This window comes from Catellatospora methionotrophica (assembly GCF_011297335.1).
GTDB lineage: Bacteria > Actinomycetota > Actinomycetes > Mycobacteriales > Micromonosporaceae > Catellatospora > Catellatospora methionotrophica.
In genome coordinates this window covers 1-57,027 of record NZ_JAAOTJ010000028.1, presented here as the reverse complement: position 1 = coordinate 57,027, position 57,027 = coordinate 1, and the positions used below count along the sequence as shown (strand labels likewise).

Genomic DNA, 57,027 nt, shown 5'->3' with positions numbered 1-57,027 from the left:
GCCCATGTCGACACTCTGTCCGGAATAGAACACAGATCGTATCGGGACAGTCCGAACGCGACTTCTTCTCTACGATCGGTTCACGTTCCGTTCCGATAGTAAGGGGAAGCTATGGGAAGAATGCGCAAGTTGGCGGTGGCGCTCTGCCTGGCGGGCGCGGCGGTGCTGATGCCGGCCGCACCGGCCGCGGCCGTGGTCCCGGGCACACCGGGCGACGTGGCCTTCATCCGCGGCGGCAACCTGTTCGTCGCCGAGCCGGGCGGGACCGTCTGGCAGGCGACCACCGGCGGCGGCTACGAGTGGCCACGCTGGCGCTCGCACTCCGCGGACCTGGCCGTCCTCAAGGACGGCAACCTGTGGGTGGGCTCCTACTCCACCTCCGACCACGCCTTCCACGCCACGCAGCAGATCACGTCGGGCGCCGTAGTCGGCGCGGCCGCGTGGTCGCCTGACGGCAACCGCCTGGCGTACGCGCAGGGGAGTTTCGCGCCGAGCGTCTACATCGTCGACTTCGGTCCGGTCGCGCCATCGGCCAGGGGACTGACCGCGGCGCAGCCGGTGCGGGTGGACACCCGACTGAGCCCGCAGGCGCAGCGGATCGCCGACCGGCTGCCGAAGAAGACCCAGCGCGCCGCCGCGGCGGCCGCACCGACCACCTGGCACGCGGCCCGCAACTCACTGGCGGTCGCGTGGTCGCCCGACGGCCGGTACATCGCCTACCCGAACGGTGAGTGCTTCGCGGTCTTCGACGACTGCCTCGGCATGATCGACCTCACCACCGGGAACGAGGTGTGGGTGGCCGCGTTCGGCGGCGGCGGCGCGACCGAGGACGGTTTCGCCACCATCCCGGCGTTCACCGCCGACTCCACCCGCATCATGTGGACCCAGCAGACCCGGCCGCGCTACGAGGCGGATCCGCAGATCAGCTACATCAAGACCATGTCGGCCCTGGTCGCCGACCCGTTCGGCAGCCAGTCCCAGGTCGGCGCGGCCGGTGAGTACAGCGCCGTCCCGTCGCCGGCCGGGGGCACCACGGTCCTGGTCACCAGCGGCCGCAGCGGCGTCGCCTGGGTGGCCCGCCGCGCCGGCTCCACCCGCACCTGGCTCTACCAGGGCTACCAGCACGACTGGCAGTCCCTGCCGTAACCGGGTGACACCACCGGCCGTCGCCTCACCCGCGGCGGCCGGTGGTGTGCGTGGCCTACCCTGCACCGCATACGTCCGAGGAGGCCACCATGACCGACAAGCAGCCGTCCGGGAGCCCGCTCCCGCCGCCCTACCCGTACGGCCCCTACCCGCCGCAGCCGCCGTACAACGTCTACGCGATCCTGTCGCTGGCGCTGGGTCTGTTCGTCCTGCCGCCGCTGGGCATCTACTTCGGCACGAAGGCCAAGCAGCAGATCGCGGCCTCCGGCGAGCGCGGCATCGAGCTGGCCAACGCCGGGGTCATCGTCGGCTGGGTGCTGACCGGCCTGTTCGTCGCCTTCTTCGTGATCTGGTGCGCCATGGGCGCCCTGATGTTCGGCTGGTTCGGCCTGTTCAGCGCCACCACGATCAGCACCACTGGCTGACCGCGCTCAGGCCGGGGGCACCCGGTCCAGGATCGCGGCCAGGTCCAGGCCGGGCGGCAGGGTGCCGAAGGCCAGACCCCGGTCACCGGCCAGCCGCGAGGCGCAGAACGCGTCGGCGACCGCGGCCGGGGCGTGCCGGACCAGCAGCGAGCCCTGCAGCACCAGCGCCATCCGCTCGACGATGCGCCGGGCCCGCAGCTGCGCGTCGGCGGTGTCGGCCAGCTCCTCGCGCAACTCCTGCCAGGCCTGGTCGAGCCGGGCGTCGCCGCCCAGGCCCGCCACCACCTCCCGCTCGTACGCGGCGAGGCTGCGCGGTTCGCGGGTCAGCGCGCGCAGCACGTCGAGGGCGTTGACGTTGCCGGAGCCCTCCCAGATTCCGTTGAGCGGCGCTTCGCGATACAGGCGCGGCATGCCGGAGTCCTCGGTGTAGCCGTTGCCGCCCAGGCACTCCAGTGCCTCGGCGACCATCGCGGGCTGCCGCTTGCACACCCAGTACTTGGCCAGCGCCGTGGCCAGCCGGGCGAAGTCCTGCTCGCCGTCGTCGCCGCGGGCGGCCCGGTCGACCGCGCCCGCGACCCGCATGACCAGCGTCGTCGCGGCCTCCGACTCGACGGCCAGGTCGGCCAGCACGTTGCGCATCAGCGGCTTGTCCAGCAGCGGCCCGCCGAACGCGTGCCGGTGCCGGGCGTGGTGCACGGCCTGCGTGAGCGCGGCGCGCATCCCGGCGGCCGAGCCGAGGCCGGAGTCCAGCCTGGTCAGCGACACCATCTCGATGATGACGGCCACGCCCCGGCCCTGCTCGCCGACCAGCCACGCCACGGTGTCGTCGAACTCCGGTTCGCTGCTGGCGTTGCTGCGGTTGCCGAGCTTGTCCTTGAGCCGCTGGATGCGGAACGTGTTGCGGGTCCCGTCGGGCAGCACCCGGGGCACCAGGAAGCAGGACAGCCCGCCGGGGGCCTGGGCCAGCACGAGGAACAGGTCGTTCATCGGCGCGCTGGTGAACCACTTGTGCCCGCGCAGCAGCCAGTTGCCGTCGGCGGCGGGCGTGGCCGTGGTGGTGTTGGCCCGTACGTCCGAGCCGCCCTGTTTCTCGGTCATGCCCATGCCCGCGAGCAGTCCGTCCTTGGTTTCGGGGACGCGCAGGCCCGGGTCGTACACCCGGCTGGTCAGCAGTGGCTCGAACCGTGCCGCCAGCTCGGGCTGGGCGCGCAGCGCGGGCACCGCGGCGTACGTCATCGAGATCGGGCAGGTGTGGCCCTGCTCGACGGTGCTCCACACGAGCAGCCCGGCGGCGCGGGCCACGTGCGCGCCCGGCCGCGGGTCGACCCACGGGCCGCCGGCCAGCCCTTCGGTGACCGCGACCCGCATCAGCTCGTGCCACGACGGGTGGAAGTCGACCTCGTCGACGCGGTTGCCGTACCGATCGTGGGTGCGCAGCACCGGGGTGTGCCGGTTGGCCTCGTCGCCCCAGCGCTGGGCCTGCTCGGTGCCCCCGAGGCGGCCCAGCCGGTGCAGGTCGTCCAGGTGCCAGGCCGCGCCCTCGCGCACGACCGCGTCCAGCAGCGGCGGGTCGGCGGCGACGTCGTGCCCGGCCAGCGGCGGCACCTGGTTGAAGACCTCGTGGGTGGCGGCCATCTTCACATCCTGCCCCACCGGCTGAAGGAGCGTCAGCCCTCGGGAAGCGCCCGTGTCGCGGCCGGACCGCCGTCGGCCGGAGCGGGCGCGGCGGCCGGGCCGCGGACCAGCCGCACCCACCCCGCCAGGTTGCCCAGCGCCACCAGCACCAGCGCCAGCAGCGCGAACCCGAAACCACCCTGATCGTGTACGAAGTCGCCGACGTCCTTGCCCGCGGGCAGCGGACCGGTGAGCTGCTCGCGCAGCCGCTCCTCCACCAGCACCCGCACGGTGGCCTGGTTGACCAGCAGGAACAGCGCCGCCATCGCCGCCAGCGCGGCGACCACCCCGCGCCGGGTACGCGCCCGTCCCACGCCCGCCGCGATCAGCACCCCGATCACGAGCAGCACCAGCACCACGCCCGCCAGCGGCTGCGGGGCCAGCACGTCGCTGCGCCGCTGCTCGGGTGGCAGCAGCTTGTCCGCGGTGACGTCGGGCGTCCCGCCGGTGGCCAGATCCCAGCCGGTGTAGGTGGTCGTGCCACCCGGCGCGGCCCGGCCGTAGCCGCCCGGCGCCTCACAGGACACGGTCAGGAACGGGGCCAGGAACAGCAGGCCCGCCAGCACCAGCCCAGCCGGGCTGAGCAGCCGGGAGAACCGGCGCACCGATCGACGCTCGTCGTCTGCCATTCGCGACAGCGTAGGCGGCTCCCGCCGTCCCGTCACCCCCTCCCGCACCCCACCTCGCCGGAATGCGCCGCGGTTTCGGGGAAACCGCGGCGATGGGCGAGGCCGTGGCCGCACTTTCCCCGAAACCGCGGCCGCGACGGTCGGCGGGGCAGGCTGCGGGTGGGCATAATCGCCGGGTGTTCGAGGAACTGTGGGTGGCGGCGGAGCATGTGCGGGCGCTCGACGAGCGGGTGCGGGGGCTGGTGACAGGGCTGTTCATCACCGGGTCGGTGCCGCTGGGCGACTACTGGCCGGGGCGCAGCGACATCGACTTCGTCGCGGTCATGGACCGCGCGCCGACGGCCGAGGAACGTGGTCGGCTGGCGAACGCGCACCTGGCGCTGCCGGAGGGCGGGCCGGTCTACGACGGCATCTACCTGACCCGCGCCCAGCTGGCCGCGCCGCCCGTCGAGGGCGACACCGCGCCGCAGATCCTCGCGGGCGACTTCTCCCCCGCGAAGGCGGGCGGGCAGCTCAACCCGGTGACCTGGCTCGAACTGGCCCGCCACGGCCTGCCTATCCTCGGTGAGCGCCCCGAGGTGGCCCTGGACTCCGACGTGCTGCGCCGGTGGCTGCTGGACAACCTGTCGGGCTACTGGGCGAACTTCGCCGTCACCGCGATGCCGCAGTTCGCGGCGCTGCCACCGGACATGGCGATACCCGCCGAGCCGGTGCTGTGGGCGGTGACCGGGCCGGGCCGCCTGCATTACACGCTGGCCACCGGCGAGGTGACCACGAAGACCGGCGGCGCCCAGCACACCGCCGAGATCCTCCCCCAGTGGGCCGACCTGTGCGAACGCGCGATCCGCTCCCGCGCTGGCGAGGACGTCCCGTTCACCGCCGCCGACGGCGTCGCCTCCCTCCGCCTCATCGCCGACGTCATCACCGCCGCCCACCCCTGACCCCACCCCAAACCCCCGACCCACCCCGCCCGCGCGCCCCCGCCGCCGCGCCCGCTTCGTCCCGCTCGACCGCCAGAGCCCCGCTTTTTCATAGACGCTGGCCTATCTCGATGAATTTGATCTACTTTTTTTCAACCAGATAGGCCAGCGTCTATTGAAAACGCGCCACGCGCGTCGCAGCACGCGAGGGCGCGCGGAGAGCAGCCTTCTCGCGAGCTTTTAGCAGGTCAGAGTGCACGTAGACCGTGTCGCGGGCGAGGACTTCGCGTTGGTACACGATGTGCTGCTCCATCGCCGCCGTGCCGCGCCCGGGCGACCCGAGGTAGGCCCTCGCGAGGCCGACCGTGCCGAACAGGTTCTCGGTCACGGAACGGTCAACCACTACTTCCATCTATTCGCATTAATCATTTCGATGGCTAGTCTGCGCCTGCCGGTAACCCCCGGCACACCCCGTGATCTCCTGAGGAGTCAGGCCTTGCGACCCTACGCAGCAAAACGTGCCCTGCTCGCCCTCGCGCTGGTGGGCACCGCGCTGGCCGCGCCCGCGGCCGCCACCGCCGCCCCGGCGCCCGTCGCCGCGAAAGCCGCGGCGCTGGCCCTGGCCGCGCCGGACATCTCGCTGACCAACGTGAAGGCGCACCTGCAGCAGTTCCAGACGATCGCCAGCAGCAACGGCGGCAACCGCAGGTCCAACACCGCGGGCTACACGGCGTCGGTGAACTACGTCTACAACAAGCTGGTCGCGGCGGGCTTCTCCGTGGTCAAGCAGAACTGCACCTCCGGCTGCACCAGCGGGGCGGGCCCGAACGTGATCGCGGACTGGCCGGGCGGCGACGCCAATACGGTCTACATGTTCGGCGCGCACCTGGACGGCGTCGCCGCCGGTCCGGGCATCAACGACAACGCGTCGGGCTCGTCGACCGTGCTGGAGATCGCGCTGACGCTCGCCGCGACGAACCCGTCGATGCTCAACCACGTCCGGTTCGGCTTCTGGACCGACGAGGAGCAGGGCCTCAACGGCTCGGAGTTCTACGCCAACAGCCTGCCCTCGGCCGAGCGCACCAAGATCAAGGGTTACTTCAACTTCGACATGGTCGGCTCGACCAACGGCGGCTACTTCATCAACCGGATCACGTCGAGCATCGGCCAGGTTCTGAAGGCGTACTACGACACGAACTTCCCGGGCCTGAACCCGGAGGAGAACGTCGAGGGCGCCGGGCGCTCCGACGACGCGTCGTTCAACGCGGTCGGCATCCAGACCTCGGGCGTGGCCGCGGGCGCGAGCGCGAACAAGACCTCGGCGCAGGTCACCAAGTGGGGCGGCAACACCGGCGACTACGACCCCTGCTACCACTCGTCGTGCGACACGTACCCGGCCAACATCAACGACACGGTCCTGAACCGGGCCGGCGACGCCGCGGCGTACGCGCTGTGGAGCCTGGCCACCGGCACCCCCGCGACCACGGTGTGGACCGACACGTTCGAGACGGCGACCGGCTGGACCACCAACGCGAGCGCGACCGACACCGCCACCACCGGCGCCTGGGAGCGCGGCGACCCGGCCGACACCAACTCCAGCGGCGCCAAGCAGCTGGGCACCACCGTGTCCGGCAGCAACGACCTGTCCACCGGGCGGCTGGCGGGCACGGCCGCGGGTGACTACGACCTCGACGGCGGCGTGACCAGCGTGCGCTCGCCCGCGGTGACCCTGCCGTCCAGCGGGACGATCAACCTGAGCCTGAACTGGTACCTGGCGCACGGGTCGAACGCGTCCAGCGCCGACTACTTCCGGGTCTCCATCGTGCACAACACGGGCACGGCGGTGCTGTTCACCCAGGCGGGCGCGGCCAGCAACCGCAACGGCTCGTGGGCGGTGGGCACCTGGAACATCTCGGCGTACGCGGGCCAGTCGGTGCGGATCCTGATCACGGCCGCCGACGCGTCCACGGCGAGCCTGGTCGAGGCGGGCGTCGACGACGTCAAGATCACGGTTTCCTGACCTGCGTCGATCATCGGAGCCCCACCTGTGCTGCTCGGCGGCGCGGGTGGGGCTCCGATCACGTCCACGGCCGGGCGTCACCCACTCGGAGTATGAGTATCGCCACAGTGCGTCGCGGCATCCCGAAGTCGGCACGTTCACCATTTGGCCCTAGACTCCACCGTCGGCAACCAAACGGGCCGCATTCACCATTTTCACTGGAGGATTAGCGAGACGATGGCGATGACCAACGGCAAGACCCTGGTCACCATGATCGCGGCAGGAAACCGCGAGATCCAGGACTTCCTCGAATCCGACCAGCGCGAGACTCCCTACCTGGTCATTGATCTGAAGGTCGCGGCGCAGCAGTTCCGCCGCCTGACCGGTGCCTTCCGCGAGACGACCGTCTTCTACGCGGTGAAGGCCAACCCCCAGCCGCAGCTGATCAGGCAACTCGCCCAGCTCGGTTCCTCGTTCGACGTGGCGAGCCCCGCCGAGATCGACCTCTGCCTCTCCGAAGGCGCCGATCCGGGCCGGCTGTCGTACGGCAACACGATCAAGAAGGCCGCGGACATCCGCTACGCCTACGATCGCGGCGTACGCATGTTCGTCTTCGACAGCGAGGCGGAGCTGCGCAAACTCGCCGAACACGCCCCCGGCTCCGCGGTGTTCTGCCGCCTGCTGGCCGGCAGCGCGGGTGCGCAGTGGCCGCTGAGCCGCAAGTTCGGGTGCGCCCCGGACATGGCGGTCTCGCTGCTGGTCCAGGCCCGAGATCTCGGCCTGCGACCGGTCGGGGTGTCGTTCCACGTCGGCTCGCAGCAGCTCGACCCCACCCGCTGGGATCCCAGCATCGCGCAGGCCGCGCAGGTCTTCCGCGAGGTGGCCGAGCACGGCGTCCACCTGACGCTGCTGAACTGCGGCGGCGGGTTCCCCGCCGGCTACCAGGATCCGGTGGAGCCGATCGACGCGTACGCCGATGCCATCAACTCGGCGGTCGAGCGGCACTTCGGCCCGTACCGGCCGACGCTGGCGATCGAGCCGGGCCGCTTCATCGCGGCCGACACGGGAGTGCTGCGGGCACAGGTGGTGCTCGTGTCGCAGAAGTCCTACGAAGACGATCACCGATGGGTCTACCTGGACATCGGGCGCTTCGGCGGGCTGGCCGAGACCGAGGGCGAGGCGATCCAGTACCGCCTGGTCACCGCGCGCGACGGGGAGCCGACCGGTCCGGTCGTGCTCGCCGGGCCGACCTGCGACAGCGTGGACATCCTGTACGAGAAGGCGCCCTACCGGCTGCCGCTGGACCTGGAGCCCGGCGACTACGTCGACATCCTCGGCACCGGCGCCTACACGACCACGTATTCTTCCGTTGGATTCAACGGTTTTGCACCTTTAGCAACGTTTTGTATCGGAGACAGCGCGTGACGACGATCCCCAAGCTGGCCTTCAGCGGCCGCATCCTCCTGCTCGGCAGCGGCTCGGTGTCGCAGTGCCTGCAGCCCCTGCTGCTGCGCCACGTCGACATGGACTTCACGCGCCTGACCGTGATGGACTTCGAGGACCTCGCCCACACCGCCGCGGAGATCACCGCCGCCGGCGCGACCTACGTGCGCGACCGCATCACCCCGGAGAACATCGAGACCAAGCTCGCCGAGTACGTCGGCGACGGCGACGTCCTGATCAACCTGGCCTGGAACATCGACACCGGCGTGATCATCGACTGGTGCCAGCGCCACGGTACCCTCTACGTCGACACCTCGGTCGAGGAGTGGGACCCCTACGCCGACCAGCTCAACGCGACCCCGCAGTCGCGCACGCTGTACGCCCGGCACATGAAGCTGCGCGAGCGGGCCAAGGGATGGAAGGCCGACGGCCCGACCGCCATCGTCGAGCACGGCGCCAACCCCGGCCTGGTCAGCCACTGGGCCAAGATCGCGCTGCTGGACATCGCCACCGCGATGCTCAAGGAGCCCGAGCGCCTGCCCAAGCCGCTGGACGCCGACCGCAAGGTCAAGCTCGAAGAGGCCCTGGCCAACCGCGACTTCGCGGCCCTGGGCATGCTCACCGGCACCAAGGTGATCCACATCTCCGAGCGCGACACCCAGGTCAGCGACAAGCCCAAGCAGGTCGGCGAGTTCGTCAACACCTGGTCCGTGGAGGGCTTCTACGAGGAGGGCATCGCGCCCGCCGAGATGGGCTGGGGCACCCACGAGCCCACGCTGCCCGCCAACGCGTACACCCACGAAACGGGTCCGCAGAACCAGATCTGCCTCGCCCAGACCGGCATCACCACCAAGGTCCGCTCCTGGGTGCCGCTCGGCGGCCCCATCATCGGCATGGTCGTGCGCCACGGCGAGGCGTTCACCATCAGCGACCACCTGACCGTGTGGGAGGACGGCAAGGCGGTCTACCGCCCCACCGTGCACTACGCGTACCAGCCGTCCGACGCCGCGCTGAACAGCCTGCACGAGTGCCAGATGACCGGGTACACGCTGCAGACGAACCAGCGCATCATGAACGACGAGATCATCAGCGGCATCGACGAGCTGGGCGTGCTGCTGCTCGGCCACGAGCTCAACGGCTGGTGGGTCGGCTCGCAACTCGGCATCGACGAGTCGCGCGCCCTGGTCCCGCACCAGAACGCCACCACCCTGCAGGTCGCGGCGTCGGTGCTGGGCGCGGTCTACTGGATGGTCAACAACCCGAACCGGGGCCTGTGCGTCCCCGACGACCTCGACCCCGAGGCCGTCCTCGACGTCGCCAACCCGTACCTGGGCCCGGTCCCCTCGGTGCACACCGACTGGACCCCGCGCAGCTCCTACTACGAGCCGTTCGCCAACTTCCGCCCGAAGACCGGCGACGACTCCGAGCCCTGGGCCTTCGAGAACTTCCTGGTCTGACAGGAAGATCGCCCTCCTGACACGACAGCCCCGTTCACCAGCAGGTGAACGGGGCTGTCGCGCGTCGGGTCGCGGAGACCGGGCAGCAGTGGCTCAGGCCGGCAGCTTCTCCAGGCGGTGCTCGGCGGCCGTCATGATCCGGTCCAGCCACCATTCGGCGGTCTTCTGGTCCGGGCCCATGCTCGACACCGTGGTCACCACCCCCGCGCGCCCCAGGTAGGCGTGGCAGTTGACCGATCCGGCCACGGTGAAGCACGCCGCGGCCCCCCGCACCGGCTCCGGCAGCTTGATCTTGTTGCTCGCGGTGCGGCGGTAACCGTCGCCGTGGTCGGCGTAGCTCGCACAGCCTTTCAGGGTGCTCGCCGCCTTGGCCACCACGTCCTCGGCCCGCTGCCGGGGCAGCACGTGCACCTCCTGGGTGAGCACCACCCCGTTGACCACCCAGGCCCGTACGTGCGCCCGCACCTGCTTGGCGTCCTTGGTGGACGAGACCGCCCGCGTCCCGCAGGCGGTGACGGTGCCGGCCGGGAAACCCGGCGCGCGCTCGCCGTCGTAGGCACGCTCCAGATCCGTGCCCGACGTGGTGAGCTCAGCCGCCAGCGCCTCGTCGGTGACGAGGACCGCGGTCAGTCTCTGCGCCGGGGTGAGCGCCACCACGGGTGACGGGGCGGTCGACACGGACGGGACGGCCGGCGCCGACGGGGCGGGAACCCACGCCGCCGGGGCGGCGGGGGCGCAGCCCCCAGCGAGCAGTGCCGCCGCGACGGCGAGGGGTGCGAGGCGTCTCACGTTCATCTCCGGCGGCCGGGGAGGGGACGTCGCAGGATACCTCCGGGGCGGGCGCGGCGACCGGCACGGCCTTCGCCCGGCGGCGCAACTGGAGCACGGCGACCGAGGCCAGCACCGCCAGACCGCCGGCGGCCTGAGCCGGGCTGAGGCGCTCGCCGTAGACCAGGGCGGTGGTGGCGACCGTCACGGCGGGTTCGGCGCAGGACAGGATCGCCGCGGTCGACGCGCCGACGTCGCGTACGCCGACGAAGATGCCCGCGATCGGCACCACGGTCGACACGACGGCCAGCAGCGCGGTCCACACCCAGCCGGACGCCTCGTGCGGGGCGTGCAGGCTGCCGGTGGCCAGCCCCGCCACGGCCAGGCTGGCCGCGGCCGAACTGCACACCACCGCGGTCACCGCGAAGATGTCGAGCTCGGCGGGCAGCCCGGCCGAGACGGTCAGATAGAGGGCGTACGCGACCGCGGCCCCAAGTGCCAGCAGCACTCCCCCGGTGGCGGCCGACCCGCCGACCCCGCCCGCGCCGAGCATCAGCAGCAGCCCGGCGGCCGAGCAGGCCAGCGCGGCCAGCCGGCGGCGGTCGGGACGCTCCCGGCGCAGCGCGATCGCCAGCACCGTGACCAGCCCCGGGTACGCGTACAGCAGCAGCGCCGTGAGCGAGGCGTCGATGCGGGCCAGCGACCCGAAGTAGAAGCCGGACTGCAGCGCGTAGCCGACCGCGCCGAGCCCGACGCAGACGGCCAGGGCCCGGCCCCGGGGCAGCGGCGCGCGCCGCCAGGCGACCACGGCCCACAGCAGCGCCGCCGCGAGCACGAACCGCCCGGTCAGCATCGTCGGCACGTTGAAACCGGCCGCGTACGCCTGCTTGGCGAACACGGCCGACATGCCGAAGCCCGTCGCGGAGACGAGCACCAGCACGGTGCCGCGCCGGGCGGAGCGGGTGATCGGCGCGCTCACGAGGGCGGGCGCGGAGACGGTGGCGGTCATGGAACAGAACGGTAGGTCGCCGGCAGTCATCGAGGTAGCCTTTGTTTCCAGCGCTGCCCACAGGAATCTCCTATAGATCGAACGGAGCCGTCCGCGTGCTCTCCCTGCACCAGCTCCGCTGCTTCCTGGCCACCCTGGAACACGGTTCGTTCACCGCCGCCGCTACCGCGCTCGGCTACGCCCAGCCGTCGATCTCCGAACAGGTCCGGCTGCTGGAGCAGCAGCTCGACACCACCCTGTTCCGGCGGGTCGGCCGGGGCCTGGTGCCGACCGAGGCCGCCCGCGCCCTGCAACCGCACGCGTCCGCCGCGCTGGCCGCCGTCGCCGAGGCCGGGCGGGCCGTCGCGTCGGTGCGGGAACTACTGACCGGCACGGTGCGCTTCGGGGTGTTCCGCACCGCGCGCTTCTACCTCGCCGCCGACCTGGTCGCCGACGTGCTGCAGCGCCACCCCGGGGTGCGCGTCGAGCTGGTCGGGCAGAACTCCGCCGAGGTGCTGGAGCACCTGCGCAAGGGCCGCCTGGAGGCGGCGGTGATCGCGCTGCCGGTCGAGGACGAGAACATGGTCGTCACCCCGGTGCTGCGCGACGAACTGGTGTACGTCAGCGCCGACCCGGCCCGGCTGCACGCCCGGATCACGCCCAGCGATCTCGCGTCAGCCCAGCTCGTGCTGCCCGACGCGAGCTGGCGGGAGACCGACACCACCCGCCGCCAGCTCGCCCAGGCGGTGCAGCGCACCGGCCACCCGCTGCGTCCCCGCATCGAGGTCGAGGACACCGAGACGGCCCTGGACATCGCGGCCCGCGGCCTGGCCGACACGGTCACCTGGCGCGGCGTGCTGCACGGGCTCGGCGACCGGCTGCCCGCCGGGCTCGGCTGGGCCCCGCTGCGCCCCGCGATGTACGAGACGTTCGCCGTGGTGCACCGCGAGGGCGAGCTGTCGCCCGCCAGCCGCGTCGTGGTCGACCTGGTCACCGACCGGATGCGCGGCCTGGACCGGGCGATGCGGGCACGGACCGCCTGATCCGCGCCCGCCTCGCTCAGGCGGTCTCCTCCGTGGCCGTGTCGGCGCCGCCACCCGGCAGCGGCTGCGACTCCAGCGACGGCTGCAGCGCCCGGATCGACTCGTACATCCGCACCAGCTCGGCCCGGCTGACCTTCTGCACCTTCTCGATGCCGCGCATGGCCTGGCTGCGCCGCCACTCCACGCCGGCCTTCTGGTACAGGAACATGCCGGTCTCCACCGCGACCTCGACCATGCCCTCCGCGTCGCCGAGCGGCGGCATCTCGTCCATCGACGGCAGCACCGGGAACACCTCGTCACCGAGGTTCACCAGCCCCATGAACCAGCTCCCCCAGCGCCAGATCCGGGCCACCCCCGCCGCGTACGCCTCCCGCCTGGCCCGGCCCCGGGCCAGCCACCACAGCGACAGCTCCTTGAGGAACTCGTTGTACGCCCGCCAGAACTCCCGCATCCGGGCCAGGTCCAGGGACTGGTCGATGTGGTCCTCCATCGCCTCCATCATCTGTTCCCAGGTGCCCCAGCTCCTGATCACCATGACGTCGGCGTGGGTGAGGTCCTCCGGCGCGGGCAGCGTGACGGCGAGCTGGCGCTCCAGCGCGTCCCACGCCTTGAGCTTGGCGTAGTTGCGGGCCCGGTCCAGGACCTCGGCGCCCGCGTCGGCGAAGTCGGCGCCGGCGGCGTCGATCCGGGGCGCGACCCGGCCCCAGTCGAGCTGGGCGTCCAGCGGCGTCGGCATGCCGTTCGGGGTGAAGGTGCGGGCCTCGATCAGCGACGGCAGGTTGCTGTTGTAGACCACGTCGAACCACTTCTTCAGCTCGAACGTGAACCGGTCGCCGTGGTAGCGGGAGGCCACCGGGTCGTTGCGGGTGATGTACTTGCGGTAAAGCTCGTTGCGGTTGGGTTTGGTGCGGCGCACCCACTTCGCGACGCCCCTGAGCTCGTCGGCCAGCTTGGCGCGCTCGCGGGGGCTCGCCGAGCGGTCGCCCAGCAGCGCGGTGACCACGAGGTCGAGCCGCTGCGGGCCCATCTCCAGCGGCAGCTGCAACTGCTGGCGGAAGCGCACGGCGAGCCGGTCGTTCTCGCGCTCGTTCTCGGCCCCGTCCGCACCGCCGAGGCGCACGCATTCGACCTCGGTCAGCGAGGCGTCGCCGACCAGGCGCAGCACCGCCTTCTCGCCCGCGTCGAGCACGTGGAACGAGGGCCGCTGGGAGAAGTCGCTCTCGTTGAACAGGTACGGCATGATCGTCTTGCCGGCGATGAGGCTGACCAGCGCGTCGTGGTCGTCGGTGCCGCTCAGCAGCGAGGACACCAGCACGGGGTTGTTCCAGAAGGACGCCCGGTTGACCACGATCCGGCGCGAGTACAGCAGGCTGCGGATGTACTCGGTCTTCGACTCGTTGAACAGCTGGGTCGAGATCGGGTCGGGATGGTCGGAGATCGCGTTGTTGAGCAGGCCCTTGAGGGTCAGCCCGCGTTGACGGATCCTGGCGAAGAGGTCCGCGGTCATGAACTGGTTGTCGATGGACTGCGGGAACACCACGCTGGCGCCCTGCGCGCGCAGATCCGCCGGGCTGATGATGCGGGTCATAGGGGAGACTCTCCGGGGGCGTGACAGTCGGACCCCGATACTTTCAGTCCAATCACGATGGATGCCAGCGGCTTACCGGATCGGGTGCACCGGTCCGCTACGCTCACCCTCGATCGCCCCATCGGTGCCCGCACCTCGCAGATTGGCGTGACTCATGACCGATCGGCAGACCCGGCGCTCGGCTCGGCTCGCCGCGTACGACCGTCTGCGCGAGCAGCGGCCGCACCTGTTCGCCAATCCGCCCGGCGCGGCGTACGAGATCGTGCTCGATCCCGACCTGCAGGAGCAGGTGGCCGACGAGTCCGCGTTGAAACTGGCCGCCGCGGGCCTGCCGGAGCAGAACGGCGACATCGGCGTGGTGTACGCCGACCGGTACACGATGCTGGTCCGCGACGCGGTGCGCTTCCCCGACGGCGCGCTGGGGGTGTACATCCGCGCGATGTCGCCACACGACGGCATCGGCGCGGCGGTCCTGCCGGTGCTGCCCGACGGGCGCATCCTGCTGGTCCGGCATTTCCGCCACGCGACGCGGCGCTGGCACTGGGAGATCCCCCGCGGCTTCGCCGAGCCCGGCGCGGACGGGGCGGCCACGGCTGCCCGCGAGGTCGAGGAGGAGGTCGGCGTCGCCGCCGCCGAGGTGGTCTACCTCGGTGTCCTGGACACCGACACGGGTGCCGGGGTCGGCGGGGACGAGCTGTACCTCGCGCGGCTGGCGGGCGTGCCGCAGGAGCATCCGGCCGGGGCGGCCGAGGAGGGCATCGACGAGTTCCGGGCGGTCACGGCCGAGGAGTTCACCCAGCTCATCCGTGACGGCGAGCTCGGCGACGCGTTCGCCCTGGCCGCGTACGCGTACGCGCTGGCCCGCGGACTGTGGCCCCCGGCCCCTGCCGCCTGACCTGCACCATCCGCCCCACTCCACCGTCGCCGCGTGTCCGCTGCGGCGACGGACACTCCCGCTAGGTCGTCCTAGGCTGCTAGGTGAATGGCCGGTCCACGGACGACGGCACGTCGCGTGACACTTCGCCGTCTAGCGTCACTCTTCTATGTGTGGTAAAAACCTTCCATCGCTGCGCAGCGGATGGAAAATAACTCCACACCCCGAGGAGCATCCCCCATGTCCCGCTTCGTACCCCGCGCCCTCACCGTGGTCCTGGCCGGTGTCGTCGCGTCCGTGCTGGCCTTCGCCAGTCCCGCGCACGCCGCCACGTTCCTCACCCACTCGCAGGCGGCCTCGCAGCTCAACGCGGCCGGCGTCGGCTGGTCGTCGAGCGGCAACTGCAACGACCGCAACAACGCAAGGTGCACCTCGTTCACCGACGTGCGCCAGGTGACCATCAACGGCATCAAGACGCTCAAGAGCGCCAGCGGCTGCTCGATCAACATCACCGCGGGCACCGAGACCGGCCACGCCGGCGGCACCTACAGCCACTGGAACGGCTACAAGCTCGACATCAGCAAGTACGCGTGCATCAGCAACTACATCACCGGGCACTTCACCTACCTCGGCTACATCGCCGGGTGGGGTTACCAGTACCGCTCCGGCGCCGGCAACCTCTACACCGACGAGGGCAACCACTGGGACATCCTGTTCTACAACTGCGGCGGCTGCTGACAGGCCCCGGCCCGTGCCGCTCTGGCGCGGCACGGGCCGGTCAGCGCTTGTCCGGCTTCGCGGGCTCGTCGCGGACCAGGAAGATCTCCTTGTTCTCGGCGACGAACAGCAGGTCGTGGGTGCCCGGCACGTAGCTGCCGCCCTCCACGGAGGCGTTGCCCGCCGCCGAGTCGAACCTGGCCGTGTGCACGGGCTTGCCGCTCATCGCCTTGCGCAGGAAAGCGTCGCCCTTCAGCTTCGGGTCGGCCGCGAACACCCAGTACCTGGCGTGGCCGGCCAGCGTGAGGCGGGTGCGGTCGTCGGAGACCGCGCTGACCGAGATCTTGTCGACGCCGTAGTCGAACTCGGTCACCGGCAGCAGCGCGACCGGCTTGTTGCGCTCGGCGGGCAGCACCACCCGGTACACCGGGGAGTTGGCCGTCTTGGCGAAGATGTAGAGCTCGCCGTCCAGCCAGAGCATCGCCTCGGCGTTGCGGGTCTTGCAGCCCGGTGCCGGGTCGGGGAAGGCCAGCGGATACCGCGCGGTGACGATGAACGGGTCGTCGGTGTCCGGTTCGGGCTCCAGGGTCCGGTAGAGGTACTGCTTGCTGACGCAGTCGTTGGCCCCGATGTCACCGATCCACAGGTTGTCGTCGTCGTCCATGACGACGTCCTCCCAGTCGGTGTTCGGCGCCTCGAAGACCTGCGCGAACGGGAAGTTCTCCCCCCGGCGTACGGGATAGGCCTGGGCGTCGTCGCCGAGCCGGATGGTGTACAGCGCGGCCCTCGGGCGCTGCGTGGTGGCTCCGCCGCCGTCGCGCAGCCAGTAGAAGACACCGGGGTGGCGGCGGCTGGCCACCAGACCCGAGGCCTCGTTGGCCGGCAGGTCGGCGGTGTGGATCGCGATCGGCCGCCCGGCCCTGACGGGCGCGCCGGGCATGGTCAGCGAGGGGGCGTCCTCGAACGGCGCGGCAGGCGCGGCGGTCTGCGCGGCGGCCGACACCACCGGCTCCCCCGCAACGGTGGGACCAGGCACGGCCTGGGCGGCCGGATCTGGCTTCCCGGGCCACGGTCGGCTGTCGGTATCCGTCGCCGACAGCAGGGCGAAGGCCGTCAGCAGCACCGCGGCCATACTGATCGCGAATCGGGTCATACCCTGCTAAACGGCGCAACACGCAAGACGCAACCGGCACGGCTGTGCGGTGCGTCTTCCTCACATGATGATCCCTCGCCGGCACCGGCGCATGACCGCGGCACTCCTGCTGGCTCTCACGCTCACCGCCTGCACGGAACCCGGCACCTCGGCGCATGGCGCGCAGAACGGCACGGCCACCCCCAGCGGCACCCCCGCACCTCTCGCGACGTTCCGCTCACGGCACTCAGACGTCGTCGGTATCCCGACCAAGGGTTGTCGGCCGGACAGGCCCATCCCCACCCACAGCACGTACCAGGGGATGGACCTCTACTCCGGAGGCGAGCAGTTGCAGCGGGTCCTGCAGTCGATCCAGGAGGCGGGAGAAGGCCGGTTCAGGGCCTTCCACGCCGGAGCCGAGGTCGCCGAGGACCGGGGTGAGGGCGCGGTCTTCCGGGTGCCCGACGCGGGGTACGACGCCTTCATCATCGCGACGGCCGGTGACGTCTGCCTCTTTCTGGCCGAGGCCCGGTTCAACCACGTCACGCTGGACGCCTTCGCCAGGCGGATCCTCGCCGACGACGATCACTGGAAGGCGCAGGGCGTCGACCTCACCGGGGTGAGCGGGAGCAACCGAGGCGACGGCGTCACGGTATACGTGACCCCGGCAGACGCCGCCGATGCGCGCATCGAGCTGCCGAAACGGTACGGCACGCAGATCCCGATCCGGATCGAGGAGAGAGAGGCGTTCACGGCGGCATAAGGAAGGTGGGCAGGCTCACCCGGCCCGCCGTGCGGGGCGCGGGCGGGCAGGCGGCACACTTTGTCGGTGACCGACACCGCTGCTGACTTCGTCCGCTCGTACGCCGCGCTCGCCCCGGTGGCCTTCCTGCCGGAGCTCAAGCTGCACCAGGCCGAGGAGCCGATCGGCCTGTGGGAGCTGACCGAGGGCGAGTACCGCAGCGAGCAGCCGCCGCCGTTCTGGGCCTTCGCCTGGGCCGGTGGCCAGGCGCTGGCCCGCTACCTGTTCGATCACCCCGAGACTGCCGCCGGCAAGCGGGTGCTGGATCTGGCGTCGGGTTCCGGGCTGGTCGCGGTCGCCGCCGGGCTGACCGGGGCGGCCTCGGTGCGCGCGGTCGACATCGACCCGCTGTCGGCGGCGGCGATCGGGCTGAACGCGACGGCCAACGGTGTCGCGGTGGACGTCGACCAGGCCGACATCCTGGGCGGTGACGCCGGCGACGCCGAGATCGTGCTGGCCGGGGACGTCTTCTACAGCCAGGCGATGGCCGACCGGATGACCGGTTTCCTGCGCCGGGCCGCCAAGAACGGCGCGCAGGTGCTGGTCGGCGACCCGGACCGGGCGTTCCTGCCCAAGCCGCTGTTCCGCGAGGTGGCCGCCTACGACGTGCCGACGCCGTTCGCGCTGGAGAGCGTCACGGTCAAGCACACCCGCGTGTGGGAGCTGCGCGGTCCGGCCAAGGCCTGATCATGCCTGCGGTACGCCGAGGCCGCTGAGGATCAGCTGCCACACGCCGTCGTAGGCGGCCTTCCGGTCCGGGTCGTTCCACTCGGCGATGTGCGCGGGATGGTGGAAACGGCTGGTCGCGTCGAAGACGGCGCGGCCCGCCCGGAACGGGTCGGCGACCGTGAAGTCGCCCCGGCCGACCCCGTCGGCGATGATCTCGCCGAGCTGGGCCGCCAGCGCGTTGATGTGCGCGCGGACCACCTCGTCGGCCTCCAGGGCCAGGTGGTAGTACGTCGTGAACAGCTCGGGCTCCTCGCGGGCCCGGCTCTGCTTGGCGTCGCACAGGGCGTCCAGCCAGCGGCGCAACCGGGGCTGGGCCGGGCCGCGCTCGGCGGCGATCTCGGCCAGCGGCTCGGACAGCCGGGCCAGCCAGCGCTCGGCGACCGCGTTGCGCAGCGCCGCCTTGCTGGGGAAATGGCGGTAGACAGTGCCGTGGCTGACGTTGAGCGCACGTGCGACATCGACGACGTTGGCCTTCGCCGGTCCGAAGCGGCGGAGGGCCTCCTCCGCCGCTTCGAGGATCCGGTCCGGAGTGAGAGGTGCATCTGCCATGTCGAGGCAGACCTTACCGCTCGCTGTGGAGCGCCGACATCGAATGCGGGTCATAGCGGTCTCCGGCCACGCCCGGGTCGCCCCGGAATGCGCCCGCCGCGGTAGCCCTGTCAGGTGACAGATTCACGTTCTGTCACTCGTAGGGTGTTCGCCGTCATGCCCCCTGCGGCGCGGGAGGCGGCGACCGGGCCTGGGCACCGGCAGGTCGCCGTGGCGGTCTCGGACGTCGCGACGGTAGGCCCAGGCCTCGTGCCAGACGTGCAGGTACACGCCGCGGGTGAAGTAGCGGCCCGGTCCGGTGATCGGGTAGCCGTCGTGGTCGTGGTAGAGCCACCACACCGGCAGCACGCTGAACAGCGCGTAGTTGAGCCCGACCAGCGGCAGGTAGCAAGGCCCCAGCAGACGCGCCTGCCGGACGTGGAGGTCCTCGTGGCGCTCGTTGGCCGCGGTGCCACCGGCGACGACGTTGCCCAGCGTGGTGGCGTACCCCCGGATGGCCTGCTCGTGGATGTCGATCCGGCCGCGGCCGCGGCAGCGCGGCGGGTCCAGGTGATGCCCGCGGGCCAGGCTGACGGTCAGGAAACCCGCCCCGGCGACCGTGTTGACCAGGCTCCAGCTGTGGTCTACCGCGAACAGCGCCGCCCCGCGCACGCTGCTCGGATATGCCCTAACCCGCCCGACCGCCCACCCGTACGGCAGCGCGGCCACTGCGACCACACCCGCCGCGACCAGCGCCCCGGCCGCGCCCAGCAGCGATCCCGCCACGGCCGCCGCCGCGACCTGGACGAGCACCGACAGCGCCCCGACCGTATACGCCCCTATGCCCCGTACCCTACCCATCCGCCACCGCGCGGCGGACCGCCCCGGCGGTCAGCCGATGACGTCGAGGAAGGCGCGGGCGATGACGGCGTGCCCGGCCAGGTTCGGGTGGATGCGGTCGTCGGCCCAGTCGGCGGGCGTGGTCGAGGCCAGCACCCGGTCGAAGGCCGCCTGCACGGGCACGTGCAGCGCGCCGAAGTCCTTCGCCAGCACCGCGACCGCCGCGGCGTAGTCGCGGGTCATCGCGTACTGCGGCTCGTCACGGTCGGACTCGATCACGTACGGATCGGCCAGGATCAGGCGGCAGCCGGTGTGCTCGACCGTCGTGGCCAGCAGCGTCCGCAGCGTCTCGGTGTACTCGTCGAGGGGCACCGCCTCGCCGTGCCGGTTCTCGAAGAAGCGCCACACGTCGTTGATGCCGATCTTCACGCTCAGCCAGTCGGGCCGCTGGTCGAGGACGTCGGCCTGCCAGCGGGCGGCCAGGTCGCGCACCGTGTCGCCGCTGACGCCGCGATTGACCCAGCTCAGGCCTAGTTCGGGGCGGGCTGCGGTGACGAATGCCCGCACCAGGCTCATGTAGCCGTCACCGTACGGCGCGGCGACGTCGCGCCGCCCGCAGTCGGTGATGCTGTCGCCGATGAACACGATGCGCTGACCTGGCTCGAAAATCACGGGCCCATGCTAAGCGCCCGGCCGCCCGGGGCGCGACCCTCAACCCGGCGAGAACAGCCAGGGGTCGGTCAGGTCGTGGTAGGACAACATCGTGGTCAGCCCCTCGGCCCGGTCGAGCGCGCCCTGCAGTTCCGGCGGCAGCCGCCGCTGCTCGCCCGCGCGGGCCTGCTCGACCGAGGTGAAGTACACCGCCTCGGTGAAGGTCCCGTCGTGGTGCAGCGCCACGGTGCCGCCGATGAGGTCCGGGCGGAACGGGTGCAGGCTCGCCGACAGCCGGGTGACGGTGTCCATCATCATGTCCGGGTCGGTGGTCTGGCCCGTGATGACCTGGACGAAGCCCGCTTCATCGGAGCCGGTGGCGAGGTAACCGCGCACGTCGGCACTGTCGTGGAAGGCCGGGTCGGTCACCAGCGCGGCGGTCTCGCGCCACCAGCGGTCCTGCTCGGGCCGCCTACTGTTGGCCTGGGCCGCCTCGGCCGAGGCGAATCGCGCGAGCACCACCAGGCGGCCGTCGGCGGTGACCCCGCCGGTGGTGCCGAGCCAGCCGTCCGCACCCGGGGACAGCTCGCGCGCCCAGCCCTCGAACGCCTCGCGCGCCGCCTCGTGGTCGGCCACGCGGCCACGGATGACCTGTACGAACATGGCGGACCTCCTCCCCCCGACGGTACGGCCCACCCGGCCGCCCGGGTCCCCGAAGCCGGATCTCGGCCGTGGTTCAGGCCGCGCTGAAGGCGGTGGCGTGGGTGGGCTGGTAGACGCCGAGGGTCGCCCCGCCGGGCAGGCGCACCACGGCCTCGGTGCCCCACTCGCGCCGCGCCGGGGCGACGATGATCTCGAGGCCGCGCTCTGCCCACTGCGCCACGGTGGACTCCACGTCGTCGGTGGTCAGATACAGCTCGCAGCGGGTGTGCGCGTCGGCCGGATGGAAGGCGATCTCCGAGGGCGGAGCCCTGAAGATCAGCCAGCCCTCGCCGGTGTCCACGTGCGGGAAGCCCAGCACGTCCCGGAAGAAGGCCCGATCGGCGTCCGGGTTCGTGCTGTAGATCAGAGCATGCATACCGTTGATCATGCTTTGATCATATGCCGTTTGACCTGGACCGCAGCGCCCTTCACGGCGGTCCGGTGCGCACGGTCGGGTCACTCGAACAGCGAGTGCGGCGCGTCGTGGTCCTCGCGGCCGCGCTGGCGCCGCCGCCGGGCGATGACGATCAGGTCGACGACCGTGACGGCCATCAGCAGCACACTGAACCAGCCCAGCCAGGTCAGTCCGAAAGCGAACGAGATGACCGCGAGCACAGCCGCGAACACCAGCCCGAATCCGGCGAGCGCCAGGCGGAGGTTGAGCGCGCTGTACGGATGGTCGTGAGTGCCGTCCGGCCGCTGTCGTGTCATGGTGCCCTCCAGGGTCAGTCTAGTGCGCACCGGGACGGCGCAGGATGTTCCCGGGTGAGCACGTCGGCGTCGTGCGCCCGCGACGCCCCCGATCGGCGCGGGTGCGCGTAGGCTTGTGGGTATACGTTGGCTCCGGACCTCGGCGACGTCCATGAAACGTCGATTCCGGGAGGTCTGGTGATCACGAAGGTCTCGGGCGGCCCCGCCGTGCGACGTGTGCCGGTGCGGGCGCGACATGGTCAATGAGCGCGTCATGCGGATCTGGGCGCAGGTCGGCAAGCAGACGATGGGAGCACCGGCGACGGTGGGGCACGTCTGCGCGGCGGCGATGGCGGGCGTCAATGTGGATGGAGCAGGTGTGACGATCATGGCCGGTTCCACCGCCCGGGATGTGCTCCACGCCTCCGACCGGGTGGCCGCCGACCTGGAGGAGTGGCAGCTGACGTACGGGCAGGGCCCGTGTGTCGACGCCTTCACGAGGGGTGGACCCGTGATCGCCCCGGATCTGCGGTCATCGGAGAGCCTGAGCCGCTGGCCGGTGTTCAGCCCGGCAGCCCTGGACAGCGGGGCGCGTGCCGTGTTCGCCCTGCCACTGCAGATCGGGGCGATCCGGCTGGGCGTGCTCGATCTCTATCGCGCCCGGCCCGGCGCGATGAGCTCGTACGAACTCGCCGACGCGCTGGCGTTCGCCGACGCCACCGCCATGATGGTGATCGACGACGCAGCGGGGCTGCAACCGGACACCTCCGAACTGGCCTGGCAGCGCGATGACCCGACCGCGCACCAGGTTCAGGTGCACCAGGCCACCGGAATGATCATCGCGCAGCTCGGGGCCAGCGCAGAGATCGCGTTCGCCCGCCTGCGCGCCTACGCCTACGCCCACGACCGCAGGCTCGGCGACGTGGCGCGGGACGTGGTCGAGCGCCGTCTGCGGTTCGAGCCCGACTCCCTGCGGGAGAGCATGGAACAGGATGAGGTGTGACGGCATGACCGCCCAGGATGCTCATGTGCGCGCGGAAGACTATCGTTGCAGGGGGAGCGCCCATGAGTGAACGACAGCTGGCCGAGGCCTTCGTCGAGCTGGCAGACACGCTGGTCGACGACTTCGATCTGATGGACTTCCTCCACCAGGTCACGGTGCGGTGCGCGCGAGTCCTCGGCGTGGCCGCGGCGGGTGTGCTGCTCACCGACCAGCGGGGGGCGCTGCGGGTCGCGGCGGCCTCCACCGAGCAGACCCGGCTGCTGGAACTGCTCCAGCTGCAGACGGACGAGGGACCCTGTCCGGAATGCTTCCACTCCGGCCGGGCGGTCGCGGTCGCGGACCTGTCGGCGGCCGCCGAGCGCTGGCCGCGCTTCGTCACCCAGGCTCGCGAGAGCGGATTCGCCTCGGTGCACGCGCTGCCGATGCGTCTGCGCTCGGACGTCATCGGCGCATTGAACCTTTTCGGCGGGCAGCCGGGCGCGCTCGACGAGCGCACGATCCAGCTGGGACAGGCGCTGGCTGACGTGGCCACGATCGGGCTGCTGCAGGCCCGCGCCATCCGCCACCACGAGACGCTGGCCGAGCAACTGCAGACGGCGCTCAACAGCCGCATCATCATCGAGCAGGCGAAGGGCGTCATAGCCGAGCGCCGCCAGGTCGACATGGACGAGGCGTTCGAACTGCTCCGTCACACCGCCCGCCGCAACAACCGGCAGCTGTCCGAACTGGCCCGGTCCATCGTCGACGGATCAGAGACCCGCTGGCTCGGCGAGCCGGCGCCCACGGCGTACGCGCGAGCGCCGATCCCCTTGCACCGCTCGGACGGGGGCGTAGGCTGAACGCGCGTCGGACAGAACACCCGATGTGCTGGCCGTAACGCCAACAGCGTCACCCGTCACCGCGTAGTCATCCACGCCGCCCGGACCCCGCGGTCGTGACCAGGCAACACCGGCTGTCTCAGCAGAGGCCGCCGGCTCAGCCGGCACACCGCTGCCTCCAGTCCCAGGGCGATGATCCGTATGACCGTTCATGCCGAGCGTACGACCGAGCCATCAGCCGAACAGCTGCTGCACCGACGCGACGAGCTGCCGCCCGGTCACCCCGACCGGGCCAGGATCCGCGCCCAGGTCATCGAGGAGAACCTGGCGATGGCACGGCGGCTCGCAAGGCGCTTCGCCGGACGCGGCGAACACCTCGAAGATCTGGCGCAGGTCGCCGCCCTGGCGCTGATCAAGGCGGTCGACAGGTACGACGCCGCGCAGCAGGTGCCCTTCACCGCGTACGCGGTGCCGTTCATCGTCGGCGCCCTCAAGCGGCATTTCCGTGACGCCGTATGGGGCATGCGGGTGTCCCGCTCGGTCAAGGAGCTGGGTCCCCGGGTGGCCGCCGCCACCCACGAACTCAGCCAGCAGCGCGGTCGAGCGCCCGCCGCCGCCGAGGTCGCCGACCACCTGGACATCGCGCTCACCGAAGTGCTGACCGCGATGGAGTCCTGGAACGCGTACCGGCCGCTCTCGCTGAACACCTCACCGGCGGGCGGCGCGGGACCCGAGCTCATCGACAGCATCGGCGCCGTGGACGGGCGCTACGCCGTGGTCGAGGAACGCATGTGCCTGCGTCCCGCGCTGGCCAGACTGGCGCCGCGGGAACGGCGCATCCTGGTCATGCGGGTGTACGCCCGGATGAGCCAGTCCGAGATCGCCGCCGAGACCGGCCTGTCCCAGATGCACGTCTCGCGGCTGCTCAGGCAGACCCTCGACCGGCTGCGGACGGCGATCCCGAACTGAGGACCGTCCCGGGGCCGCGTCGCGGCGAGGCGTGGCCTCGCTGCGACGCGGCCGACAGGCGGGTCAGGACAGCCACGAAGCCTCGATGAGGGCCTGCGTGGCGGCCCGCTCGTAGACCGCCGCGGCCACCCAGGCCCGGGTGAAAGTCTCCGCGTCGTCGCCGGTGAGGCGGCCGAACGGGTCCCGCGGCCGCGACCGGGCCGCCGAGGCGAGTTCGGCGAGCAGGTGCGCGCCCAGGTCGAGGCGGGCCCGCCGCAGGCGGCGCTCCTGGTCGTCGGCGAGCGCGTGCACCGCCCGCCCGCCGCTGACCACCCGTTCCAGGTGGCGGCGCAGCAGCTGCAGCGCCGGATCACCGGTCGCCGGTGGACGCCCGGCCACGGCCGGCCCCTGCCTGCCGGAGAGCAGCTGGCTGCGGTGCAGCCGGTCGTACCCCAGGTCGGCATGGCCGGACCAGGCCGCGGGCAGCCGCAGCCCGTCGCCGGTGCCCGGCGCGACGCCGATCGACAGCGCCTCGACGGTGGCCCGCCGGGCGGGGTCGGGACGGCCCACGACCAGCAGCTCCAGGCCCGCTCCCGCGCCCAGCACCCGCATGTTGTCCCGGTACGCCAGCTCCGGATGGTCGTCGGCGACGGTGAGCAGCACCGCGGCCCCTTCGGCGGTCTCGGCGAGCACCGCGTCACCGGTCGCCGCGCCGCCCAGCCGCACCGACAGGAACACCAGGTCGGAGCCGGCCAGGCGATCCGCGACCGGCTCGGCGAGTGCGGCGAAGGCCCGCCCGACCTGCTGGTCCAGTGGCTGCTCCCACAGTGCCCGCAGGGGCGGTTCGGTCCAGGCCGCCCCGGTGGCGCGCACCGCGCGCACCGACTTTCCCGCGCCCAGGCGGCCCGAGGCGCTGGCCGTACCCCCGGAGACGATCATGCCGGCCCGGGTCAGCTCGCGGTGGGACAGCCCGGCCTCGCCGAGCGCCACCGCCGTGTCGCCGGAACGGGCCGCCCGGTCCGCGCCGCCGGGCGCGACGTCGGTGACCGTCCACAGCCGCCCGTCCCGGTCCACGACGTAGGTGGCCGTGCCCGCGTAACCGGACTCGGCGACGACGGGGACCGTGCACAGGCCGTACAGGCGTAACCCGGCCTGCGGGTCGTAGCCCCGGCGGGCCACGCCGAGCAGGTCGGCGGACTGCTCGGCGGGCAGGTTCCCGGCACGCAGCCGGTGCGACACGGTCAGCAGTTCGCGCAGGTCGTCGGTCAGCTCGGCGAGCCGGAACTGCGGCTGCGACTCCCGCAGCGCCTGCAGTCCCGCCGCGACCCGGGTGCCCGCCGCCGAGGCGCGGTGCAGCCCGTTGGCGCGGCCCTCGTGCACCGCGCGCAGCAGCGCGGTACGCAGCACCAGCCCGCTGCCCGACGTGCCCGCCGCGAGCACCGCCGCCCCCGCCCGCCACAGTCCGTCGGCAGCGTCCCGCTGCCGCGTGGTGAGCACCGCCCGCACGTCACCGTCCGGCTCCGCCGCACCGGCACGCTCCGCCTCGCCGACGACCGCGGCGGATCCGGCGTCCACGGGCGACGGTGCGGGGTCCACGGGGTCCGCCGGTGCGGCGTGCGCCGGGTCGTCGTCCACGCCGTCGTGGACCGGGGCCAGTGCCAGCACCGCGACGCGGTGCAGGCAGTTGGGGGCGAGCAGGCAGCTGCACCGGGCGTCGGACCCGGTGCGGACCACGCCGCCGGTCAGCACCAGGGTGACCGTGGTGCCCTCGTCGACGGTGACGCTCACCTGGCCGTCGGCTGTGGACACCGTCCAGGCCGCGGCCCGCGTGACGGCGTCGTCGACCTTCTTGCGCAGCCGTCCCGGCAGCGCGTCCAGCGTCTCCGCCAGCGCCGGGGCGGTCACCGGGGGCAGCCCGCTCATCGCCGCTCCCCCGTCCGGCTCAGTACGCCGCCCACCGTGCTCGTGGTCACGAGCGCACCTGCTCCCCGACCCAGCGGGCCAGTTCGAGCGGGCTCAGCGCCGCGATCGGCATACCCGCCGCGACCAGCTGTCCCGCGGCCGACACCGAGTAGCGCGGGCGTCCCGCGTCGTCGAGGCTGGCGCAGCCGAGCACGGTCGCGCCGGACTCGACCAGCGCGCGCACCTCTGCCAGCAGACCGCCCATGCCGTACCCCTCCTCGAAGTCGCTGATCAGCACCACCAGCGTCCGGGTCGGCACGGTGACCAGCGACCGGGCGTGGCGCAGCCCGGCCGCGATGTGCGTACCGCCGCCGACCTTCACCTCCAGCAGCAGGCTCAGCGGGTCGCCGACGCGGTCGGTCAGGTCCACCACCTCGGTGGAGAACGCGACGAAGTGCGTCGTCAGCGCGGGCACCCCGGCCAGCACCGACGCGGTCAGCGCCGACCAGATGACCGACTCCTCCATGGAGCCGGACACGTCCACGACCAGCACCAGCCGCCAGTCGACGCCGCGCCGGGCGCGGGTGCGGAACACGGGCCGCTCGGGCACCACGGTCACCCGGCCGTCCTCGCCACGCCGGGCGGTGGCCATGTTCGCCCGCAGGGTACGGGCCAGGTCCAGCCGCCCACCGGGGCGGGAGGTGGGCCTCGGTGTCGTGAGGCCGTTGAGGGCCGGGCGCAGCGTGGTGGCCAGTTCCCTGGTCAGCTCCGCGATGATGCGGGCGACCAGAGGACGCAGCCGGGCGACCGTCGCCTCGGGCAGGCCACCGGCCAGCGACAGCACGTCGCGCAGCAGGTCCATGGACGGGCGCACCGCTTCGGGGTCGAGTTCCAGCGCCGCGTCGAGGCGGCCGGACTCCACGGCGGCGGCCAGCACCTCTTCGCGTACACCCGGCCCGAACAGCGCGGACAGCTCCTCGGACCATTCGCGTACGCCGGGGAACGACGGTTCGCGTCCGGCCCCGGCCGCGCGGTCCTCGCGGGAGCCCTCGCCCCGGCCCATGCCGTACAGCTCGTCCAGCGCGGTCGCGTACCGCCTGGCCTTGCCGCCCATGCCCTGACGGTCGCGGCCCAGGATGAGCCGCCAGCGGTCGGCGGGTGACAGCTCGCCGCTCGGCACGGGCTTGACGTCCCTGCCGGTGGCGGCATTCGCCGGTCCGGCGGCGCGGTCGTCCGCCTTCGGCGCACGGTCCGGCCCAGGCACGTCGGCGGTCCGGGCTGCGGCCGCAGCCGACGGGCGGGCCGTCGCGTCGTCCGTGCCGAGCAGGCCCAGTTCAACCAGTGCCGCCCTGCCCGCGCGGTCGGCGAGCAGCCGGGCCAGCAGCGCGTCCGGGTCGTCGAGGTCGCCGAGGTCGCCGACGTGGCCGCCGAGGCGTTCGTCGACGACGGCCAGCAGCCGTTCGCGCCCGGCGGGGCTGGCAGTGTGGAAGCCGCCGCGCAGCGCGGGCAGCCGGGCCAGGAACGCCTCGTCGGGCAGCGTCTCGACGCGGTCGAGCAGGCCGGTCAGCACCCCGGACGCAGCCTGCAGCAGCGGTTCGGCGACCGCCAGCAGGCCGCTGACGTGGCCTTGCAGGGCGCGGCGGGCCTCGTCGGTGCCCGCGGTGTCCACCCAGGACGCCACCCGCACCCCGAACTCCTCCGCCGGGACGTGGCCGAGCAGCACCCGCACCGCACCGGCGGCGGCGGCCATCAGCGGCGTGCCACGGGCGGCCAGCCGGGTCAGCGCGTCGGCCAGGCGCAGCGCCGACCCGGACGCCTCGGCGCGCTGGGCCAGTGCGGCCAGGGCGCGGGCGTCGTCGACGGCCTCGGACCCGGCGAGCCCGTCGACCTGCCGGACGGCGGCGGTCTCCACCGCGTCGGCGGCTGCCGCGACGGCGGCGCGGTCGGGTTCGGGCAGGCCGGGCACGTGGCCGTGGCGCAGCCGGTCGAGCAGCGCCAGGGCCGTCATCGCCTCGGTGAGCGAGCCCTGCGCGGGCACCACCGTGGCGACCTCGTCCAGCCGCCGGGCGGCGAGCGCGGGAAGGCCGCACACCGCCGCGTCGTGCAGGCCCGCGACGATCTCGGCGGCGGTCGGGCCGCCCGCGGTGGTCTCGCGGCGGCGGCGTTCGCCGAGCGCGCCTTCGGTGGCCTGTTCCAGGGTCACCCCGCGCAGCCCGGCGACCTCGATCCCGGCCTCGGTGTGCGGGGTCCACTGCAGCCGCCAGCGGCTGGTGATCGCGTCGACGCCGCCCGCGCCGCCGTCACCGGCGACGGGTTCGGCGTACGTCACGCCGCAGGCGGCCAGCCGCTGCAGGGTCACCTCGCGGCGGCGGTCCAGGTCGGAGCGCAGCGGGTCGAGGCGGGTGTCCTTGGCGGCGTCGCCGGGGCCGGGCAGCCGCAGCGCGGCCAGCAGCTCGCGGACCGCCGGACCGAGGCCCGAGCGTGGGGTGCCGGGGGCCAGGCGTCCGCGCCGGTCCCCCACCATCACGTGCTCCATCGCGGTGGCCACGACGCGGCCACGGCCGAGCACCTCGCCGTGGGCGAGCACGCTCTGCAGCGCCTCGACCAGCTCGCCGCGTCCCGGTGCGGGCAGGCCGCGCAGCCGAGCCAGGTCGACGGCGAGCCGGACGGCCTCGCGGGCCTCGGCGGGCCCGGCCGGGTGCCCGGCGGCGCGCACCTTCGCGCACACCGCCACGACGGCGGCCAGCGCCGCCGCCTCCACCTGCGCCGGGTCGCCGGCGGCGGTCAGCACGGACTGCTGCCACTGCGGGTCGCGGATGCCCGCCGGATAACCGGACCGGGCGTCGAGCAACCCGAAGGTGTACGGCACCAGCGACGTCACCACCTTCGGGCCCGTCGCAGCCGGGTTGACCGGACCGGCTTCCCGCAGCGCGGGCGCATGGAACGCGCCGACCAGCACCGCGACCCGTTTCCCGGCGTGTTCGGCCAGGCAGCCGCGCATGTACGCCTCGCGGCGCAGGTCCAGGGTGGACACCCCGTCTCCGGTCTCGGCGTCGCGGCGCAGCGCCCACCCGACCAGCAGCGCCGCCCGGCGTACCGCCTCGGGGTCGGCGCCGGGCGCGCGGGCCTCGACCATGCGGTCCCACATGTCCTCGTCGGCCCGGCCGGTGGCCGCGCCCTTGAGCGCGGACGCCAGCGACAGCCGTTGCCCGGCCGGGCCCGCCGTGGGCTGTTCCCGCTCGTGCCAGGCCCGGTCGGCCAGCGGCAGGTCGCACGGCACGACGGGCACGCCGTGCCGGTGCGCCCAGCGGACCGCGGCCAGCTCCGGGGAGAAGTCCGCGAACGGGTAGAACGCCAGGCCCGCGTCACCGACCGCGCCCGCCAGGGCGACGGGCGCGGTGGTGTCGGGGTCGGCCAGCCACGGCAGCCACTGCCCCAGCTCGGGTGGCAGCTCCAGCAGCAGCGCCTCGGGGGCGTACCGGTCGAGCAGGTCCGGCAGCACCACCGACAGCGCGGGCGAGTGGTGCCGTACGCCGATCAGGAACGGGTCGCGCTGCCCGGCCAGCTCGGCGACGGCGACCGCCGGGTCGCCGTCCAGCGCCGTCGCGGCAGGTGCGGCGGCACCGGCGGTCGCCGCCGGTGCCGCCGTCGTCTCAGCCACCGAGGACATCGCGCAGCTCCCAGAGCCGCCGCCACAGCCGCGCACCGTCCTCCGCGCGGCGGCGCACCGCCCCGTCCCAGTAGCCGAGCAGCTTCGCGCCGTCGGCCGGGTCGTCCTTGCGCACCACACCGAGCAGGTGCCCCGGCAGCAGCGACAGCACGTCCCGGTCGCCGGGGAAGTACGCCTGGGCCAGCGCCAGCGAGGTCGCCACGGCGACGGCCTCGGCGGTGCTCATCACCGTCGAGGGCCGTTCCACGTCCCAGCCCTCGACCGAGCGCCCCTCGCGCAGGTCCCGGAACGCGGTGACCAGCGCCTCCAGCACCGCGTCGTCGACCGCGAACGGTGCCTTGACCCGCTCCATGGCCGCGCGGGCCTGCCTGCCGACCAGCGCGGTCTCGGCGGCGAGGTCGCCGATCGGGCCGACGGTCTCGAAGTTGAAGCGGCGCTTGAGGGCCGCCGACATCTCCGACACGCCCTGGTCGCGCAGGTTCGCGGTGGCGATCAGCGTGAAGCCGGGCGCGGCGTGCACGGTCGCGCCGTCGGTGCCGGCCAGCTCCGGCACCGCGATGCGGCGGTCGGACAGCAGCGACACCAGCGCGTCCTGCACCTCGGGCAGGCAGCGGGTGATCTCCTCGACGCGGGCCACGGAGCCGGTGCGCATCGCCGACAGGATCGGCGAGGGCACCAGCGCCTCGCTGCTCGGGCCGTGGGCCAGCAGCAGGGCGTAGTTCCAGCCGTAGCGCAGCTGGTCCTCGGTGGTGCCCGCGGTGCCCTGCACGACCAGCTCGCTGGTGCCGCAGACGGCCGCGGACAGCAGCTCCGACAGCATCGACTTGGCCGTGCCGGGCTCGCCGACCAGGAGCAGGCCGCGCTCCCCGGCGAGGGTGACCACGCACCGCTCGACCAGGGCCCGCTCGCCGACGAACTTCGCCGGGATCGCGAGCTTGCCCGGCAGGCCCTCGCGCCGGTCCTCCTTGGCCAGCTCCAGCTCGCGGCCGTCGCTGCCGGTGATGAAGGTGACCACGGCACGCGGGGTCAGCCGCCAGCCGGGCGGGCGCGGCCCGCCGTCGTACGCGGCCAGGAACGCCAGCTCACTGGCGTACGCGTGCTCGGCAGGGTCGACCTGCCGGGCGGTCGTGGTGGTGGTCATCGGCGCCTCTCGGTTACCAGCTCGTCGAATCGGGGTCCGTCGCCCGCGGTGATCCTGTCCCAGGCCAGCGCGAACAGCTGCGGCGCGGGCGCGACCGGCAGCACGATGTCCAGCCCGGACACCCCGTTCTCGCCGCCGATGAGCAGCGGCAGCTTCCACCGCTCCAGCGGCAGGTGCGGGGCCTTGAGCGCCAGCCAGCCGCCGGGCAGGAACAGGCCGCGCCCGGCCCGCGGCCGCTTGGCCTCCACGACCAGGTCGGTGGCGGCCAGCGCGGCACGGGCCGCCTTGAGCCGGGCCGGCTTCCAGCCCGTCCACAGCGCGACGTTGCGGTCGGTCGGGTCGGGCAGCGCGAGCAGCTGCAGGTACAGCGCGGCGGCGTCCGGGGTCAGGGCGCGTTCCTGCGCGACCCGGGTCACCAGGTCGGGCACCGAACGGGTCGGGTCCTGGGCGAAGCCGTCGATCCCGGCGGGCACCGGGTAGCCGACCAGCCTGGCCAGCTGGCCGCCGAGCAGCGCGTGCAGCGCGGCGTCGACGCCGTCCTGGTGGCTGTCCAGCCTGGCCCGCAGCACGTGCAGCACCGGGTCGTCGGCGCCGGTCAGCAGCGCGGGGCGTACGTGCACCACGCGCCAGCCGGTGTCCGGCGGCAGCAGCACCGCTCCCGCCGAGATGCTGCCGTCGGCGCCGTCGACCCTGGTCGCGCCGGTCGCCGCCAGCAGGGCATCGATCTTGCGTTCGGTGAGGTAGCCGATCGGCAGCGACTGCGCCGGGTCGGCCAGCCGGGACTGGGCCAGCTCGACCGCGCGCGGCAGCGCGGCCCGGATCGGGTCGTCGGCCGGCAGGTGGTAGACCAGCCACGGCAGACACTTTGCGAGCGCGACCAGGACGTCGTCGTCGTCGATGCCGTCGGCCGGGCCGCGCAGCCACCCGCAGGTGTCCGGGTTGGCGATGCCGTGGATCAGCTCGGACGGGTTCATCGAGCCGTCCACGTCGGCCTTGTCGATCGCGACGATCAGGTCGTCGCGCACCGGGCGGCGTACGCCGTTGCCCGCCGTCCACGCGGCCGCGAATCGCGCGACCGCCGGGCCGGACCGCCACAGCGCGGCGAGATCGGCGGGCAGCAGCAGGGCCAGCATCCCGGCAGTGGACGCGACACCGCCGCCCCGCATCCGGCTCGCGGCCACGCCCGCCGCGGCGGCGTCGACGCCGAGCAGCTCGCGCACCCACTCCGAGTCCGGCTTGTGCCACGCCTGCTGGGGCAGGCCGGCCAGCGCCATGGTCGCCTCGGCGAGGCTGATCCCGGCGGCCTCGGACAGCGTGCCGACCCGCTCGGGGTCCCAGGCGATCGGCCCGTTCGCGGCCAGCAGCCCGGTGAACTCGGCGATCAGGTCCGGGGTGGCGATGCCGGTGTCGAGCATCCGCTCGCCGGTGATGGCGTATCCGGACAGCGCGCCGAACACCCCGTCCGGGGCGTACTCCAGGCCTTTGACCTCGCGGTCGTCGGCGTCGGCCGACAGCACCAGCAGCCGCCGCGTCCCGAAGGTCAGCACCGTGCCGGGCAGGCCTTCCTCGTCGACGGGCTGGTCGGCCTTCAGTTCGACCAGGCGCAGCCGCGATCCGGGCGTGAGCAGCCCGCTGCGGGCGACCACGCCGAGCAGCTCCACCAGCGCGGCCCGGTGCTCCGGACTGGTCACGGGACTGACCGCGCGGTACATCGCGGCGGGCAGGATGCCGAGCGCGTCGAACCAGTCGTCGTCGGCGTCGAGATGCAGCTTCCCGGTGGGCGGCTGCTCGGCGGTGAACGCCGCGCCTGTCGCGGCGAACAGGCGCACCGCGCTGTCGGTGCGGCTGTAGCAGTACCGGAGCAGGCCGGACAGGGCGCCGATGAGCACGTGGTCCTGCACGCCGCCGGTCCACTCCTGTGTCGACGGCGCGGCCGTCTCGGCGGCGCGGCCCTCGCACCGGTCGCGCAGTTCGGCCAGCCGGGTGACGTGCACCGCGGCCCGCTCGACCAGCCCGGCGACCCCGGCCCGCAGCGACGGGTCGGTGACCTCCGGCAGGTGCCGGGCGACCAGCGCGATCAGCGCCTCCTGCGCGGCGGCGTCGTCGTCGGCCGCGTCGATCGCCGCGACGGACTCGCCCAGCAGCTGCCCGCACCACTCGTCGGTGACAGCGCGCAGCGCCGCCGAACCGGCCTCGTCACGCGGGCGCAGCAGGTGCCAGTACGCGGCGGTGGGCACCAGGCGGGTGCCGCGGGCGTACGCCGACGGGCCCTGCGGCACCGTGTACTCGCCGAGCAGCCTGCCCTCGGCGTCGGCCAGAGACATCGCGCTGCGCCGCCAGTCGCGGGTGGTGAACACGCCGCAGACCGTGTCCGAGCCGGGCATCCGCACCGCCGCGGACAGGTCGCCGCGTACGGCGGACCCGGCGGGCAGGGTGTACGCGACCCCGTCGGTCGACTGCCCGGCGAGGCTGCCGTCGGCGCGGCGGCGCACCCGCCAGCCGAGAAGCGGGCTGTCGGCGGGTGCGAGCGGGTCGCGGGGCGCGAGCCGGGACAGGTGCAGCACCAGCGACTCCCCGTCGGCCGCGCCGTCCTCCAGGAACGAGGGCAGGCTGGCCCGGCCGCGTTCGCCGGTGGCCGGGTCGAACTCCTGGCAGACCAGCTTGTCGCCGTTGTGCCGGATCACCCAGTACGAGGCGCCGTCGGTGAGCACCCGCCCGGTGTGCCGCTCGCTGCGGTCGCCGACGTGCAGCGGGCGGCTGCCGAGGGTACGGCCGCCGCCGGGCAGCGGCAGCGAGACGGCGTCGTTCATGTCGAAGGCGTTGTCGGGCACGGTGAACACGTCGTCGGGCGCGCCGCTCCAGTAACCGGACCGCTCCCGGCCGATGTCCCAGCACACCAGCAGCTGCCGGTCGACGTAGCGCAGCACCAGGCGCCACAGGTAGTGCCGCTGGTCGGCGGGGATGCGCAGCAGGTGCTCCAGCTCGACGCCGTTCTCGCCGACCACCAGCACCATGTCGCCGCGTCGCAGCACCAGGTACGGGTACTGGCTGACGATGCCGACGGTGTCCTCGTTGTCGGCGGCGGTCACGCCGAGCCGGGCGACCGCCTCCTCCAGCGCGGGCCAGCCGAGCTCGTCGAGCACGCCGGTCCGCAGCGAGTGCCCGAGCATCGCGGCCACGTCGTGGCCGAGCACCCGCGCGGTCGCCTCCGGGTTGACGGCCACGCCGTCCGGGCTGCCCAGCAGCGCCAGCCGGTCCAAGTTGCGGCTCAGTGTCGGCAGGCCGTGCCGGGCGGTGTCGGCGGCGATCAGGTCCAGCAGCGTGTGCGACGCGGTACGCAGGCCCGGCACGGCCGTGACGGCACGTACCTTCTCCGGATCGCCCGCGGTCTCCCGGTAGTTCGGGCGCAGGTGCTGCTCGACGGCCTCGGCGAGCGCGCCCAGGAAGCGGCCGTCACCGGCGAGCGCGACCAGGTCGCGGCGTCCGTCGCGCTCGTCGGACAGCCAGCGCGAGACGCCGTAGCGGGCGGCGCTGTCGGGGTCGGCGACCGGCACGCCCAGCGCCAGGCACGCGTCGAGCAGGTCGAGGTCGACACCGCTGTGGCGGCGGCACAGCACCACCGGCAGCCCGTCGGCCTTGAGCCGCCCGGACATGCGCTCCAGCAGCGCCAGCAGCTTGACCGAGCGGCCGCTCTCGCGCCAGCCACGGCGCTGGCGGTGCGCGTCGAAGCGGCCCAGCCAGCCCGCCGGGCCGTCGGGCGACTCGGCCGCGACCGGCACCGTGCCGTGCGGCTCGGTCAGCGCGGTGACGGCACCAGCCCGCTCCAGCACGTCGAGCCAGACGTCGTCGGCGACGTGCTGCGGGAACATGCCGAGCAGGCGGCCGCGCAGGGCCGGGTCGGCGGCGGCGAGTTCGGCCAGCGGTGCGGCGTACGCGGCCCAGAAGCCCTCCGGCGCACGCGACAGCGACGGGGCGGCCAGCAGCTGCGCGAGCACCTGCCGGTCGGCGTCGCCCTGGTCGAGCTTGGCGGCCTTGGCCAGCCGCCGCAGGTCGGTGTGCATCTGCGCGTACGGCGGCAGCCCGCCCAGGGTCCGTTCCACGCACAGCCGCAGGAAGCGCTCGTAGGCGTCGGCGGGGGTGCAGCGCGCAGCCAGCTCCCGGGCGTGCTGCGACAGCGCCTTCGCGGTCAGCGCCCCGGCCAGCGCGAACTCCAGGAACACCGCGTGCTGGCGCTCCTCGTCGATGCGCAGCGCGTACGCCCGTTCGGCGTCACGGGCCTTGCCGAACATCGTCGCCGCGTACGTGGTGCTGTCGGCGGCCAGGAACGCCCGGCCCGCCTCCTCGTAGTAGGTCGGCAGGAAGTGCGGCACGGCGCGGGCCAGCCGCTCGCCGAGGGCGTTGAAGCCGTCCTTGGCCGGGCCGATGCGCGACTTCGCCTGCCGGGCCAGCCGCTCGATCTCCTTGACCAGCGCCAGCGCGTGGTGGCCGTTGGCCGGGTCGTTGACCAGCGCCCAGGCCGGGAAGCCGAGCGCCTGCTGGCGGACCAGGCCGACCTCGTTGACGGGCGTGGGCTTGTCGAACCCGAGGAACTCCATGCTCAGGTCCTCGGCCGCGCCGATGGTCGCGGGCACCAGCCGCACGACGAAACGCTCGCCCAGCACCGGGTGCCGGTAGGTGCGGGAGGTCAGCGCGTCGACGGTGTCGTCCTTGGCCACCGGCGCACCGGCGGGCAGCACCGCTCCCGCCTCCAACAGCGTCAGATTCTGCTCGCTCACGTCAGTCCTCGTCCTCGTCGTCATCGTCTTCGTCGGCGTCTGCGACCTGGTCGTCGGCCGCGTCCTCGTCCTCGTCCTTCTCGACGACGCGGCCCGCGTACAGGGCGGCGGCCATGCGGGTGCCCTCGGACCAGGCGACCGGGCCGACCTCGGCCAGGGTCAGCGAGGTGCCGTTGCGGTCGGTGAAGACCAGGTCACCGGTCTCGGTCTCGTAGTACGGGTCGTCCGAGCCGACCCAGGAGCGCGCCTCGACGGCGACGCCGTTCTCGAACACGCGGCAGACCGCGTTGCCGCCGCGCACCGGGTAGCCGAGCTTGGTCGCGCGGGCGGTCAGGTGGCGCAGCTCGGCGTACTTGCCGCCGGAGTACTCCCCGATCCGCCGGGCGGCCGGATCCGTATCGGCCGGGCGGACGAAGATCTGCCGGAACAGCTGGTCCACGGACTGGGAAACGCCCAGGTCGGCGGCGAACTCGCGCAGGTCGTCGAGGTCGGGCAGGGTAACCGGGTGCGGGATCACCACCCGTGTGGCCGGCAGCCGCACCGTGTCGCCGTCGAGGTTCACGATGCCGATCTGCCCGGCGGACGCGTCCCGCAGGAAGCCCACCTCGTCCGGGTCGAACGCGCCGTCCTCGTCGAGCACCCCGACCACCAGGTCGGTCAGCGCCGCGCGCCAGGTCTCGTCGGGCCACACGTCGGCCAGCACGCCGACGGGCACCGGCAGCGACCGGACCATCCACCGTTCGATGTCGGACCGGCACTGCACCTCGTGCCGCCCCAGCCACTCGGTGAGCTGCCGCAGCCCGGTCACCACCGGGTCGTCGCGCAACGCCGACGGCACCGACTTGAGCTCCTTGCCCTTGGCGTTGCGAGCGATCAGATCGCTGCCGCGCAGGGTGACTTCATAGCCACCCGAGGCCACCAACCATCCCATGTGGACGGCCACCTTCCTGTCGAAGACACCGGACGCTAAACCACCGCGCCGACAGTCCGGCAAACGGCTGGTCGCGGCCCCGCCCCGTGCGCGGCATACCGACCGGGAACCATTCGGCCACACCGCCCGCGCCGGCGCGCAGCGGGGTCCGCGCCGCGCCGCGACCGGCGGGTCCGGGGGCGCGACGACGTGCGGACGGTCATCTCGGCGGGGAATCCGGACACGAGCGCACACCTCGGGAGTACCGTCGAAGGTCCAGCGCCGGGTGCGCCGCGGGACGACGGCGGCGGGCGCCGCGGTGCTGGGCAGGGCGTCGGCAGTGGTGAAGGAGGCGGCGGGTGAAGGGCAGAGCGCTCGTGCTCGGTGGCGGCGGGGTCACCGGCATCGCCTGGGAGCTGGGGATCCTGGCCGGACTCGCCGAGGCCGGGGTCGACCTGAGCACCGCCGACCTGCTCGTCGGCACCTCGGCGGGGTCGGTGGTCGCGTCGGTGATGGCGAGCGAGCCCAGCCTGGAGGAGCGTTACCAGACCCAGCTGGAGGACCCCAAGGACGAGGTCGCGGCCCATCTGGGCATGCGCACCCTGCTGGGGTACGGCTGGGCGATGGTGCGCAGCCGCGCCCCCGAGCAGTATCGGGCCCGCCTGGGCGCGCTGGCGCTGGCCGCCGCGTCGATGACCCCCGAGGAGCGCAAGGCGGTCATCGCGTCCCGGCTGCCCGTGGTCGAATGGCCCGCCCAGCCCCTGAAGATCACCGCGTCGGACGCGCACACCGGAGCGTTCACCGTCTTCGACCGCGACAGCGGCGTGGAACTCATCGACGCCGTCGCCGCCAGCTGCGCCGTGCCCGGCGTATGGCCGCCCGCGGCTGTCAACGGCCACCGCTACATCGACGGCGGGATGCGCTCGGCGACCAACGCCGACCTGGCCCAGGGCCATGAGCGGGTGGTCATCATCGCGCCGGTGACCGTAGGCGGCGGCCTGGTCACCAGCACCGCCCGGCACGTCGCCGAACTGACCGCGGCGGGCGCGCAGGTGACCGTCATCAGCCCCGACCGCGACTCGCGGACCGCGATCGGCCGCAACATGCTCGACCCGGCCCACCGCGCCGCCTCGGCCCGCGCCGGCCGCACCCAGGCCGCGCAGGTCGTCACCCAGGTCGCCGCGGTGTGGTGCTGACCGTCCCTTCACGACATGGCGGGCGACACCGACGACGATCACTGCCGAAGACACTCTGACCTGGCAGAACCCGATGTGACGGCACTCTCCTCAGCTGCCCTCGACCCGGAGTGGCCAAAGCCTTCCGCTAGCGCTATGCTCGGACGTGACGCCCGTCTTGGCGACTTCCCCCGTGGTTGCCAAGACGGGCGCTTTCTATTGCCTCCGCTTGTATCTTCACCGTCCACAATGGCCGGATCAGCTCCTCTCGGCGCTGTTCGCACAGGGGATAGCCCTCGTCAGCGGCTACCGGCGGCAGGCCGGGGCGGGCGGTGCGGCGGCGTGTCGGTCGGGTCGGGTATCGTCCCGCGCGGCGAGGCTGTAGCGCAGAGGTCGTCGCGCCTTGACTGCAAGCTGGAGGACGTCGGTTCGAATCCGACCAGCCTCGCCCCCACCTGACCCGGGGAGGGTGCATGCCGCACCGCAGCACGGACGTGCCTGTGGCGCGCGTGTCCGCGACCGGTGCGCCCGGCCCGGGGGGTTCCGCCGTGCCGGTCGGTGCGTCCGATCTGGACGTCTGTCTGCGGGTGCTGGCCGCCGCCGGGCGCGGCGAGCTGGACGGCCCGGCGGCGCTGGCCGTCGAACGGGCTGTCGCGGCGGCCTACCGGGGGGACAAGAAACGCCGCAAGGCCGACCGGGCCGCGCACCGCGAGCAGACCGACCGGCAGTTGCTGGCCACGGCCAGCCGCTTCCGCGAGGAGATCCCCGCCGCGACGGCGCGCAGCCTCCCACCGACCGGTGAACCTTCCGCACTGCTGCACCGGCCGCGCCGGTGCTACGTGTGCAAGGAGCAGTTCCGGCAGGTCGACGCCGACTACCACCAGCTGTGCCCGCCCTGCGCCCAGCAGAACCGGCAGCGCCGCGACGCCCGCTGCGACCTGACCGGCCGCCGGGCCGTGGTCACCGGCGGGCGCGTGAAGATCGGTTTCCATATCGCGCTCAAGCTGCTGCGCGACGGCGCGCACGTGCTGGTCACCAGCCGGTTCCCGCGCGATGCGGCCCGGCGGTTCGCGGCGCTGCCCGACGCGGCGGCGTGGTCGCACCGGCTGCACGTGCACGGTGCCGACTTCCTCGACCCGGCCGGGGTGATCGGGCTGGTCGACGCGGTCACGCAGCGCTGGGACCACCTCGACATCCTGGTCAACAACGCCGCGCAGACCCTGCACCGGCCCGCGGCGTACCACCGCGAGGTGCGGGCGGCCGAAGTGCTGCCGCTGACCGGCCCGGCCGCCGCGATCGGCACGACGCCGACCCGCCACCGGACCGACAGCGCCGTCGTGCTGCCGGAACCGGCCCAGGCGCTGTTCCCGGCCGGGCGCACCGACGAGACCGGCCAGCCGCTGGACCTGCGCGAGGTCAACTCGTGGACCCTGCACGCCCACGACGTCAGCCCGCGCGAGTGGCTGGAGGTGCACGTCGTCAACGCGTTCGCCCCGTTCCTGCTGACCTCGCGGCTGCGCCCGCTGCTGGCCGCCGCCCCGTCGCCGCTGCGGCACGTGGTGCAGGTGTCGGCGATGGAGGGCAGCTTCTCCCGGGCGAACAAGACCCAGCGCCACCCGCACACCAACATGGCCAAGGCGGCGCTGAACATGCTGACCCGGACGCTGGCCGACGACTACCGCGCCGACGGCATCCTGATGAACAGCGTGGACACCGGCTGGGTCACCGACGAGCGGCCGCACCCGGACAAGCAGGCCCAGCGTGAGGCCGGGTTCCGGCCGCCGCTGGACGTGATCGACGGGGCCGCGCGGGTGTACGACCCGATCGTGCGCGCCGAGGCCGGCGACCCGGTGCACGGGGCATTCCTCAAGGACTACCGGCAGGTGGCATGGTGACCGAGCACGAGACCCCCGCGAATCCGGTGCGCTGCCCGGCGATCAGCCATCCCGAGACGGGGCTGGCCGACCCGGCGGACTTCGCCGCGCTGCTGACCCGGCTCGCCGACCCGGCCGGGGTCGCCGCGGCCGAGGACTTCCCGCGCGGCACCCTGCAACCCGACGGGCGGCTCGACCTGTGCAAGCAGGGCCTCGGCCCGCAGCTCGCGGCACGCGTGGTGCAGGCGGCGGTGGGCTTCCCGCACGCCACCCACCTGCTGCTGGGCACCAACGGCCTGGGCAGCGACGGAGCCCGCGCGGTCGCCGACGCGCTCGCGCCCGGCCACCACGTGCAGACCGTCTACCTGGGCTGCAACCGCATCGACGCGGACGGCGCGGGCGCGCTGGCCGACCGGCTCGCCGACGACGCCACGGTGCGGGCGCTGTGGCTCAAGCGCAACCCGATCGGCGACGCAGGCGTGGCCCGGCTGTGCGCGGCCCTGGCCGCCAACACCACGCTGCGCACCCTGGACCTGGTCAACACCGGCCTGACCCGGCACGGCCTGGCGGCGCTGGCCGACGTGCTCGCGCACCGGGCCACCCCGCTGGAGCGGCTGTTCCTCGGCGGCAACGGGCTGGCCCCCGACGCCGTGCCCGCGCTGGCGGCGATCGTGCGCGACGGCCGCGTACGCGAGCTGTACCTGGCCGCCAACCACCTCGGCGACGCGGGCGCGGCGGCGCTCGGCGAGGCCGTCGAGGGGCTGCCGATGACGCTGGGCCTGGGCGGCAACGGCCTGTCCCCGGCCGGGGCGGGCGCGCTGGCGGCGCGGCTGGGCGCGTGGACGGCGCTGGACCTGGCCCGGCCGCCGTCGGAACGGGCCCTGGGCGCGCTGCCCAACACCGTCGGCGACGCCGGTGCCGCCGCGCTGGCGGCGGTGCTACCCGCGAGCCGGCTGCGGCGGCTGGACCTGCGCTTCACCGGCATCACCGGTCGCGGCGCGAAGCTGCTGCTGGCCGCCCTGAACGACGACATGCCGCTGCGTTACCTCGGCATCAACCACGGCGTGCCCCGGCGGCTGCGGCGGCTGGCCGCGGCCACCCTCGGCCCCGCCGAGCAGCCGCACCCCGACATCAGCGCGATCGCGAGCGTGTACCGGTGAGCGACGCCGAACTGACCGTCTGGCAGCGGATCCGCCGCTACGCCGTGCCGCCGCGCATGATCGCCGAGTGCACCGACCGGCGGCTCGCCGGGGACTGGCGCGGGGCGTGCGCCGCGGGCCGGGTCGACACCGACATCGACCTCGCCGCGGTGGGCCGCGCCCACGGGGCGCAGGTCGCCGAGCGGGTCGAGGCGGAGCTGCTCGACTTCGCACCCGACCTGCTGCGCTGGCACCTGCCCCGCGCCCTGGGCGGGCGCACCAGCCTGGCCACCGGGCTGACCTTCACCCTCGCGCCCGACCTGGACCGGGTGGGCCAGGACACCGTGGCGTTGCAGGTCGAGCTGCCCAAGACCGTGGACGGCTCGCAGCGGCTGCGGCTGACCGTGGCGGCGCTGGGCAAGGCGCCCGGCCCCGAACTGCCCGGCTGCCTGTGGCGCGGCCGCGACGCGAGCGGGCTGCGGCAGGCGTACGGCGGCGACGGGCAGCGGCTGCCGTTTCTCACCCCGGACGGTGCGCCGGTGCCGTTCGCCGGGTTCGCCACGGCCGAAGGCGAGGGTGCACCGGCACGGGCCGAGCGCTCCGCCGCCCAGCTCGCGGCCGGGCGGCTCGCGCAGGCGTGGCGCGAAGCCGGGCTGGAACTGGACGAGACGCTGCCCGCCGCCCGGTACAGCCAGTACCAGGTGAGCCTCGACCAGGTGCTCGGGCAGCGACTGCACCTGGTCGCGCTCGCCCCCGCCGTGCGCGGGCTGGCCCGGCGGTACGCCGCCGAGGGTGTGACGCTCAACGCGGACTGGCGGCTGCGCTTCCTGTTCACCCCGGACGGCGACACGGTGCGGGTCAGGATGCTCGGCGACGAGCGCCGCGGTGAGCTGCCCGCGCTGGCCGAGCCGCTCTACCGCGTACCCCCCGATCTGGAGCTGCTGTATCGCGGTCTGATCGCGCCCGCGGACCTGCACCCGCTGGTGCGCGCGGCACTGTTCCCGGACGCGCCCGGCGGCGTGGCGACGGCCCGCGGCCCGGCGTTCGCACCGGTGCGGGTGCGCTGCCGGGGGCAGTGGCACCGGATCGACGCCACCGGCGGGCGGCTCGTGCCACTGGACCACACGCCCGAGGAGGTGCAGCGCGAGCAGACGCTGCGGGCACTGGGCGGCAAGGTGGCCGGCTGCTTCGCGGCCCGGCAGGGCTGGACGGACGGCAGCACGCGGCTGCCCCGGGCGCTGCGGCAGCAGCGGCGCGAGCTGATGCAGACGATCCTGCACGGCGACACCGACACGCTGCTGGAGCTGCTCGACGCGGGCCTGGACCCGTACGTGCGCGACGGCCGCGGTTCGACCCTGCTGCACCTGCTGCGCTGCCTCGACCACCGGGTGCTGCTGCCCCGGCTGCTGGCCGCGGGCCTGCCCGTCGACGTCCGCGACCACCGGGGGCGCACCCCGCTGCACGTCGCGGTCGGCTGGGTGGGCAGCCCCGCGCTGGTGCAGGCGCTGCTGCGGGCGGGTGCGGACCCGAAGGCCGAGGACGACAACGGCACCTCCCCGGCAGACCTCGTCGAATACAAGGGTTTCGAGTACTACGAGCAGGAGAGCGGCGAGGGTCACGGCGACCTCAAGCTGATCTCGCAATACCTGGAGGAGCACCGGGTGAACGGGGAGAACGCATGAGCCTGGCCCTGCGTACGGCGGACGAGCTGATCGCGGCGACGCGGGCCTGGCGCAGCGAGCCGGTGTCGGACCCGCGCGTGGAGGCGCTGGCGCTGGCCGTGTCGGCGAACCTGCCGGTGCTGCTGTGGGGCGAGCCGGGCATCGGCAAGTCCGCGTCGCTGCAGCAGCTCGCGACGGGGCTGGGCGTGCCGCTGGAGACGGTGATCGCCAGCGTGCACGAGCCGTCGGACTTCTCCGGGCTGCCGATCGTCGGCGACGACCCGGCCGCCGACGGGGTGCCGATGGCCCCGCCGGACTGGGCGGTGCGGCTCGCCCGCACCGGGCAGGGCCTGCTGTTCTTCGACGAGCTGTCGTCCGCTCCGCCGGCGGTGCAGGCGGCGCTGCTGCGGGTGGTGCTGGAGCGCCGGGTCGGCAGCCTGGAGCTGCCCGCCGCGATCCGCATCGTCGCCGCGGCGAACCCGCCGGCCAGCGCCGCCGACGGCTGGCACCTGAGCCCGCCGCTGGCCAACCGCTTCGTGCACCTGCACTGGACGCACGACCCACGGGTCGTCGCCCGCGGCCTGGCGGGGACCTGGCCTGCGATCACCGTGTCGACGGTGCACGCCGCGCGTACGGCCGGGGCGGTGGCCCGCGCCCGGGGCACGATCGCCGGCTTCCTGACAGCGCGGCCGGGCCTGGTGCATCACCTGCCCGCCGACGCCGACAGCCGGGGCGGGGCATGGCCGTCGCCGCGCAGCTGGGAGATGGCGCTGCGGCTGCTGGCGTTCCACCTGGCCACCGACACCGGCCGGGACGCGCTGACCACGGCGCTGGTCGGCGCGGTCGGTGACGGCGCGGGCCTGGAGTTCAGCACGTACCTGCAGGAGCTGGACCTGCCCGACCCGGAGCGGGTGCTGGCCGACCCGGACGCGTTCGCGCTGCCCGACCGGGGTGACCGGCAGCTGGCGTTCCTGACCGCCGTGGTCTCGGCGGTGCAGGGGCGCACCACCCAGCAGCGCTGGGACGCGGGCTGGGTGGTGCTGGCCAAGGCCGTCGATGCCGGGGTGCCCGACGTCGCCGCGCGGGCCGCGCTGGACCTGGCCGCGCTGCGTGACACGGACTGGCCGGTGCCGCCCGCGATCGACGCGTTCGTCGAGGTGCTGAGCCTGTCCGGCATGCTCCCGGCCGCTCGGTGAGCACCGCCCCCGCGCCGGGTGCCTCCGCCGCGGATCCGGACCGGCGCGGGCAGCAGGCGGGCACGACCTCCGCGCACCCGGACCCGCCCGAACGGCAGGCGGGTGCGACCGCGCCGACGCGGCGGCCGCTGGACCGGGCGAAGCTGCTGGCCGCGCGGTTCCGGGCGGCCGGGCACCGGCCGTACCTGGCCACCGCGCTGTACAGCCTGACCGTGGTGCCCAGCGACCGGGTGCCGACGATGGGCGTGGACCGGCACTGGCGCTGCTACGTGTCGCCCGCGTTCGTCGACGACACCTCGGTCGAGCAGCTGGCCGGGGTGTGGATCCACGAGGTGGCGCACCTGCTGCGCGACCACCACGGCCGGGCCGACCGGCTGGCCGCCGAGCTGCGCGCCGACCACCACCGGGTCAACCTCGCCGAGGACTGCGAGATCAACGACGACCTGGTCGCCGACGGCCTGCCCCTGCCCGAGGGCCGGATCCACCCCGATCTGTTCGGCCTGCCCACCGGTCAGCTGTTCGAGCAGTACCTGCCGTCGATTCCCGCCACACCTCCCTGCCGTGGCGGCTGTGCGGCAGGCGACGCGGGCCCGCGCTGCGACTGCCCGCCCGTGGAGTGCGGGTCGGGCGCGCACGGCCACCGTTCGCCGTGGGAGCTGGGCGAGGCGGGTGCGCCGATCGTGCGCGGGGTCGAGGCCGACGCGATCCGGCGGCAGACCGCGCAGGCCGTCCGCGCCCACGTGCGCGGGCGCGGCACGGTGCCGGCGGGCTGGCAGCGCTGGGCCGAGCAGGTCCTCGAACCGACGATCGACTGGCGGCAGGCCCTGGCCGGTGCGGTACGCGAGGCGGCCGCCTGGGCGGGCGGGGCGGTCGACTACACCTACCGGCGGCCGTCGCGGCGCGGGGCCGCGCTGCCGGGCGTGGTGCTGCCGAGCCTGCGGCGGCCGCTGCCCCGGGTCGCGATCGTGATCGACACGTCGGGCTCGATGTCCGACGACGACCTGGCGGCGGTGCTGGCCGAGGTCGGCGGGGTGCTGCGCGCGGTGGGCGTACGCGGCAACCGGGTGGCCGTGCTGGCCTGTGACGCCGACGTGCACGCCGCCCGCCGGGTGTCCACCGTCGGCGAGGTCGTGCTGGCCGGCGGGGGCGGCACCGACATGCGGGTCGGCATCCGGGCCGCGCTGGACGTGCCGGAGCCGCCGCACTTCGTGATCGTGCTGACCGACGGGTACACGCCGTGGCCGGACGCGGCGCTGTCGCGTACCCGGATCATCGCCGGTCTGGTCGGGGTGGACGCCCCCCAGCCTCCATCCTGGATCGAGGCGATCCCGATCACCATGACTTCAGGCAAAACGTGAACTGCGTCCGGGAAAGGGTGCTTTTGTAATACCCAGCAGATCTGCGGATCTCGGGGAAGGAAAAGCAGCCATGGGACCGTCTCTCCGGCGTGCGGCCGTGTCCGCAGCCATCGGCGTCGCCGTCGCGGCGCTCGCCTGGCCGGCGGTGGCGTTCGCCGCGGCCGACGTCACCGTCAACCCGTCCGCGGTCGCCCCCGGCGGCAAGTTCACGCTGTCGGCGTACTGCGGCGCGGGGGCGGGCTCCGCCTCGGTCAGCGGCACCACGATCGGCGGCCCGTCGGAGATCACGCTCAACCCGTACACCGCGGGCGGGCCGGGCGCGTTCAACGCCGAGCTGACCGTGCCCTCGACGACCCTGCCGGGCACCTACCAGCTCAACGTCACCTGCAGTGACGGCGAGACGGGCACCGGCACGCTGGTCGTCTCGCCGACCGGCGCTCCGGCGGGCGGCGGCGGGTCCACCTCCGACGGCCCCAGCCTGGCCCTGCTCGGCGCTGGTTCGGGCCTGCTGGCCGTGTCCGGCGTGGGCGGGCTCGTGCTGCTGCACCGGAGCCGGAGGTACCGTGGCCACCACTGCGCCTGAGCCCGCGTCCGATCCCGTAACAGGGCCCGCGACCGTGCCGGGCCACGAGCCGGTTCCCGACGACCAGCCCCGTGCCGCGGCCGCGATCGGGGTCGAACCCCTGACCGCCGTCGACCTCGCGCCCTCCCACGGCCGCCACCGCGGCAAGGCGCGCGCCGGACGCCGCGCCGTGCTGACGCTGGCCGGCGCGGCGCTGGCCGGGATCGGGCTGGTCGCCGCCGCGTTCCTGATCACACCCGCCGGGCCGCCCCAGCCCGCCGACGACGCCGCAGGGCGCTACCAGCTCGTCGACATGGACCGGCGTCCCGACGCGCGCGGTATCCGGCCGCTGGACCGCTCCGCGCCGGTGCGGGTGCGGATCCCGTCTATCCAGGTCGACGCGGTCGTGGTCACCGTCGGCACCAACCTCGACGGCAGCCTGCAGGTGCCCGAGCTCAAACACCCGGACCTGACCGGCTGGTACCGCTACGGGCCCAGCCCCGGCGAGCGCGGCAACGCCGTCATCGTCGGGCACGTCGACACCCGTACCAGCGGCCCCGCCGTGTTCTTCCAGCTCGGCTCGCTCAAACCCGGCACGAAGATCGAGGTCCAGCGCCTGGACGGCTCGCTGGCGACCTTCACCGTCGACGTGGTCAAGTCCTTCCCGAAGGACGACTTCCCCGCCCACCGCGTCTACGGCGCGACCGACGACATGGGCCTGCGCCTGGTCACCTGCGGCCCGCCCTACGACCGCACCGACCGCAACTACCTCAACAACATCGTCGTGTTCGCCACCCTCACCAAGACCCGCCCCGCCAAGCCCAGCTGAGCCGCCCCTGGCTCACAGGGCGGCGCGGTGACGGGCCTGGGAGATCGACCAGGCCGCGTTGACCAGGCCGATGTGGCTGAACGCCTGGGGGAAGTTGCCGAGCAGTTCGCCGGTGGCGGGATCGACCTCCTCGGCGAGCAGGCCCACGTCGTTGGCGTACCCGGCGGCGCGTTCGAAGACCTCGGTGGCCCGGTTCACCCGGCCCGCCTCGGCCAGGGCCTGGGCCAGCCAGAACGTACACAGCAGGAAGGTGCCCTCCTCGCCGGCGAGCCCGTCCACCCCGCCCTCGGTGCGGTAGCGGTAGACCAGGCCGCGCTCGTCGGTGAGCCGGTCGGCGATCGCGTCGATGGTGGCCAGCATGCGCGGGTCGTCGGCGGGCAGGAAGCCCACGATCGGCATCATCAGGCAGGACGCGTCGAGGTCGGCGGAGCCGAAGTACTGGGTGAACGCGCCCACCGACGCGTTCCAGCCCTCGCGCAGCACCCGCTCGCGGACCTCGTCGCGGGCCGCGGACCAGACCGGCACCCGGTCCTGTGCCTGCAGCCGGTCGGCCAGCCCGATGGCCCGGTCCAGGGCCACCCAGCACATCACCTTCGAGTAGACGAAGTGCCGGGGCTCCCCGCGCACCTCCCAGATGCCGTGGTCGGCCTCGCGGCAGCGGACCACGGCCGCGTCGGCGAGTGCGACCAGGAACGCGCGCATGTCGCAGTCCATCTCGGAGATCTTGTCGGCGAGCAGGTGGGCCGCGCCGAGCAGTTCGCCGTACACGTCGATCTGGTGCTGGTTCCACGCGCCGTTGCCGACCCGCACCGGGCTGCTGTCGCGCCAGCCGCGCAGGTGGGGCAGGGTGCGCTCGGTCAGGTCGTGCTCGCCGTTGACGCCGAACATGATCTGCAACGGGTAGTCGGGGCCGATCGCGCCCGCCGCGGCGGTGGTCATGAAGGTGAAGAAGTCGCCCGCCTCGTCGGGGCAGGCGGCGACCCACAGCGCCTCCATGGTGAAACTGGCGTCGCGGACCCACGAGTAGCGGTAGTCCCAGTTGCGCTCGCCGCCGACGCCCTCGGGCAAAGACGTGGTGGGCGCGGCGACGATCGCGCCGCTGGGCCGGAAGGTCAGCCCCTGCAGCACCCGCCCGCTGTGGTGCACCAGTTCCCGCCACGGCCCCTCGTAGTTCTGGTGCAGCTTCGACCAGGCCCGCCAGGCCTGCACGGTGACCGCCAGCCAGTCGGCGATCTCCTCCTGCGACCAGATCCGGGCCGGTTCCAGGCCCCACGTCGAGCGGTGCAGGGCGAACTGCAGCTCGTCGCCGGCCCGCAGCGTCACCTCGCCGTACGCGCTGCTGTCGGCGCAGGCCAGGTCCATCGGGCTGGACAGCATCAGCCACTCCGGGCCGCCGCGGATGTTCAGGCCGCCCGGCACGTGCGACATCAGCGGGCGCAGCAGGCCGTACTCGGCGCGGGGCTCGATGCGCACGCGCATCCGGACCTCGCCGTCGCGGCAGCTCACCGACCGCACCAGCATGTGCGGGGCGCCGTTGCCCAGGGCGTGGCCGTGCGGGTGCTCGTTCGGCCCCACGGCCATCGCGTCGGTGACCGCGAGGGTCCCGGTCGGGGTGTGGAAGGTCGTCTCCAGCACCAGGGTCTGGTCCAGGTAGCGGCGGGTGGCGGTGAACGCGCCGACGGGCCTGATGGACCAGTGTCCGGCGTCGTCGTCGAGCAACCGCCCGAACACCGACGGGCTGTCGAACCGGGGGCAGCACAGCCAGTCGACCGAACCGTGCCGGGTGACCAGCGCCGCGGTGTGGCAGTCCGACAGCAGCGCGTGGTCGGCGATCGGCACGTCGCTCATCGCTCAGCTCCCGGAACGTGCGACGACCAGCTCCGGGTCCACTCCCGCGGCCAGGCACTCGGCGACGGCCTCCTGCCGGGCGGCCTCCCAGTGGCGGCGGCGGGCGGCGATGGCGGCAGCGAGGGCGGCGAGTTCGCGCACCGAGCGCGAATCGGCGTCCGACGGCGGGTTGCTGCGAGCCGCCTCGTACGCGCTGGAGATCGCCTCCGGCTCGGCCTCGGCCAGTTCCGCGATCTCGCCGAGTTCCCACTCGTGGTGCACGACCAGGTTCGCGGCGTACAGGTTGCGGTTGGCCGCCACCACGTCCAGGTGATAGCTGCTGAACCGCACCATGTCGGTCGCCTTGTGCACCCGGGTGAGCGGGTCGGCGGGCAGCATGAGCTCGGCCTCGCGCAGGTGGTGCACGGCGGTGGCACGGGCTTCGGACAGCAGGTCGCGCAGCTCGCTGGCCAGCTGCTGGCGGTGCAGCAGCTCGTGCCCGGCGTCGTGCAGGTGCTGCGGGGCACTGGACCACTGGGCGATCAGCCGCACCCGCCGCTCGTCCGCCCGGTGGCCGCAGATCATCTCGGCCAGGTCCTCGGTCGTCCAGTCGCGGTTGCCGTGCAGGTAGGCGGCGGCCTCGTCGCGCGCCCGCAGGGCGGTGCCGTAGGCCTGGCGGATGTCGGCGCTCACCGTGCAGGCCCGCATCGCCCCGGAGGTGGTGCCGAGGTCCTGCACGGCCCGCAGATCAGAGCGGAGCCGGGAGACATTGATATGGGCCAGCGGGTCGCTGCCGACGCCCGCCCGCGACGCGTCCATTAATGCAGCGTACGCCCCTGGACGGCGACCCGTGACCGGTCAGCTCACAAGGGTGCCCACGACCGCCGCGCGACACGCGCGCCCCTCATTCAAGCCATCGACGTCCGTTTGCATGTTGGAGAAATATTTCAGTGTATCGATTGACTGCGAAGCTCTCCGACGTCCATGATGTTCGACAAACGTCGATGGGCCCATCGTCGCTCCTCCTGGTAGACACCCCCCACCATGAAAGGAGGCGGACAGTGGCTGCACTCACCGGCACGATGTCGTGGTTCTGCTGCGGCAACTCCTGGGGCCCCTGCGGCACCGCCGGACACGGGGCATGCGGCACCTGCAACAGCGGGAGCTTCCAGCACGCCTGGCCGAACGCATCGGCCGCCTGTTTCAACATCACCCGGCCCGACGCCTGCGGCGTCACGATGTCGCGCCGCGGCTGCGGATTCCGGCACTACACCACCAACCGCTGCAACGGAAAGCGCGTCGGCACCACCATCGCCGACTGCGGCCCGCAGACCGACCTGTGGTGCGGCGAGCGCGCCTGCTGCGGCTCGGTGTGCGGCACCAACCGCATCGTCGACCTCACCCCCGCGGCATACAGCCAGATCGCCAGCCTGTCGTCCGGCCTGCAGCCCTGCAGCGTCGACACCGTGTGAGCCGGAGGCCGACATGACCGAGAACCTGGACCGCCGCCGCCTGCTCACCTCCGCCGTCGTCGGCAGCGCCGCCCTGGCCGGGGCGACCGCGCTGGGCTCGCTCGCCCCCGAGGCCGCCTTCGCCGCCGGTGAACAGGCCATCGAGCCCGGCGCACCCGACCCCAACTTCGCCGAGGGCCGCATCACCGGCATCAGCGCCGGGATGCTGTTCGTCACCGGCTCCGACACCGCGCTGTGGCGCATCCGGATCACCGGCGGCACCAGCATCTGGAAACTGCGCCCCACCACGTTCGAGCAGGTCGCCGTCGGCGACGGCCTGTACGCCCGCGGCCTGCGCCTGCCCGACGGCACCCTGGCCGCCGACTCGGTGTGGGTGAACATCGTCAACGTGCACGCCCACATCGCGGCCATCGGCCGCAACCTGCTGCACCTGGACCACAAGGGCAAGCGCATCGTCGGGCACCTGGTGCCCGGCACGTCGGCGGCCCGCTACAACAACACCCCCGCCGTATCCGACATGTCGATGCTGCGCGTCGGCAAGCACGTCCAGGTCATCGGCGCGTGGGTGCCCGACACCAACGAGGTCCAGATCGCGACCGTGTACGCCAACGCCTGATCGCGCGGCGGCGTCGGCCCTCCCACAGACGCCGCCGACCCGGGCGGACGCCCGCAACCCCTGGGCGTCCGCCCGCCCCCCACACCCTTCGACATCCCGGAGGATCGATGCTCTCGTGGATCGCGCCGCTGCAGCCGCTGCTGCTCGGCCTCGTGCTGCTCTGGTCGGCCCGGCTCAAGCTGCTCTCCCGCGACGCCGCCGCGGCCGCCGGGCGCAGCGCGCTGGCCCGCCTGGTCGGCGACGCGCGCGCACTGCCCGCGTTCCGGCTGGTCGGCGCGGTCGAGGCGGCCCTCGGCCTGCTCCTGCTAGCCCCGCCCGCTTTACCGGCCGAAGCCCTGGCCGCCGCCACGCTGTCGGTCGGCTTCGCCGGTTACCTGGCGTACGCCCGCGTCGCCGCACCGGACTCGTCGTGCGGCTGCCTGTCCGCCACGCGTACCCCCGTGCGCTGGCGTTCGTTCGCCCGCACCGGCGGCCTGCTGGCCGCGAGCCTGCTCGCCCTGCCCGCGACCGTGGGCTGGACCGACGTCCTGGCGACCAGGCCGCTGTCGGCCGTGGCGCTGCTGCTGGGCGAGGCGGCCGTACTGGTCGCGCTGTCCCCCGAACTCGACCGGCACTGGCTGGAGCCGCTGCGCCAGCTCCAGGTCCGGGTCACCCGGCCGCTGGCCGGGGGCGGGTTCGCGGTGCCGCTCGACTCCACGGTGGAGCAACTGCACCGCAGCCCCGTCTGGCGCCAGACCGCCGCCCTGCTCACCTCCGACCTGCGCGAACACTGGGACGACGGCGAGTGGCGCATCCTCGTGTTCACCGCCCGGCACCGCGGCGACGAGGTGTCCGCCGTCTACGCCGTCCCCCGCCTGCGCTACCAGCCCGCCGCCGTCCGCATGGTCCTCCTCGACGAACCCACCGGCCAGGTGGTCCTCACCCTCCACGCCCCACCCGACTCCCCCGACCCCGACTGGCTCCACCCCTCCCCCGCCCCGGCCACCGCGAGCGCCGTCGGGAGCGCCGTCGCGCTCGGCTGACCGCCGAAGATCGCCGTCTCGGGTCAAAACCTATGGCCTGATCTGAGGTTTTGACCCGAGACAGCGATCTTGACGGGGAAGTGGGCGGGGAGTCGGCCGAAGCGGACCGGGGGCGGGACGGGGCGCGGTGGCGGAATCCGGTTTCCCGGAGAGTGGGCGGTTGGCAGCGCGGGGCGTGGTGGTGGTGTGAACTGTAGGGACGAGCGCAGCGTCGGGCTCCCGCGGCGACCACCCCCGCCGCATCACCGCGTCGCGCTCCCCACCCCGAGTCGCGTACGCCGCGACCTCCGGGAGTCACCGTGCTCGCAGCCGTCCCCCCGCTCCACGCCTCCGCCCTGCGTCACGCCACGACGGGTCTGACCACGGCCGCCGCCCTGCTGGCCGGACGCGGACGGCGCACCGTCGACGCGTGGCCGGGCCTGCCCGCGCTGCCAGCCGCGTGGACGGCCGATCCCGGCAGCCGGATCAGCACCGCGACCCAGCGCTTCGCGGCATACCGGCGCGGCGCCGTCGAGATCCAGGTGCACTCGGTGCTCGGCTTCGACGAGGACACCCTGGAGCGGCAGATCGCCCGGATCAACCTCGGCCCGCACCGGGTACGGGTCAGCGCGGGCACCACGTGGCGCGGCTTCGAAGCCCGCTGGGCCTGCGACGACGTCGCGCACCGGCTGGTCTGCCGGGGCCCCCAGCGCCTGGCCGACTTCCTCGACCTGCTGCTCGGCCTCGACTGGGACCGGACCGCCTCAGTCGAGTAGCCGGGCCAGGTGGGAGCCCTGGCCGAAGGCGAGCACGTGCGCCTGGTCCAGCGGCAGCCAGCTCAGGTCGAAGCGGATCGGCTCGTGCGCGCCGTCGCCGGTCTCGTACGCCGTCCAGTGTTCGGGGACCTCGTCGGCGCCGACGGCCAGCTCGTAGAAGTGCCGCACGTGCACCGCGTCGGTCGACGGCCGCCCGTCGTACTCACCGACGCCCAGGTAGCGGACCAGGCGCAGGCCGGGCAACCCCGTCTCCTCGTACGCCTCGCGCAGCACCGCGTCCTCGGGCAGCTCGCCGGGCTGCACCGTGCCGGCGGGCACCTGGATCCCGGCCAGCGCGAGGGTGTCGTGGTCGCCGTGCGCGAACACCACCACCCGCCCGCCGCGCACGATGTACGCGACGACCTTGCTGACCCGCTTCACGAGAAGAACACCCTGGTCACCGTCTCGGCCACGCAGCAGGGCTTGGCGGAGCGGTCGGACTCGACCGTCATCCGCGCCGTGACCTGCACCCCGCCGCCGGCCTCCGCGACGGACACGACCTGCGCCGACAGCCGCACCGACGCCCCCACCGGCACCGGCGCGGGAAAGCGCACCTTGTCCAGCCCGTAGTTGACGACCATCCGCGCGCCCTCGAACCGGTACAGGTCACGCACCAGCAGCGGCAGCAGCGACAGGGTGAGGTATCCGTGCGCGATGGTCCCGCCGAACGGCCCGGCCGCGGCGCGCGCCGGATCGGTGTGGATCCACTGGTCGTCACCGGTCGCCGCGGCGAACGTGTCGACCCGGGCCTGCTCGACCGGGTGCCACGGGCCGGGCCCGATGTCCTGCCCGACGGCGTCGGCCAGGTCGGCGGCGGAACTGAACACTCGCACGGGCTACCTCCGGATCGCGGCTGGTCCCGGTGATCCTAAGCGGCGAACGCGGGCAGGGAGACGGGCCGCCCGCGCCGTCGGGCAGCCCGTCTCAGGGTGGATCACGGCTCGAAGGGAGACAGCCGTGCTCCGGGGATCGTCACGGCGTGGCGCAGGTGAAGCCGCTCGCCGTGCTGTTGTCGCTGCTGGGGCGGCTGACCTGGAACCCGAACGTGGTGCTCTGGCCGGGGGCCAGCGCGCCGTTGTAGTTCGCGTTCTTCGCGGTCCCGGTCCCGCCGCTGACGGTGATCACACCGTTCCACTGGCCGACGAGCGCGTGCCCGGACGGCAGCGTGAACGTGACGGTCCAGCTGCTGATCGCCGAGGTCCCGGTGTTGGTGACGGTGACCGGCTGGATCACGTAGCCGCCGCTCCACTGGGTCTGCACGGCCGCGGTGACCGAGCAGCCGCCGCCCGTGCCGCCGCCGGTGGTGGTCACCGTGACGGCGCTGGACGCCGCGGAGACGTTGCCCGCCGCGTCGCGCGCCCGGACCTGGTAGCGGTAGGACGTGCTGGCCGACAGGCCGGTGTCGCTGAACGACGTGGTGGTCGACGTGCCGACCTGCGCGAACGAGCCGCCCGAGGTGCCGGGGGCGCGCAGGATGTCGTAGCCGCTGACGCCGACGTTGTCGGTCGAGGCCGTCCAGGACAGGGTCACCCCGCTCGACGTCACCCCCGAGGCGGTCGGGGTGCCCGGAGTGCTCGGGGCCTGGGTGTCGCCGGTGCCGCCGCCGGTCGTGGTGACCGTGACGGCGCTGGACGCCGCCGAGGTGTTACCCGCCGCGTCCCGCGCCCGGACCTGGTAGCGGTACGAGGTGTTCGCCGACAGGCCGGTGTCGCTGAACGTGGCCGACGTCGACGTGCCCACCTGCGTGAACGAGCCGCCCGAGGTGCCCGGCGCGCGCAGGATGTCGTAGCCGCTGACGCCGACGTTGTCGGTCGAGGCCGTCCAGGACAGGGTCACCCCGCTCGAGGTCACCCCCGAGGCGGTGGGGGTGCCCGGCGTCGTCGGGGCCTGGGTGTCGTTGTTCGGGCTGCCGCCCAGCGCCGTGTTGATCGCCGTGTACGCCGGTTTGACGGCGTAGCTGCTGTCGTAGGGCAGCGCGAAGCCCTCGCTGGGGAACGTGTCCGGCACCCAGGAGTACTTGTCGGTGAAGCCCCAGATGGTGATGCCCGCGCACGCCGTCACCGCGAGGCACGCGTTGACCACGTTGGTGTAGTACTGCGCCTGGACGGTGTCCTTTGCCGAGGTGCGCGGGGTCAGGATGCGCACGTCGAGTTCGGTGACGCGCACCTGCACGCCCAGCGCCGCGAACCGGGCCATGTTCTGCTGCAGGTCGCTCGGGAAGCCGTACTGGGTGGCCAGGTGGCCCTGGAAGCCGACGCAGTCGACGGGCACGTTCTGCGCGCGCAGCGACTGGACCAGGTTGTACATGGCGGTGCTCTTGGCGTTGATGCCCTCGACGTTGTAGTCGTTGATGCACAGCTTCGCGTCGGGGTCGGCGGCGCGGGCGTAGCGGAACGCGTCGGCGATGAAGCTCTGGCCCAGGGTGTTGTACCAGAAGCTGGAGCGGAAGCTGCCGTTCTCCTCGAAGACCTCGTTCACCACGTCCCACGACTGCAGCGCCGTATTACTGGCGTAGCGGCCGACCAGGGTGGTGATGTGGTCCTGCATCGCGGTGCGCATCGCGGTCGCGCCCAGGCCCTGCACCCAGCCGGGGGTCTGGCTGTGCCAGACCAGGGTGTGGCCGTGCACGGCCTGGTTGTTGGCGACCGCGAAGTTGACGATCTGGTCCGCGCCGCTGAAGTTCCAGCTGTTGTCCGAGGGCTCGGTGGCGTCCCATTTCATCGCGTTCTCGGCGGTGATCTGGTTGAACTCGGTCTGCGCGATGGTGCGGTAGGCCGCCTCGTTGGCCAGCGGACTGGTCGCCGCCGCGAAGCCGATGAACTTGCCCTTGGCCGCGGCCAGGGTGCGCAGCGGCGTCGCGGCGGCGGCGGGCGAGGCCGACAGCACCGGCAGGGCGAACGTCGACACCAGCGCCAGGACGGTGAGCGCGGTGAACCGGCGGCGTGCTCTGTGGACGGAGACGCGTGGGGGCGTCATGGATGTCCTCCTCATGATGGCGGAGCGTCAGTGCGGTGCCCTGGGGTGGCTCGTGCGCTGGACGTGCGGCGTCTGGTCCGGGCAGGGGACGCCGGGCGGTCGAGGGCACTCAGGACACGGCATGCATCGATGGAAGCGCTCCCAATCCTGCGCTCCGCCATCGGGTTAAGTCAATAACTTCCGGAAACTATCGAGCCCGCGTCAGCCGCGCGGCGGGGCGGTGCTGTCGCGCACGACCAGTTCGGTGGCGAGCTCGATGCGCGGGCTCTCGATCTTCTCGCGCTGGGCCAGCCGCAGCACGGTGCGCGCGGCGACCATGCCCATCTCCGACAGCGGCTGCCGGATCGTCGTCAGCGGCGGGGAGGACCAGCGGACTTCGGGCAGGTCGTCGAAGCCGACGACGCTCACGTCGTCGGCCACGCGCAGGCCCTGGCGGCGGATGGCCTCGTACACGCCCAGGGCCATCTGGTCGCTGGAGGCGAAGATCGCCGTCGGCGGCTCGGGCAGTTGCAGCAGGCGGCTGCCGCCCGCGTAGCCCGACTCGTGGTAGAAGTCGCCCTGGTAGATCAGGTCGTCGTCGACCGGCAGCCCGGCCGACTCCAACCCTGCCCGGTAGCCGTCGAGCCGGGCGCGGCTGCACATCAGGCGCGGCGGTCCGGCGATGAAGCCGATGCGCCGGTGCCCGAGCCCGATGAGGTACTCGGTGGCGCGCAGGCCCCCGGCCCAGTTGGTCGCGCCGATGGTCGGGGCGTCCATGGGCGGCACGCCCGCCGGGTCGACGATGACGACCGGGATGTTGAGGCGGCGCAGCTCGGCCTGCAGGGGCGCCTCCACGGTGGACGTCACGAAGATGACGCCCTCGGTGGCCCGGCTGCGCATGTTGTCCAGCCACTGCTTGGCCGACGACGAGCGCCGGTGTACGGCCGACACGACGGTGCCGATCCCGGCGGTGTGCGCGACGTCCTCGACGCCCCGGATGATCTCGACGGCCCAGGGGCTGTCCAGGTCGGGGAAGACCAGGTCGATCAGGCCCGAGTTGGTCCGCATGCTGGCCGGGCGGCGGCGGTAGCCGTGGCGGGTGAGCAGTTCCTCGACGCGTTCGCGGGTCTGCGGGGAGACGTCGGAGCGGCCATTGATGACGCGCGAGACCGTGGGCACCGACACCCCGGCGAGCCGCGCGATCGCGGCAATGGTGATCTTGCGGGTCTCTTCCGCAGCCACGGGCACTCCTTCGTCACCGCTTGCGCCTACCGCCGGAAGGTTTCGGCGCGGCAGAGCGTACCTGGGGCACGCACGGCCGTCACTGCCTACCCTCGGACGTCCGAGAAGTTGCGGAAATATACCGGAAGAACCGGGTACGCCGTCAGCCCTTGACGCTGCCGGCGAGGCCGCCGATGAGTTGTCGTTCGGCGATGGCGTAGAAGCCGAGGGCGGGGATCATGGACAGGACGACGTAGGCGAGGACTTTGGCGGTGTCGTCGGCGTACTGGCCTTGGAAGGCCTGGACGCCTACGGGCAGGGTCCACCAGGTCTGGTCGGTGAAGACGACCAGGGGGAGGAAGAAGTTGTTCCAGCTGGCGACGATGGCCAGGACGGTGACGGTGGCGAGGGCTG

Annotated in this window: 50 protein-coding genes, 1 tRNA gene and 1 pseudogene; 27 read left to right on the top strand and 25 right to left on the bottom strand. The window is 73.3% G+C overall.

Annotated features, from left to right (window positions below):
• Positions 1 to 120 precede the first annotated feature (120 nt).
• Positions 121 to 1,146, top strand: a complete 1,026-nt coding sequence (locus tag HAV40_RS34685) for a TolB-like translocation protein (protein WP_166388528.1) — start codon at positions 121 to 123, stop codon at positions 1,144 to 1,146.
• An 89-nt stretch (positions 1,147 to 1,235) separates the two neighbouring features.
• Complete coding sequence (locus HAV40_RS34680; protein WP_166388527.1) at positions 1,236 to 1,571, top strand: DUF4190 domain-containing protein; 336 nt, start codon at positions 1,236 to 1,238, stop codon at positions 1,569 to 1,571.
• Positions 1,572 to 1,577: 6 nt separating this feature from the next.
• On the opposite strand, the gene HAV40_RS34675 is transcribed toward HAV40_RS34680, so the two are convergent.
• Both HAV40_RS34675 and HAV40_RS34670 read right to left on the bottom strand, forming a co-directional pair.
• Positions 1,578 to 3,206 (bottom strand): acyl-CoA dehydrogenase family protein, encoded by a 1,629-nt coding sequence (locus HAV40_RS34675; RefSeq protein ID WP_166388526.1) that lies wholly within the window; start codon positions 3,204 to 3,206, stop codon positions 1,578 to 1,580.
• A 32-nt stretch (positions 3,207 to 3,238) separates the two neighbouring features.
• Complete coding sequence (locus tag HAV40_RS34670; protein ID WP_166388525.1) at positions 3,239 to 3,874, bottom strand: hypothetical protein; 636 nt, start codon at positions 3,872 to 3,874, stop codon at positions 3,239 to 3,241.
• Between the two features lie 176 nt (positions 3,875 to 4,050).
• On the opposite strand from HAV40_RS34670, the gene HAV40_RS34665 reads away from it, so the two are divergent.
• Positions 4,051 to 4,815 carry a nucleotidyltransferase domain-containing protein gene (locus tag HAV40_RS34665; RefSeq protein ID WP_166388524.1) on the top strand — a complete coding sequence of 255 codons (765 nt, stop codon included), beginning with the start codon at positions 4,051 to 4,053 and terminating at the stop codon, positions 4,813 to 4,815.
• Between the two features lie 151 nt (positions 4,816 to 4,966).
• On the opposite strand, the gene HAV40_RS34660 is transcribed toward HAV40_RS34665, so the two are convergent.
• Positions 4,967 to 5,182 (bottom strand): hotdog family protein, encoded by a 216-nt coding sequence (locus HAV40_RS34660; protein ID WP_166388523.1) that lies wholly within the window; start codon positions 5,180 to 5,182, stop codon positions 4,967 to 4,969.
• Positions 5,183 to 5,227: 45 nt separating this feature from the next.
• Here HAV40_RS34660 and HAV40_RS34655 point away from each other — a divergent pair, with 45 nt between their 5' ends.
• From HAV40_RS34655 to HAV40_RS34645, 3 genes are all read left to right on the top strand, one after another.
• Positions 5,228 to 6,814, top strand: coding sequence for a M28 family peptidase (locus HAV40_RS34655; protein WP_166388522.1), 1,587 nt, complete (start codon positions 5,228 to 5,230; stop codon positions 6,812 to 6,814).
• A 216-nt stretch (positions 6,815 to 7,030) separates the two neighbouring features.
• Positions 7,031 to 8,218 (top strand): type III PLP-dependent enzyme, encoded by a 1,188-nt coding sequence (locus HAV40_RS34650; protein WP_166388521.1) that lies wholly within the window; start codon positions 7,031 to 7,033, stop codon positions 8,216 to 8,218.
• Positions 8,215 to 9,693, top strand: coding sequence for a saccharopine dehydrogenase NADP-binding domain-containing protein (locus HAV40_RS34645; RefSeq protein ID WP_166388520.1), 1,479 nt, complete (start codon positions 8,215 to 8,217; stop codon positions 9,691 to 9,693). Before HAV40_RS34650 ends, HAV40_RS34645 begins: the two co-directional genes overlap by 4 nt.
• Before the next feature lie 93 nt (positions 9,694 to 9,786).
• Here HAV40_RS34645 and HAV40_RS34640 read toward each other — a convergent pair whose 3' ends face one another.
• Positions 9,787 to 10,347, bottom strand: coding sequence for a hypothetical protein (locus HAV40_RS34640; protein ID WP_166388519.1), 561 nt, complete (start codon positions 10,345 to 10,347; stop codon positions 9,787 to 9,789).
• Positions 10,283 to 11,470, bottom strand: coding sequence for a DMT family transporter (locus HAV40_RS34635; RefSeq protein WP_166388518.1), 1,188 nt, complete (start codon positions 11,468 to 11,470; stop codon positions 10,283 to 10,285). The genes HAV40_RS34640 and HAV40_RS34635 overlap by 65 nt, the downstream gene beginning before the upstream one ends.
• A gap of 95 nt (positions 11,471 to 11,565) precedes the next feature.
• Here HAV40_RS34635 and HAV40_RS34630 point away from each other — a divergent pair, with 95 nt between their 5' ends.
• Positions 11,566 to 12,492, top strand: a complete 927-nt coding sequence (locus tag HAV40_RS34630; RefSeq protein WP_166388517.1) for a LysR family transcriptional regulator — start codon at positions 11,566 to 11,568, stop codon at positions 12,490 to 12,492.
• Positions 12,493 to 12,508: 16 nt separating this feature from the next.
• Here HAV40_RS34630 and HAV40_RS34625 read toward each other — a convergent pair whose 3' ends face one another.
• Positions 12,509 to 14,080, bottom strand: a complete 1,572-nt coding sequence (locus HAV40_RS34625) for a hypothetical protein (protein WP_166388516.1) — start codon at positions 14,078 to 14,080, stop codon at positions 12,509 to 12,511.
• 154 nt (positions 14,081 to 14,234) lie between these two features.
• On the opposite strand from HAV40_RS34625, the gene HAV40_RS34620 reads away from it, so the two are divergent.
• Entirely contained in the window at positions 14,235 to 14,975 is a 741-nt protein-coding gene (locus HAV40_RS34620; protein ID WP_166388515.1) for an NUDIX hydrolase, read from the top strand.
• Between the two features lie 219 nt (positions 14,976 to 15,194).
• Positions 15,195 to 15,692, top strand: a complete 498-nt coding sequence (locus HAV40_RS34615; RefSeq protein WP_166388514.1) for a hypothetical protein — start codon at positions 15,195 to 15,197, stop codon at positions 15,690 to 15,692.
• A gap of 40 nt (positions 15,693 to 15,732) precedes the next feature.
• On the opposite strand, the gene HAV40_RS34610 is transcribed toward HAV40_RS34615, so the two are convergent.
• Complete coding sequence (locus tag HAV40_RS34610) at positions 15,733 to 16,824, bottom strand: hypothetical protein (protein WP_166388513.1); 1,092 nt, start codon at positions 16,822 to 16,824, stop codon at positions 15,733 to 15,735.
• A gap of 91 nt (positions 16,825 to 16,915) precedes the next feature.
• Here HAV40_RS34610 and HAV40_RS34605 point away from each other — a divergent pair, with 91 nt between their 5' ends.
• Positions 16,916 to 17,566, top strand: coding sequence for a hypothetical protein (locus HAV40_RS34605; RefSeq protein ID WP_166388512.1), 651 nt, complete (start codon positions 16,916 to 16,918; stop codon positions 17,564 to 17,566).
• Positions 17,567 to 17,632: 66 nt separating this feature from the next.
• Positions 17,633 to 18,292: a class I SAM-dependent methyltransferase gene (locus HAV40_RS34600; RefSeq protein ID WP_166388511.1), complete on the top strand. Its 660-nt coding sequence runs from the start codon at positions 17,633 to 17,635 to the stop codon at positions 18,290 to 18,292.
• Here the strand turns inward: HAV40_RS34600 and HAV40_RS34595 are convergent, their stop codons facing one another.
• The 6 genes from HAV40_RS34595 to HAV40_RS34570 form a co-directional block, all read right to left on the bottom strand.
• On the bottom strand, positions 18,293 to 18,883 hold the full coding sequence (locus HAV40_RS34595; protein WP_166388510.1) for a TetR/AcrR family transcriptional regulator: 591 nt from the start codon (positions 18,881 to 18,883) through the stop codon (positions 18,293 to 18,295).
• Positions 18,884 to 19,006: 123 nt separating this feature from the next.
• The gene (locus HAV40_RS34590) at positions 19,007 to 19,723 is read right to left on the bottom strand and encodes a glycine zipper family protein (protein WP_203671807.1); all 717 of its coding nucleotides are present in this window, start codon (positions 19,721 to 19,723) and stop codon (positions 19,007 to 19,009) included.
• Between the two features lie 30 nt (positions 19,724 to 19,753).
• Positions 19,754 to 20,374 carry an SGNH/GDSL hydrolase family protein gene (locus HAV40_RS34585; protein ID WP_166388509.1) on the bottom strand — a complete coding sequence of 207 codons (621 nt, stop codon included), beginning with the start codon at positions 20,372 to 20,374 and terminating at the stop codon, positions 19,754 to 19,756.
• 39 nt (positions 20,375 to 20,413) lie between these two features.
• Entirely contained in the window at positions 20,414 to 21,016 is a 603-nt protein-coding gene (locus tag HAV40_RS34580; RefSeq protein WP_166388508.1) for a hypothetical protein, read from the bottom strand.
• A gap of 73 nt (positions 21,017 to 21,089) precedes the next feature.
• Entirely contained in the window at positions 21,090 to 21,443 is a 354-nt protein-coding gene (locus tag HAV40_RS34575; protein WP_166388507.1) for a VOC family protein, read from the bottom strand.
• Between the two features lie 68 nt (positions 21,444 to 21,511).
• Positions 21,512 to 21,766, bottom strand: a complete 255-nt coding sequence (locus tag HAV40_RS34570; protein WP_166388506.1) for a DUF6343 family protein — start codon at positions 21,764 to 21,766, stop codon at positions 21,512 to 21,514.
• 253 nt (positions 21,767 to 22,019) lie between these two features.
• On the opposite strand from HAV40_RS34570, the gene HAV40_RS34565 reads away from it, so the two are divergent.
• The 3 genes from HAV40_RS34565 (at position 22,020) to HAV40_RS34555 (ending at position 24,535) form a co-directional block, all read left to right on the top strand.
• Complete coding sequence (locus HAV40_RS34565; protein ID WP_166388505.1) at positions 22,020 to 22,748, top strand: GAF and ANTAR domain-containing protein; 729 nt, start codon at positions 22,020 to 22,022, stop codon at positions 22,746 to 22,748.
• Between the two features lie 62 nt (positions 22,749 to 22,810).
• Positions 22,811 to 23,587 (top strand): GAF and ANTAR domain-containing protein, encoded by a 777-nt coding sequence (locus HAV40_RS34560; protein WP_166388504.1) that lies wholly within the window; start codon positions 22,811 to 22,813, stop codon positions 23,585 to 23,587.
• Between the two features lie 180 nt (positions 23,588 to 23,767).
• Complete coding sequence (locus HAV40_RS34555) at positions 23,768 to 24,535, top strand: SigB/SigF/SigG family RNA polymerase sigma factor (protein WP_166388503.1); 768 nt, start codon at positions 23,768 to 23,770, stop codon at positions 24,533 to 24,535.
• Between the two features lie 63 nt (positions 24,536 to 24,598).
• Here HAV40_RS34555 and HAV40_RS34550 read toward each other — a convergent pair whose 3' ends face one another.
• From HAV40_RS34550 to HAV40_RS34530, 5 genes are read right to left on the bottom strand one after another with little or no spacing between them, the layout of a single operon-like run.
• A complete protein-coding gene (locus tag HAV40_RS34550; RefSeq protein WP_166388502.1) occupies positions 24,599 to 26,437 on the bottom strand; it encodes a hypothetical protein in 1,839 nt (612 codons plus the stop codon).
• Between the two features lie 46 nt (positions 26,438 to 26,483).
• A complete protein-coding gene (locus HAV40_RS34545) occupies positions 26,484 to 30,086 on the bottom strand; it encodes a vWA domain-containing protein (RefSeq protein ID WP_166388501.1) in 3,603 nt (1,200 codons plus the stop codon).
• Positions 30,070 to 31,227 carry an ATP-binding protein gene (locus HAV40_RS34540; protein ID WP_166388500.1) on the bottom strand — a complete coding sequence of 386 codons (1,158 nt, stop codon included), beginning with the start codon at positions 31,225 to 31,227 and terminating at the stop codon, positions 30,070 to 30,072. Before HAV40_RS34540 ends, HAV40_RS34545 begins: the two co-directional genes overlap by 17 nt.
• Positions 31,224 to 36,002, bottom strand: a complete 4,779-nt coding sequence (locus tag HAV40_RS34535; RefSeq protein ID WP_166388499.1) for a hypothetical protein — start codon at positions 36,000 to 36,002, stop codon at positions 31,224 to 31,226. The genes HAV40_RS34540 and HAV40_RS34535 overlap by 4 nt, the downstream gene beginning before the upstream one ends.
• Before the next feature lies 1 nt (position 36,003).
• Complete coding sequence (locus tag HAV40_RS34530) at positions 36,004 to 36,933, bottom strand: DUF4132 domain-containing protein (protein ID WP_166388498.1); 930 nt, start codon at positions 36,931 to 36,933, stop codon at positions 36,004 to 36,006.
• Between the two features lie 338 nt (positions 36,934 to 37,271).
• On the opposite strand from HAV40_RS34530, the gene HAV40_RS34525 reads away from it, so the two are divergent.
• From HAV40_RS34525 to HAV40_RS34485, 9 genes are all read left to right on the top strand, one after another.
• Entirely contained in the window at positions 37,272 to 38,108 is an 837-nt protein-coding gene (locus HAV40_RS34525; protein ID WP_166388497.1) for a patatin-like phospholipase family protein, read from the top strand.
• A gap of 354 nt (positions 38,109 to 38,462) precedes the next feature.
• Positions 38,463 to 38,535: transfer RNA gene (locus HAV40_RS34520), tRNA-Cys, on the top strand.
• Positions 38,536 to 38,635: 100 nt separating this feature from the next.
• Positions 38,636 to 39,982, top strand: coding sequence for an SDR family NAD(P)-dependent oxidoreductase (locus tag HAV40_RS34515; protein ID WP_239086873.1), 1,347 nt, complete (start codon positions 38,636 to 38,638; stop codon positions 39,980 to 39,982).
• On the top strand, positions 39,979 to 41,121 hold the full coding sequence (locus tag HAV40_RS34510) for a leucine-rich repeat domain-containing protein (protein WP_239086874.1): 1,143 nt from the start codon (positions 39,979 to 39,981) through the stop codon (positions 41,119 to 41,121). The genes HAV40_RS34515 and HAV40_RS34510 overlap by 4 nt, the downstream gene beginning before the upstream one ends.
• Positions 41,118 to 42,782 (top strand): ankyrin repeat domain-containing protein, encoded by a 1,665-nt coding sequence (locus HAV40_RS34505; RefSeq protein WP_166388494.1) that lies wholly within the window; start codon positions 41,118 to 41,120, stop codon positions 42,780 to 42,782. Before HAV40_RS34510 ends, HAV40_RS34505 begins: the two co-directional genes overlap by 4 nt.
• Positions 42,779 to 43,957, top strand: a complete 1,179-nt coding sequence (locus tag HAV40_RS34500; protein WP_166388493.1) for an AAA family ATPase — start codon at positions 42,779 to 42,781, stop codon at positions 43,955 to 43,957. Before HAV40_RS34505 ends, HAV40_RS34500 begins: the two co-directional genes overlap by 4 nt.
• Complete coding sequence (locus tag HAV40_RS34495; protein ID WP_239086875.1) at positions 43,954 to 45,315, top strand: vWA domain-containing protein; 1,362 nt, start codon at positions 43,954 to 43,956, stop codon at positions 45,313 to 45,315. The genes HAV40_RS34500 and HAV40_RS34495 overlap by 4 nt, the downstream gene beginning before the upstream one ends.
• Positions 45,316 to 45,385: 70 nt before the next feature.
• Positions 45,386 to 45,898 carry a hypothetical protein gene (locus HAV40_RS34490; protein ID WP_166388492.1) on the top strand — a complete coding sequence of 171 codons (513 nt, stop codon included), beginning with the start codon at positions 45,386 to 45,388 and terminating at the stop codon, positions 45,896 to 45,898.
• Complete coding sequence (locus HAV40_RS34485; protein WP_239086876.1) at positions 45,879 to 46,706, top strand: class F sortase; 828 nt, start codon at positions 45,879 to 45,881, stop codon at positions 46,704 to 46,706. Before HAV40_RS34490 ends, HAV40_RS34485 begins: the two co-directional genes overlap by 20 nt.
• 12 nt (positions 46,707 to 46,718) lie before the next feature.
• Here the strand turns inward: HAV40_RS34485 and HAV40_RS34480 are convergent, their stop codons facing one another.
• Both HAV40_RS34480 and HAV40_RS34475 read right to left on the bottom strand, forming a co-directional pair.
• The gene (locus HAV40_RS34480; protein ID WP_166388491.1) at positions 46,719 to 48,554 is read right to left on the bottom strand and encodes a glycoside hydrolase family 15 protein; all 1,836 of its coding nucleotides are present in this window, start codon (positions 48,552 to 48,554) and stop codon (positions 46,719 to 46,721) included.
• Between the two features lie 3 nt (positions 48,555 to 48,557).
• Entirely contained in the window at positions 48,558 to 49,352 is a 795-nt protein-coding gene (locus HAV40_RS34475; protein ID WP_166388490.1) for a hypothetical protein, read from the bottom strand.
• A 242-nt stretch (positions 49,353 to 49,594) separates the two neighbouring features.
• Here HAV40_RS34475 and HAV40_RS34470 point away from each other — a divergent pair, with 242 nt between their 5' ends.
• The 4 genes from HAV40_RS34470 (at position 49,595) to HAV40_RS34455 (ending at position 52,398) form a co-directional block, all read left to right on the top strand.
• Positions 49,595 to 50,005 carry an RlpA-like double-psi beta-barrel domain-containing protein gene (locus tag HAV40_RS34470; RefSeq protein ID WP_239086877.1) on the top strand — a complete coding sequence of 137 codons (411 nt, stop codon included), beginning with the start codon at positions 49,595 to 49,597 and terminating at the stop codon, positions 50,003 to 50,005.
• Between the two features lie 13 nt (positions 50,006 to 50,018).
• Positions 50,019 to 50,621, top strand: a complete 603-nt coding sequence (locus HAV40_RS34465; protein ID WP_166388489.1) for a cell wall protein — start codon at positions 50,019 to 50,021, stop codon at positions 50,619 to 50,621.
• Between the two features lie 107 nt (positions 50,622 to 50,728).
• A complete protein-coding gene (locus HAV40_RS34460; protein WP_203671810.1) occupies positions 50,729 to 51,643 on the top strand; it encodes a MauE/DoxX family redox-associated membrane protein in 915 nt (304 codons plus the stop codon).
• A gap of 299 nt (positions 51,644 to 51,942) precedes the next feature.
• Positions 51,943 to 52,398: a hypothetical protein gene (locus HAV40_RS34455; protein ID WP_166388488.1), complete on the top strand. Its 456-nt coding sequence runs from the start codon at positions 51,943 to 51,945 to the stop codon at positions 52,396 to 52,398.
• On the opposite strand, the gene HAV40_RS34450 is transcribed toward HAV40_RS34455, so the two are convergent.
• From HAV40_RS34450 to HAV40_RS34430, 5 genes and pseudogenes are all read right to left on the bottom strand, one after another.
• On the bottom strand, positions 52,387 to 52,818 hold the full coding sequence (locus HAV40_RS34450) for an NUDIX hydrolase (protein ID WP_166388487.1): 432 nt from the start codon (positions 52,816 to 52,818) through the stop codon (positions 52,387 to 52,389). The genes HAV40_RS34455 and HAV40_RS34450 overlap by 12 nt on opposite strands.
• Positions 52,815 to 53,270 (bottom strand): MaoC family dehydratase, encoded by a 456-nt coding sequence (locus HAV40_RS34445; RefSeq protein WP_166388486.1) that lies wholly within the window; start codon positions 53,268 to 53,270, stop codon positions 52,815 to 52,817. Before HAV40_RS34445 ends, HAV40_RS34450 begins: the two co-directional genes overlap by 4 nt.
• A 139-nt stretch (positions 53,271 to 53,409) precedes the next feature.
• The gene (locus HAV40_RS34440; protein WP_205694009.1) at positions 53,410 to 55,413 is read right to left on the bottom strand and encodes an endo-1,4-beta-xylanase; all 2,004 of its coding nucleotides are present in this window, start codon (positions 55,411 to 55,413) and stop codon (positions 53,410 to 53,412) included.
• Positions 55,414 to 55,614: 201 nt separating this feature from the next.
• Entirely contained in the window at positions 55,615 to 56,634 is a 1,020-nt protein-coding gene (locus tag HAV40_RS34435) for a LacI family DNA-binding transcriptional regulator (protein ID WP_166388484.1), read from the bottom strand.
• A 142-nt stretch (positions 56,635 to 56,776) separates the two neighbouring features.
• Positions 56,777 to 57,027: pseudogene (locus tag HAV40_RS34430) on the bottom strand (carbohydrate ABC transporter permease); the annotation flags it as partial.

What these genes read in the sequence shown, in the direction of transcription:
- HAV40_RS34685 (WP_166388528.1), top strand. Translation starts at nt 121, where the DNA reads ATGCGCAAGTTGGCGGTGGCGCTCTGCCTGGCGGGCGCGGCGGTGCTG.
- HAV40_RS34680 (WP_166388527.1), top strand. Translation starts at nt 1,236, where the DNA reads ATGACCGACAAGCAGCCGTCCGGGAGCCCGCTCCCGCCGCCCTACCCG.
- HAV40_RS34675 (WP_166388526.1), bottom strand. Translation starts at nt 3,206, where the DNA reads ATGGCCGCCACCCACGAGGTCTTCAACCAGGTGCCGCCGCTGGCCGGG.
- HAV40_RS34670 (WP_166388525.1), bottom strand. Translation starts at nt 3,874, where the DNA reads ATGGCAGACGACGAGCGTCGATCGGTGCGCCGGTTCTCCCGGCTGCTC.
- HAV40_RS34655 (WP_166388522.1), top strand. Translation starts at nt 5,228, where the DNA reads ATGGCTAGTCTGCGCCTGCCGGTAACCCCCGGCACACCCCGTGATCTC.
- HAV40_RS34650 (WP_166388521.1), top strand. Translation starts at nt 7,031, where the DNA reads ATGGCGATGACCAACGGCAAGACCCTGGTCACCATGATCGCGGCAGGA.
- HAV40_RS34635 (WP_166388518.1), bottom strand. Translation starts at nt 11,470, where the DNA reads ATGACCGCCACCGTCTCCGCGCCCGCCCTCGTGAGCGCGCCGATCACC.
- HAV40_RS34625 (WP_166388516.1), bottom strand. Translation starts at nt 14,080, where the DNA reads ATGACCCGCATCATCAGCCCGGCGGATCTGCGCGCGCAGGGCGCCAGC.
- HAV40_RS34620 (WP_166388515.1), top strand. Translation starts at nt 14,235, where the DNA reads ATGACCGATCGGCAGACCCGGCGCTCGGCTCGGCTCGCCGCGTACGAC.
- HAV40_RS34615 (WP_166388514.1), top strand. Translation starts at nt 15,195, where the DNA reads ATGTCCCGCTTCGTACCCCGCGCCCTCACCGTGGTCCTGGCCGGTGTC.
- HAV40_RS34610 (WP_166388513.1), bottom strand. Translation starts at nt 16,824, where the DNA reads ATGACCCGATTCGCGATCAGTATGGCCGCGGTGCTGCTGACGGCCTTC.
- HAV40_RS34605 (WP_166388512.1), top strand. Translation starts at nt 16,916, where the DNA reads ATGACCGCGGCACTCCTGCTGGCTCTCACGCTCACCGCCTGCACGGAA.
- HAV40_RS34595 (WP_166388510.1), bottom strand. Translation starts at nt 18,883, where the DNA reads ATGGCAGATGCACCTCTCACTCCGGACCGGATCCTCGAAGCGGCGGAG.
- HAV40_RS34590 (WP_203671807.1), bottom strand. Translation starts at nt 19,723, where the DNA reads ATGGGTAGGGTACGGGGCATAGGGGCGTATACGGTCGGGGCGCTGTCG.
- HAV40_RS34580 (WP_166388508.1), bottom strand. Translation starts at nt 21,016, where the DNA reads ATGTTCGTACAGGTCATCCGTGGCCGCGTGGCCGACCACGAGGCGGCG.
- HAV40_RS34575 (WP_166388507.1), bottom strand. Translation starts at nt 21,443, where the DNA reads ATGATCAACGGTATGCATGCTCTGATCTACAGCACGAACCCGGACGCC.
- HAV40_RS34570 (WP_166388506.1), bottom strand. Translation starts at nt 21,766, where the DNA reads ATGACACGACAGCGGCCGGACGGCACTCACGACCATCCGTACAGCGCG.
- HAV40_RS34565 (WP_166388505.1), top strand. Translation starts at nt 22,020, where the DNA reads ATGCGGATCTGGGCGCAGGTCGGCAAGCAGACGATGGGAGCACCGGCG.
- HAV40_RS34560 (WP_166388504.1), top strand. Translation starts at nt 22,811, where the DNA reads ATGAGTGAACGACAGCTGGCCGAGGCCTTCGTCGAGCTGGCAGACACG.
- HAV40_RS34555 (WP_166388503.1), top strand. Translation starts at nt 23,768, where the DNA reads ATGACCGTTCATGCCGAGCGTACGACCGAGCCATCAGCCGAACAGCTG.
- HAV40_RS34550 (WP_166388502.1), bottom strand. Translation starts at nt 26,437, where the DNA reads ATGAGCGGGCTGCCCCCGGTGACCGCCCCGGCGCTGGCGGAGACGCTG.
- HAV40_RS34545 (WP_166388501.1), bottom strand. Translation starts at nt 30,086, where the DNA reads ATGTCCTCGGTGGCTGAGACGACGGCGGCACCGGCGGCGACCGCCGGT.
- HAV40_RS34540 (WP_166388500.1), bottom strand. Translation starts at nt 31,227, where the DNA reads ATGACCACCACCACGACCGCCCGGCAGGTCGACCCTGCCGAGCACGCG.
- HAV40_RS34530 (WP_166388498.1), bottom strand. Translation starts at nt 36,933, where the DNA reads ATGGGATGGTTGGTGGCCTCGGGTGGCTATGAAGTCACCCTGCGCGGC.
- HAV40_RS34500 (WP_166388493.1), top strand. Translation starts at nt 42,779, where the DNA reads ATGAGCCTGGCCCTGCGTACGGCGGACGAGCTGATCGCGGCGACGCGG.
- HAV40_RS34490 (WP_166388492.1), top strand. Translation starts at nt 45,386, where the DNA reads ATGGGACCGTCTCTCCGGCGTGCGGCCGTGTCCGCAGCCATCGGCGTC.
- HAV40_RS34480 (WP_166388491.1), bottom strand. Translation starts at nt 48,554, where the DNA reads ATGAGCGACGTGCCGATCGCCGACCACGCGCTGCTGTCGGACTGCCAC.
- HAV40_RS34475 (WP_166388490.1), bottom strand. Translation starts at nt 49,352, where the DNA reads ATGGACGCGTCGCGGGCGGGCGTCGGCAGCGACCCGCTGGCCCATATC.
- HAV40_RS34465 (WP_166388489.1), top strand. Translation starts at nt 50,019, where the DNA reads ATGACCGAGAACCTGGACCGCCGCCGCCTGCTCACCTCCGCCGTCGTC.
- HAV40_RS34460 (WP_203671810.1), top strand. Translation starts at nt 50,729, where the DNA reads ATGCTCTCGTGGATCGCGCCGCTGCAGCCGCTGCTGCTCGGCCTCGTG.
- HAV40_RS34440 (WP_205694009.1), bottom strand. Translation starts at nt 55,413, where the DNA reads ATGACGCCCCCACGCGTCTCCGTCCACAGAGCACGCCGCCGGTTCACC.